A 57671-nucleotide genomic window follows, 5' to 3' on the forward strand; every position below is an offset into this window, starting at 1 on the left:
AAAGCCAGTTCAGCTGCCGCAACGCGCCAAAAGAAGGAGAACAATCACGCCTTGACCACTGAATGACCGGAAATCCATAGTCAGAGGTGGCTCACTTCTCGATGGAAATGCCGGCTCAGTTCTGGGTGGAAATCAACAACCACATGTCACGCAGAGAAATCGGCCGACTGTGCCTTTGCCGACACGATCCCGGCGAGGGACAGCAGGGCGCCGGGGCTCTGCGACCGGCCAAACTTCGGGCGATCCCGACGACGCGGCATGACACGAGCGAATTTCACGGCCCCGCCTTGATGCCCGTCGTCGACCATTGGCAAGATCAGGTCAGGGCGCTGATTGAACTGCTTCTGAGCCGCCTAATCAAAAAGCGTGCGAGCCGTGATCGCAAGCATCAAACCCGGACGGGCTGTGGACACCCCTCCAACCGGACAGGGTCCGTCGGCAGATATCGCATCGCATCGGCGCCGTGACAGCCGGAACGGCTTTAATATGGCAAGCTTTCGGCATCGCCGTGTTGAACTTGGAAGCAGGAAAGCATGGTCACGGCCCGCTCATTAGACCCTCAAACCACTAACTCAGCTACGTCTGGACGCGCTTAGGATCGGACCGGCCAATCAGGCAGACCCTGCACCGCCTGCGCCATCTCGTCAGGATTCGGCATCGCCATCAGCGCCTCATATGCGGCTTCGGCATAGCCTGCAGGCGACGATGCGGATAGTGCGAAAGCGATGGCAGATGCCAACCTTGCCAGAGAAAAATATAACTGTGCGTCGTCGTTATTTCCGGCATCTTCAGCATCGAAGTAGGAGCCGTCGAGATCTTCGGCAATTTTGCTGAAATCCCGACCCGGCAAGCCCGTCCCGCTCTGCAGGGCTGTCGCCAATTCATTGTCACCAAGGCGTTGGAACCAGCGGCGATCAATTCGGCCTGCGCAGAACCGGAATATAATTTCGAACTGATGCCGTGCCTGCGCAAGGTCAGCTGCGTCGGAAAATTGCGCAGCAAGTGACTGGTTTAGTGTGCCTAATCTCATTCTCAGCTACTTCTTCTTCGGTGTCGAGACGTTGACACCCGAGGGAATGGCCCCCTGGCATGCGTGACAAACCGGCCTCGTCGCACCAATGTCAACAACCGTCAAGCTGTTGTTGCCGGCGTAGTTGATTATATCCACTTCGGCATGACTACCCGCCGGCCCGGAAACCAAAACCTCTCCGGGGTTCAGCGAAACACCGGGACGCAGATACCCATTGCGCTCAGAGGTACTTACCAAGACCTGCCTGTTGCCGTTCGGGGCCTCTGCTACGGCGACGCCCATCGTAATACGCCCGCGCGAGTTCTCTGGTATTTGTGACCGCAATTCGTCCACCCGCGATGTAACGACATCACTCGGATTGTCGTAGAGAGGTCCTCTGCTGGGATTGGTGTTAGTCTCGCCCAGTGGGCAATCCTGAAGCCCCAACGGATCAACCCACCCGTTCGGGTCACCCACATACCCCTGCGGCCTGACGCCGCCTGCCAGACCAATAGGATCCGGCGACAGATACTGCATCGCCTCGGGGTCGTAATAGCGGTACCTGTTGTAATGCAGCCCGCTTTCGGCGTCGTAGAACTGGCCCTGAAACCGGATCGGGCAATCCAGCGGCGGGGCGTCGTCATTGGCGGCCTTGCGGCGCAACTCGGCGATATCACCCCACAGCGACAGTTCCGCTCGCCAGGGGACCGAGGCACCGTCTTCTGAAATCAGCTCTCGCGGGGTGCCCAGATGGTCAGTGACGATATAGTGCAGCTCCTCTCCCTGAAGCTGAGCGATCGGGCGGAAGTCACCGGATTCATAAACCCAGTTCCGCGCCCGATCCCAGGCCACCGTGCCATCGGCGGTCATCGGAGCCTCGGCGATCAACTGGTCGCCTTCCCATTGATAGGCGAAACCACCCCGCCCCTGCGCCTCGCGCGCGATGCGTCGGCCAAGCGGGTCATAGCGATAATGCCAGCGCTGGCCGTCAGGGGTTTCCAGACCGATCATCTGGTCCTGACCGTTCCAGACCATGCGCCAGACGCGCGGGCGGAAACCGGGTTCCTCGACGCGCTTTTCGATGACGCGGCCGCAATCGTCGTGCCGATACTGAACCTTACCGCGGCTGCGGACCCGGCCGGCCTGACTGGTCACGGCTTCTCGGTGGCCGGCCTGAATCACCTGCATGATGTTGCTGGCCGGATCGTATTCGAACTCCGACAGGACCGAGCTGCCATCGGGCGTATCGCGGCGGGTCGTCGTCACCTGCCCCCGATCATCATAGGTAAGACCGACCTGGCCCATGGTGCGGTCATGCAGATCAATCGCGCGGCCCGCCAGATCCCACTGATAGCTGCGATGCATCTGCGCCCCAAGACGGGTCGCGATCTCGACCGGGCGACCACGGCCCAGCAGGCCCTCATGCGCCTCTTCGGGCAGCCGCGACAGGGGGCCGGCGATCTGCTCGGCCAGGTTGCCCATGACTGTATGGCCCTGCGCCAATGCAAAGCCGGCGGGCGACTGGCGAAGGATCTCCAACCCGCGCGGATCGTGCCGAAAGCTCAGCGGGGCATGCCCGCCAATCCCCAGATCGGTGGGCAGTCCCGCCTTGGTCCAACCGCTTGCCAGATGCAGCACATCGCCTGAACGTGCGATCCGCCGACCAGCAACGGAATATTCCGAGGTGATCTGCCGCCCGTTCAGCCGCTCGGCCACGACACGGCCAAGCGCGTCATAATCATATTCCACCACCGCATCGTCATTCTGCGCCCGGATCATCAGCCCACGCGCGTCATAGCCGAAGCTGGTGACAGAGGCGCCGCCATCCCGCCCCTCAACCCGCATGGTCAGCAACCGACCGGCGGGGGAATGCTCGTAATGGGTCAATGTGCCGTCCGGCGCGATCTTGCGGATAACCCGGCCCGCCGCATCGCGAACATATTGGGTGATCATGCCGGAATAGTCACGCTCGCCGATGACGCCGCCGGCGCGGTCATAGCTGAATTCATAGCGCGCGCCCATCTGGTTCACCACGGCGGACAGGCGCAATTCGCGGTCATGTTCCAGCCGCAGGCGATGCCCCCTTGCGTCGACGGTCTCGACCGGCAGGTCAAAGGCGCCAAAGCGGAAATGCCGGGTATCTCCGGTGGGCCCGGTGACCGCGGAAAGCTGACCCTCGACATCCCAGGTGATGCTTGAGATCGCGCCATTCGGCATTTCGACCCGACGCACCGCACCGCGCGGGTTATCTGCGCCGCGTGTCAGGTCATAGCGGGTGGTCGCACCAACCGCGTCGGTGAACCAGCGCATCCGACCTTCGGTGTCATAGCCGGTGCGCACCTCGCTGCCGTCAGGGTCGCGCACCCGCGTCAGACGCAGCAGCGGATCATAGTAAAAGCGGTGCTGCACGTCGCCCGGCATGTCGGCGCGCAGCAGCTGGCCCTTGTCACCCAGTCCCAGGGTCGTGACCCGCCCAAGCGCGTCGGTGGCGCCGACCAGATTGCCGCTCGCATCGCGGCGAAACTCGGTGCGGTTGCCAGCGGCGTCGGTCGCGGCTGCCAACAGCCCGTCGCGGCTGTAATGCCATTGCATCCGATTGCCGTCGGGATCGGTCAGCGCAACCATGTTGCCAAAGGCGTCAAAGGTGAACTGTGTGCGATTTCCAAGCGGATCGACCCGCGCCGTGACATGCAGCGCCTCGTCCCATTCGGTCAGCCAGACATTTCCCAAGGGGTCGACCTGGCGCCAGACCCGCCCGTCATCGGTCCAGTCGTAAACGGAAACATCGCCATCCTCGGTCGTCACGACCGTGCGGTTGCGGGCAAGATCATAGTCGATCTGCCCTGCCATATGGCCGCTGTCGGTCCAGGTCCGAATTATGCGGTCATTGGTGCCATATTCGTAATGGACATGCGTGTCCTTGGCGTCGTGCCAGGCGATGACCCGGCCGCGATCGTCATAGTCATAACGCATCACCCCCCGCTGCGCGGACTGCACCTCGCGCAAGCGGCCGTCATGGGTATAGGCCCAGGAAAAGACGCAATCCTCGCCATCCGCCGCATCAAGCGAGGCGCTGCGGATCAGCCCGCCATCGCTGTGAACCTGCAAGGCGAAGCCATCCGAATGCTCGACCCGGCGCAGCCCGTCGGGCCCGTAAAGCAGGCTGATGCGGTTGCCGTTCCGGTCCTCGATCCGGGCCAGGCGGCGGGTCGGGCCACCCTCATCGGCGAAAACATAGAACAGCTGCTCGGGGCGGTTATAGATATACAGCTCGCCCGCGCGCTGACCCAGCAGCTCCAGCTCTGGAAAGCGCAGGTTATAGCTGACCACCTGTTCCTCGGGCGCGTGAAAGACGATCAGGCTGCCTTCGGGGTTCTGATAGGTGATGACCGGGCCATCCATCCGCAGATGCTGCGCCCAGGTGCCCGACCAACCCTTGCCTTGCAGGCCATGCGAGGCCTGCGCATGGCAGCGATCCAGCCGCAAAGGGATGGTGCCGGGAATGAAGATCTCGTTGCGCAGGTCGATGAACTGGCCGGTCGCCACGTCGATCGGGTCGCGGCAATCGGTCCGGTTGCCATTGGGCTGATTGCCATCGAACCTGTTCGACGGGCTGCCGTCGCGCGGCCGCTGTCCGCCGATAGGCAGGATATCGGCGGCGATGGTAAACAGCTCGGCCGCGCGGCTGTTCCAGCCCACATCGACCTTCAGGCGAATGGCGCTGGTGTCGATGTCGATGGCGATGTCGGGGACGCCGTCATTGATGGTGCCGTCGCAGGTGGTCTTGTGGCCGATCCGGGCGATGGGCCAGTTATTCGCGAAAACGGTCTCGGCTCCCTCGGCCACCTTGGACACGGCATGATCGGAACAATCGACGATGTCGGTGACCCGCGCCACGGCCTTGTTGCGGAAGAAAACATTGGGCGAGCCCTGCTGGATGACGCCCTTGTTGGTGCCGAACTGCCCTGCGACCGAGGCAAAACCAAAGCCGATGCCCCCGGCCAACGCCCCTGCGCCGATGGCGATCAGCCCGATGCCGCCGGTCAGCGCGCCGACCGCAATGGTGACGGCGACGGCGGCGATCGCACCCGCCACCATCGCGGCGATTGCCCAGCCACTGACATGGGCAATGGGATGGCCAACCGTCGCCGGCATCTCGCCATCGCCCGAGATCCGCTCGAAGCCCATCCATTCCATGACCGGGGCGGCGATGAACTCGCCGATCTTGTAGCCAGCTGCGCCGGAAATCATCGCGACGCCCACAACACTGGCCGCAGCCAGCGCCGCCGTCGTGCCCCCGACAGCGGCCGCGACGGCAATCGGCCCATAGGTCAGCGTGTTCTGTATCGCCTCGGAATTATAGGCGGCGATGAAGGAATCCACGCCCTCTTCAAAACCGTTGGGACCGGCCTGGGCATTCGCCGCATCCATGCCCTGCTGGTGAAAATCGCTGTAACCCCCACTGGGCGCCCCGGCACCGCCATTTGGCTGGGCCGGCCGAAAAACCCGGTTGCCTGCGCCATTATAGGCATTCGAAGCAGAGCCAGCACCCCAGGTCGCACCACTTACAAAAACGCTCATCCGGCTAGCCCTTTCCGCGTTCAAGCCTCAAGGTCGAGACGATGCGCCGCATTTCCGCCTTCTGGTTCTCGCTCATCGCGCCACCGACCGAGGCGGTCAGGATCAGCACCTTCTGCCCCTCGCCCTGCACGGTGGTGATGATCTGGTGCATCTTGCCGGCCTTGGATACCCAGCTGCATTCCATCTCGACGGCGGGGGCATCGCTGACCTTCAATTCGCGGCGGTCGTGGATCTTGAAATCCTTCAGCGCCTGCGCGGCCTGTTTGCCCTGGTCGTCGACATATTCGCCGAAACCCATGCCCCAGGGCATTTCGTCGCGGGTGATGGTGAAAGACGCGCCACTGCCCGTCAGGTTCGACGAGACCACATTGATGCTGCGATCGTGCCAATCACCTGGCAGATCAATCATGCCTTCATTCAGTCGATACATCAGTCAGCTGCGTCCTTGTTCAGATGGATCATGCCCGCGACCTGGTCCAGCAGACCCTCTTGCAAGGTGATGCGGGTGCTGCCGTGTTGCAGCACGATCCCCTCGGTCGTCAGTGAAATCTGTGACGCGCCGACCGTCAGAACGATATCTTCCGTGCCGGTGATGAAGATCTTCTTCGACCCCTGCTCGATCTTGTCGATGGCCGAGATTTCCATGTTCTTGTCGGAATGGGTCTTGACCAGCTTCTTCGCGGTCATGGTGATGTCGTCATCGGCGCCATAGGCGATCACGCCCGGCCCGCCTTTGCCGGCTACGGCCATTTCGGTGATCTTGTTGGCCTGCGAGGCCCGCGTCAGGGCCACCGTCTCGGTCAGGTTGCCGCTGATGACGTTCTTGGTCTCATCCCCGGTCTGCACGGTGATCGACCGGTTGCCGCCCTCGACATAGGTAGACTGGTTGTCCTTGACATACTCCTCCATGTCCTTCTGGGCGTGCATGAAGATCTTTTCCGACCCGTTCGCATCCTCGAAGCTCAACTCGTTGAAGCCCGAGCCTTCATGCGTCTTGGTCTTGAAGCCGCTTTTGGTCTTGCTGGCGGGAAGGCCATAGATATTGCCATTGCTGCCATTGACCACGCAGCCGGTCACGATCGGCTTGTCGGGGCTGCCGTCGATGAAATCGACCACGACCTCCATGCCGATGCGGGGAATGACGACGCCGCCCAGACCGTTGCCAGCCCAGTTCTGCGTCACCCGGCAGCGCATGGACTTGGCGCCTTCCAGATCCCAGTGGAACCGCACCAGAATGCGGCCGAATTCGTCGCAGTCGATCTCTCCTTCACCGACGACCACGGCGGTCTGCGGCCCTTCGACCACCGGCTGCGGCGTGCGCTTGGGCGAGGTCATCGGCGCAGTATCGGGCATCAGCACATAATTGCCGGTAAAGCTGTAGCCGTCGCTGGCCGCCCCGCCCGAGCCATAGGCCTCGCTGACGAAACTGTAATCGGCCTTGAGGCACAGGAAATTCTCGCCGGTGCCGGGCGCCGGATCGCCGGTCAGGGTAAACACCTTGCCCGCGCCAAGCGACAGGCAGTCGCCCTTGGCCCGATTGCGGCGGTCCTGCCCGCGTTCCTGATTCATCCGCACCTTGGCCAGAACCCGCCCGGCCTCTTCGTCCGGATAGTCACCGGGATATTCATAGCTTTCCAACTGACCCATGGCATGCAGCGCGTCGCCAAGCCGGTCGACCTCCATCGCGGCGGAAGGCGCCTTGAAGTTATAGTCGATCAGCCGGATCGCGCCGGTGGTCAGGTTCCGCTCGGGCGACCATTCCCAGAAATGCTCGCCATCGGACTGATGATGGCCGTCATAGCTTTTATAGGGCCGGCCGCCGATGTTTTCATGCGACATCACGTCATCGGTCAGCACCAGCGTGTGATTGCCGGCCTTGTGGCGGAAGTGGAAGCTGATGCCATGCCGCTCCATCTGGCGGCGGGCAAAGTCCAGATCGCTTTCGCGGAACTGCACCGTGTATTCCAGCAGCGGATAGTTTTCGGTCAGCTTGATCTCGACCGCCGGATCGCCGAGGCTGGCATATTCGGCGAACAGCTGTTCCAGAATCTGCACGACCGTCTTGTTGTGATAGATCTTCTGGTTCTTTCGCCGCCCCGCCAGCCACAGCCAGGGCCGCAGCACCAGATCATAGCGGTGGCCGTTCTCGCCCACACCGGCCCAACGGGTTCTGGTGACGATACCGTCAAAGACACGCGGCCCCTCGCGACCCTCGATCTCGACACTGGCATGCGTGCCGACAAGCTGATCGAAATCGACATCGCCGCGCGGCGACAAGGCCTCGACCCGGTATTCGAACAGCTCGTTCATATAGTCCGAGCCATCAAAGCGCAGCAGCGCCAGCACATCAGGCCCAAGAACGGTCGTCAATCGACCCAGCCTGTCGGCCTGCTTGAACGGTGCGTTCATCAGGTCGCCCCTTCTGACAATTGAAATCGTACCAAATGCCGGCAGGATGGCATCCTTTCCGCATCGAGGCCAGAGCAAGGGCCGTCAATCGGGCCGTGCCCGCCCGCCATTCTACCGCGCTGGAATCAATGGGTTTCGGGGCGGGTTTGAACCATCCCGTTTCGATCCCACCGCCATATCGGCGGAAATTCGCCGCCGATGCGGCTAGCCACCAAGAAAACGCAGCGCCAGCGGCGCGATGATCGCCGTCAGCACCGCGTTCAGCCCCATCCCGATCCCGGCAAAGGCGCCCGCCGTCTGGTTCACCTGAAAGGCCCGCGCGGTGCCGATCCCATGGGCCGCCACGCCCACCGAAAAGCCACGCGCGCGCCAGTCGCGGATATGCAGCGCATTCAGCAGCGGCGTGGCAATGATCGCCCCGAAGATGCCGGTCAGCAGCACCATCGCGGCAGTCAGCGTGGGCTGGCCTCCGATCCGCTCGGCGATGCCGATGGCCACGGGTGCGGTGGTGGATTTCGGCGCCAGCGAGGCCAGCACTGGCCCGCCGATCCCAAAGCCGCGCGCGATCAGCAGGACCGAGACGACAGCCACCGTCGATCCCGCGATCAGCCCGGCCAGCATCGGCCAGGCGGCGCGGCGCACTCGCGGCAGGTTGTCATACAGCGGCAAGGCCAGCGCGACGGTGGCCGGGCCCAGCATGAAATGAACGAATTGCGCACCCTCGAAATAGGTCTGGTAATCCGTGCCGGTCACCCAAAGCAGCAGCCCCAGCACCACGATGGCGATCATCACGGGATTGGCCCAACTGGCGCGCCCCGCCGCCCGAAACAGCGCATCGCCGGCCAGATAGGCCACCAGCGTCGCCGTCAGCCAGATCAGCGGCCCCTGCGCCAGATAGGACCAGATCAATGCGGGGTCAGTCATCGGTCTGCTCGGCCTCGGGATCGGTCGATCCGGCCAGACGCGCCATCGCGACAAAGGCCAGCGCCCCCGCCGCAATCGCCAGCAGCGCGGAACCGCCGATGGCGACAGCCAGCCCCAGCCCCTGCGTGCGGATCAGATCCATATGCGCCACCACGCCGACGCCCGCCGGCACGAAGAACAGCGACAGATGCGCCAGCAGCCCCTGCGTCACCGGCCTCAGCCGGTCAGCCAGCGCCGGCCGCAGCAGGCAGCAACCGACCAGCAGCACCAGACCGACCACCGGGCCCGGCAAAGGCAGGCTCAGCGCGCGAGAGCTGACCTCACCCACCAGTTGAAACCCCAGAATTATCGCCAATGCCGCAATCATGCCCGCATCTTAGCGGCAAATTGCCTAGTGGCGACCCCATTCATCTTGTGGATAACCGCGCATCACACACCATATTTTGCGGTTTCGATTGACTTGGCTTCGGGTGGGCCCGACAATCCCAGGATAACAAGCGATTCTCAGGGACAGTGACTTTTGCGTTTCGACCGCCTGCGCCTCAACGGTTTCAAAAGCTTCGTCGACCCCACAGATCTGGTGATCCGCGAGGGGCTGACGGGCGTGGTCGGCCCCAATGGCTGCGGCAAGTCCAACCTGCTGGAGGCCCTGCGCTGGATCATGGGCGAGAACCGCCCGACGGCGATGCGCGGATCGGGGATGGAAGACGTGATCTTCGCCGGCACCTCGCGTCGTTCGGCCCGTGGCCATGCCGAGGTGACGCTGACCATCGACAACCGCGACCGGCTGGCGCCTGCCGGCTTTAACGAGGACGACCATATCGACATCGTCCGCCGCATCACCCGCGATGCCGGCTCGGCCTACAAGATCAACGGGAAAGAAGTCCGCGCGCGCGACGTGCAGATGCTGTTCGCCGATGCCTCGACCGGCGCGCATTCGCCCGCACTGGTGCGTCAGGGCCAGATCAGCGAATTGATCAACGCCAAGCCGCAGAACCGCCGTCGCATCCTTGAGGAAGCGGCGGGGATCAGCGGGCTTTACCAGCGCCGCCACGAGGCCGAGCTGAAGCTGAACGGGGCCGAAAACAACCTGCTGCGCGTCGATGACACGCTGGAACAGCTTGCCACGCAGGCCGCATCGCTGGCCCGTCAGGCCCGCGCCGCCGCGAAATACCGCGAGATCGGCACCGCCCTGCGCCAGGCCGAAGGCGTCCTGTTGTATCGCCGTTGGGCCGAGGCCGATGCCGCCCGCCAGGCCGCTGCCGAGGCGCTGACCCAGGCGACCCGTGCTGCCGGCGAGGCCGAGGCGGCATCGCGCGCGGCCACCGCCCTGCGCGAAAAATCCGAGACGGGATTGCCGCCGCTGCGCGAGGAAGAACAGGTCGCCGCTGCCATCCTGTCGCGCATCGTCGTGGAACGCGAGGCGCTGGACGAGGCCGAGGCGCGGGCCGAAGAAGCGATTCGCGCCCTGGCCGCACGCATCGCCCAGCTTGACCGCGACATCGAACGAGAGGCCGCGCTGAACCGCGACGCCGTCGAGGTGATTGACCGGCTGGTCTGGGAAAAGAAGGAACTGGAAAAGGCCGGGCAAGGCCATGATGCCCGTCTGGACAGCGCCGCCGACACCGCCGACGAAGCCGCCGAAGCCCTGCGCGAGGTCGAGGCGCGGCTGGCCGAACTGACCGACGAATCCGCCCGTCTGGCCGCACGCCACCAATCGGCGGAACGTCTGGCCGCCGATCTGCGCGACATGCTGACCCGCGCCGAACACTCGGCGGGCGAGGCAGATCAGAACGCCGCCCGCGCCGCCGAGAAGGGCCGCGAGGCCGAAGCGGCGCTGCGCGACGCCGAGGCCGGACAGATTGCCGCCCGCGACAGCGCCGAGGAAGCCGAGGCCGCGCTGGCCGAAGCCGAAGCCGCCCGCGCCACTGTTGAGACGGCGGAATCCGCCGCGCGCGCCGCCCGCGCCGAGGCCGAGGGCGAATCCGGCGCGCTGGCCGCTGAAATGGCGGCCCTCAGGCGGCTGGTCGAACGCGGCGACAGCGGCGGCAAGGCCATTCTGGACCGGGTCAAGGTGGTCAAGGGATACGAGGTCGCCTTTGGCGCCGCCCTTGGCGATGACCTGCGGGCGGGGCTGGCGGTCGATGGCGCCTCGGGCTGGCACAAGCTGCCGGGCTGGGATGCGCCGCAACCCTTGCCCAAGGGCGCCGAGCCGTTGGCGCCTCATGTGAACGGGCCCGATGCGCTGGCGCGGCGCTTGTCTCAGGTCGGGCTGGTGGCCGATGCGGCAATGGCGGCCTCGATGCAGGCCGAGCTTGCGCCGGGGCAACGGCTGGTGACGCCCGGCGGCGATCTGTTCCGGTGGGACGGGATGCGGGTGATGGCGGGCGAGGCCTCGTCATCGGCGGCGCTGCATCTGCAAAAGGTCAACCAACTGGCTGAAATCACCGCTCAGGCCGAGACCGCAGCCGCCCGTGCCGCAGCCGCCGTTGAGGCACATGAGGCTGCCAAGGCGCAACTGGCCGCGACCGCCCATGCCGAGAAAGCCACCCGCGAAGCGCGGCGCGAGGCTGAACGGCTGCTGTCGGATGCGGCCCGCGCCGCCACACGCGCCGAAAGCGACCTGTCGCTGGCCACCAGCCGCGCCGAAAGCGCCCGCGCCGAACTGGCCCGCCATCAGGTTGACGCCAGCGATGCGCGGGGCCGCCTGACCCAGGCCGAACGCGCGCTGGCCGATCTGCCCGATCGCGGGGCGGCGGCGGCGGCAGTCGAGAACGCGAAAACCGGGGTCGAGGCTGCCCGCATCGCCACCATGTCGCGCCGTTCCGCGCTGGACGAGTTGCGCCGCGAAGGGAACGCCCGGATCAAGCGCTTGCAGGAAATCACCAAAGAGGAATCCGGCTGGCGGCACCGTCTGGATCAGGCCGACACCCGCGCCGCCGAGTTGACCAGCCGCCGCGATGCCGCTGCCGAGGAACTGGCGACGGCGCAGGCCCAACCCGCCATCCTTGCCGAAAAACGCGCCACCCTGACCGAGCGCGAGGCGCAGGCCGATGCCCGCGTGACCAAGGCGCGAGAGGCGCTGATGGCGGCGGATGCCGCCTTGCGCGATGCCTCGCACGGCGAACGCGATGCCGAACGCCACGCTTCCGAGGCGCGCGAATTGCGGGCCGCGCGCGAGGCCAGGGCCGAGGCCGCCCGCGACACCGAACAGGCGGCCCGCGCCCGCATCCATGAGGAAACCGAAGGCACGCCACAGGCGCTGCTGGACAGCCTCGCCGATGCCGATACCGATACGGCGGCCAGCACGCTTGAGGATCAGATCGCCCGGCTGCGCAGCCAGCGCGATGCGCTTGGCGCAGTGAACCTGCGCGCCGACGAGGACAAGCGCGAGCTTGAACAGGAACGCGACACGCTGGCGGCCGAGAAAGGCGACCTGGAAGAGGCGATTCGCAAACTGCGCGCCGGTATCGGCAGCCTGAACCGGGAAGGGCGCGAACGCCTGCTGGCCGCTTTCGACACGGTAAACGGCAATTTCACCACGCTTTTCACCACGCTGTTCGGCGGCGGCGAGGCCAAGCTGGTTCTGGTCGAATCCGATGACCCGCTGGAAGCCGGTCTGGAAATCATGTGCCAGCCACCGGGCAAGAAACTCAGCACCCTCAGCCTGCTGTCAGGCGGCGAACAGACCCTGACCGCCCTGGCGCTGATCTTTGCCGTGTTTCTGGCCAATCCCGCGCCGATCTGCGTGCTGGACGAGGTCGACGCACCGCTGGACGACGCCAACGTATCGCGCTTCTGCGATCTGCTGGACGCAATGACGCGGCGCACCGATACGCGTTTTCTGATCATCACGCACCACGCCGTCACCATGTCGCGGATGGATCGTCTGTTCGGGGTCACGATGGTCGAACAGGGTGTCAGCCAGTTGGTCAGCGTCGATCTGAAACGCGCCGAAGCTCTGGTCGCCTGATCCCCGCCGGGTTAGGCTTCGGCCAACCCACGGAGGAATCACATGAGCATCGACACCCGCCTGACCGAACTTGGCATCACCCTGCCCGACGCACCCGCACCTGCGGCGAATTATGTGCCCTATGCGCGCACCGGCAATACCGTCTTCGTCTCGGGCCAGATCAGCCAGGATGAAAACGGGCTGATCAAGGGCCGCCTGGGTGATGGCATGTCCGTGGCCGATGGCGCGGCGGCTGCCCGCCGTTGCGGCCTTGCGCTGATTGCACAGGTCAAGGCCGCCACCGGATCGCTGGATCGGGTCGTGCGGGTGGTCAAGCTGACCGGCTTTGTCCAGTCCACCCCCGACTTCACCGACCAGCCCGAGGTGATCAACGGCTGCTCTGACCTGATGGTCGAGGTCTTTGGCGACAAGGGCCGCCATGCCCGCGCCGCCGTCAGCGCCCCCGCCCTGCCCCGTGGCGTGGCCGTCGAAATCGAAGCGATCTTCGAGGTGGAATGATGTCCCTGCCCCCGGTTTTCCTGCGCCTTCCCATCGCCCATCGCGGGCTGCACGACGCCACCATCCCGGAAAATTCGCTGGCCGCGATCGAGGCGGCAGTTCAGGCCGGCTATGGCATCGAGATCGACATTCAACCTGCCGCCGGCAACGTGCCGATGGTGTTTCACGATTATGACCTGACCCGGCTGGTGGGCGACGAGGGCTATATCGCCGATATCGACCCCGACGAGTTGGAGGCAATGCGGCTGAAAAACTCTGACCATGGCATCCCGACGCTGGCCGCCGCGCTGCGCGCCGTCGATGGCCAGGTGCCGCTGCTGATCGAGCTGAAGGATCAGGACGGCCGGCTTGGCGACCAGATTGGCGATCTGCACAGCCATGTGGCCGAGCAGTTGCAATCCTATGACGGGCCCGTTGCGGTCATGTCCTTCAATCCGCATATGGTCGCGGCCTTCCACCGCGAGGCACCGCAGATCCCCTGCGGCCTGACCACCTGTGCCTTTGCCCAGGACGACTGGCCGATGCTGGACGAGGAAACCCGCGACAATCTGGCCGCGATCACGGATTACGACGCTTCCGGCGCCTGCTTCATCTCGCATGACAAGGGCGATCTGACCAATCCCCGCGTCGACGCGCTGAAATCCGAGGGCACGCCGATCCTGTGCTGGACCATCCGCTCGGCCGAACAAGAAGCCACGGCACGCGAAATCGCCGATAACATCACGTTCGAGGGTTACAAGGCATCGGTGTGACCCAGGGCGATAGCGGGCACAGCCTGCACATCACAGACACAACCCGCGGCGATTCCGGGATCGAAACCGCCGCGGGCGAGGTATTCGCCCTGTTTCTGGACCGAGAGCGCGAGTTCGGCGTCAGCCCGGATGTCGTGATCGACCATCCCGATCTTGCGGCGTCAGATTTTCTTGACGATCCCGCAGCCTATCTGGCGCGACGGGTGGCTGCGGTCGCCTTGGACCGCAGAACGCCCATTGCCCGTGTTGTGATCCTGACAACCTTCGCTGACCGGATCGGGGCGGCGCTGGTCTATGCCGGCTATGATCTGGCGATGCTGGATCTGGGGGCGGGGCCGGATGGAACGGCGGCATTGGCCCGCGAACTGTCATCCGACGGGTTGGTGCTGTATGTCGAGGCGGTGGATGAGGGTGATCCGAAGATCGCACCGACCTTTGCCTTGCGGCTGCTGGATGACGCGGGGCGGCTTTGTGCGGGGGCCTGCGGCTCGGTCCATGCGGTTGCGGGCGGATCGGGCGCATGGCTGGCGGCGATGGCCGTGCGGCCGGGCATGCCGCAGGGGACCGGCACGGCGCTGGTTCACGCGATGATTGCCCATCTGCGGCAAGCCGGGGTCGGGCAGATCGACCTTGGCAGCCAGACGGCGGACCGTTTTTATGAAAAGCTGGGCTTCCAGCGGCGGCATCTGCTGTTGCCACACCTGCGCTGGCGTCGCGATGCGGCCGGACAGGAACATTGGCACGATCTGGTGATGATGCGGCTGACATTGCCAGAGGATGCCGAGGGATGATGCAGATGGATCATGCCGCAACCGCCCCGCGCCGCTTGCTGATCACCGGCGCCTCTCGCGGGATCGGGCGGGCGGCGGCGCTGATCGCGGCGGCGCAGGGATGGCCGGTGGCGGTGAATTACCGGCAGGACCGCGCTGCGGCGGATGCGGTGGTGGCCGCAATTGCCGCGCAGAGCGGGCAATCGGTGGCTTTGCAAGCCGATGTGTCCGACCCCGCGCAGGTCGAGCCGCTGTTCGATGCGGCCGAAGCCGCGCTTGGCGGGCTTGATGCGGTGATCGTCAATGCGGGCATCGTCGCGCCGGTGATGAAGCTGGCCCAGATGGATGACGCCCGACTTGATCGGATGGTGCGGGTCAACGTGCTGGGTTCGCTGTATTGCGCCCGAGAGGCGGCGCGTCGCCTGCCGCGCCCCAAGGATCAGCCGCCTGCGGCGATCCTGTTGATGTCATCGGCCTCGGCGCGTCTGGGTTCTCCGGGCGAGTTCGTAGATTATGCCGCGACCAAGGGGGCGATCGACACGCTGACGCTGGGGCTGGCGCGGGAACTGGGGTCCGAAAATATCCGAGTGAACGCCATCCGCCCCGGCCTGATCGACACGGACATGCAGGCCGATAGCGGTATTCCCGACCGTGCCTTTCGGATGGCGGGAAACATTCCGATGGGCCGCCCCGGCACCGCCGATGAGGTAGCCCGCGCCGCCATCTGGCTGGTCAGCGACGCCGCCCGCTATGTCAGCGGCGCCATTCTGGATGTCAGCGGCGGCCGCTAGGCCGCCGCTCGCCGATCATGCGGGGGCCGAGGCGCGGCGACGGCGCTGCTGGCCGAAACGACGCGGCTTTCCGCCTGCCGACTGCTCGGTCTTGGCACCACCGCCTTGACCCGGCTTGCGCCCGCGCGAATGGTTCGGTGCCTTGCCGTGACGGCCGCCCGGCGCCTGCGCGTCGGGACGCCCGGCCAGAGGGCTTTTGCCGCTGGCGACCGGGATCTCCAGCTTCATGACCTTCTGGATCTGACGCAGCTGATCGGCCTCGTCCGGGGCGCAAAAGGCAATCGCCTCGCCCTCGCGACCGGCGCGAGCGGTGCGGCCGATGCGGTGGACATAATTGTCCGGCGTATCGGGCAGTTCATAGTTGATGACGTAAGCCACACCCGGAATGTCGATCCCGCGCGCCGCCACATCGGTGGCCACCAGCACCTTGACCGAGCCCTCGCGGAAGGCCTTGATCGCCCGGTCCCGCTGGCCCTGGCTTTTGTTGCCGTGGATCGAGGCGGCGTTATAGCCATCGGCCACCAGCCCCTTCATCAGCTTCTCGGCACCATGCTTGGTGCGCGCAAAAACCAGCGTCAGCGCGTCCAGATCGCGCGACAGGATCTCGCGCAGCTTGGTCGGCTTGGCCGCCTTGTCGAGGAAATGCACCGATTGCGTCACCTTGTCGGCAGCCTTGCCGGGGGGCGAAACCTGCACCCGCTTGGGGTCAGTCAGATAGGCGCGCGACAGTTCTTCCATCTGGCTCGGCATGGTGGCCGAAAACAGCATGGTGCGACGCGGCGTGCCAAGGCGCGGCGCGATCTTCCGCAGCGCGTGAATAAAGCCCATGTCCAGCATCTGATCGGCCTCGTCCAGCACCAGTTGCTTGACGGTGGACAGGTCCACCGCACGGCGGTCGATCAGGTCGATCAGCCGGCCCGGCGTGGCGACCAGAATATCGGTGCCCTGCGCCAACAACTGAATCTGGCGGCCAATCGACTGGCCACCAACGACGGTGTTGATGCGCAGCTTGGTGCCGGCGGTCAGCGGGCGCAGGCTGTCGGCGATCTGGTTCACCAGTTCGCGCGTGGGGGCCAGCACCAGTGCCTTGACGGTCTTGGGCGCCGGCCGACCGGGCGCCTTGGACAGCGCGTCGATCAGCGGCAGGCCAAAGGCCAGCGTCTTGCCGGTGCCGGTCTGGGCCAGGCCCAGGATGTCATGCCCTTCCAGCGCCAGCGGGATCGCCTGCGCCTGGATCGGGGTCGGTTCGGAAAATCCAGAGGTTTTCAGCACCTGGATCAGGTTCGGCGCAAGGCCGAGAGTGGTAAAGTCGAACAAAATCTATCCTTTAGCCCGATCACGGCCAATGGGCCGGGGGCATGGTCGAATGGGCAGACCATCCATGACCTGCGCGCGGGTTGCGGCCAAACCACACGCGCCTGGCAGAATGCCCTGGGCGGTCGGCTTGGCGTTTAGCACCCTGCGTGATGGGAACCGGGAATATCTGATCGCTGATGCACCCGAAAAGGCCGATATCGGCAAAGGGGCACGGCTGCCTCACGCGGCGGCGCAGCGAACAATGGCCATCTGGGGCTTGACGGGCAGAAAGTCAAGCCGGGAACTGTTTCAAATCAGAACCATCTGTCCCGAACGCAACTGCCATCCAGCGGCATGTCGTCGAAAGTCTCGGCCCCGTCAAAGCGGTAAAGCCAGTTCGGCCACCTCTTGCGGTTCGGCCAGCCGCAGGTTCACCTCGATCCGCTCGCCCTCGAAATCATAGGCCCACAGCACGCCGTAAAGCCGACACAGCGTGCAATTGCAGATGGTCGCGGCCTCGGGCTGGCCGCCAAACACCCATGTCAACCTGCCGCAATGGCAGCTTCCCTGCAAATCCGCACTCATCACAATACCGATGATCCACCACCCGTCGGATGATGCCACAGGCTTTGCAACCCGTCATCGGGACCGGCCAATTCCCGGCGGAACTTGGCAGAACCGGGCCCGAGGAAGTGCTGCATTTCGACATAGCCCACTGACCGCCCCGCGCAGTGACGTTCCGTAATCCCCCACCTGACAATCCGCGAAAGCCACCTTATCTCTGTCCGCATGAACAGTGACGCAATCAGCATTGAGACCCATCCCGACATCAGCACGATCCCGGCGGCAGACTGGGACCGGCTGGCAGGCCCGCATCCCTTTACCTCGCACCGCTTCCTTCACGCGCTAGAGGTCTCGGGCTCGGTCGGGCGCGGCACCGGCTGGCAACCGCTGCACCTTGCCGCACGGCAAAACGGCGAACTGATCGGGGTTGCGCCGCTTTATGCCAAATCACACAGCCAGGGCGAATATATCTTCGACCATGCCTGGGCCGAGGCGTATATGCGCGCCGGCGGCGACTACTATCCGAAACTGCAATGCGCCGTGCCCTTCACGCCCGCAACCGGCCCGCGCCTGCTTTCGCCCGATCCGGCCGTCAAGCAGGCGCTGTTGGCGGGCATGGCCCAAATCGCACAGCGGGTCGGGGCGTCGGGCGTGCATGTGACCTTCTGCACCGAGGAAGAGGCGGAATTGGGCGCAGAAGCTGGCTTTCTGCCCCGCACCACCCAGCAATATCACTGGGTGAACCGCGACTATGCCGATTTCGATGCGTTTCTGGCCGATCTCTCGTCACGCAAGCGCAAGGCGATCCGCAAGGAACGCGAGCGGGCGCAGGGCTTTGGCGGGACCATTCGCGCGCTGAGGGGCGACGAAATCAAGCCCGAGCATTGGGATGCCTTCTGGGCCTTCTATCAGGATACCGGCAGCCGCAAATGGGGGCGTCCCTATCTGACACGTGCCTTTTTCGACCAGATACACGACACGATGCGCGACGACATCCTGCTGGTTCTGGCCGAACGCGACGGCAGGCCCATCGCCGGGGCGCTGAATTTCATCGGCACCGATACGCTTTACGGTCGCTATTGGGGCTGTGTCGAGGATCACCCCTTCCTGCATTTCGAGCTGTGCTATCACCAGGCGATCGACTTCGCGATCGAAACCGGGCTGGCGCGGGTCGAGGCCGGGGCGCAGGGCGAACACAAGCTGGCGCGGGGCTATCTGCCGGTGGAAATCCATTCGCTGCATTGGGTGCAGGATCCGGGTTTCCTGCGCGCCCTTGCGGATTATCTGGATCAGGAACGCAGTGCCGTCGGCGCTGAAATCGCCGAGATCGCGGATTGGGGGCCGTTCCGGCGCGGCGACTGATCGCCTATTCTGCCGCCGTGACGGTCGAAAAGACCGGCTGCATGCTGTCAAGCTGGCTGGCCGACAGATGGCACTTGATCCGATGCCCGCCGGGCAGGTCCTTCAGTGGTGGCATCTCGGTCTCGCACAGGTTGCCCGGCACCTGCGATTTCCACCGGCACCGGGTCTGGAACGGGCAGCCTGGCGGCGGGTTCACGGCGGATGGAATATCCCCCTCCAGCACGATCTTGCGCTTCTGGATATGGGTGTCGGCAATGGGCACGGCCGATAGCAGCGCCTCGGTATAGGGGTGATAGGGCGGGTTGAAGACCTGATCGGTATCGCCCAGTTCGACCACATGACCCAGATACATGACCATGACCCGATCGCTGAGATAGCGCACGATGCCAAGGTCATGGCTTATGAACAAAAGCGTCGTGCCATTCTCGCGCTGAATATCCATCAGAAGCTGGGTCACCGCCGCCTGCACACTGACATCCAGCGCGCTGACCGGCTCGTCCGCGACCACGATCCTGGCGCCCCCGGCAAAGGCCCGAGCGATGCCGACCCGCTGTTTCTGCCCGCCCGACAGCTGGCGCGGCATGCGTTCGGCAAAGGCGCGCGGCAGCTTCACAAGGTCCAGAAGCTGCAACATCCGTTCGCGCCGCTCGGCATCCGTCTTGCCCTCGCCAAAGATTTCCAGCGCGCGGATGATCTGCCGCCCCACGGTCATGGACGGGTTCAGCGTGTCGAACGGGTTCTGAAACACCATCTGCACGGATGAAACCGTATCGGTCTTTCGCTTTTCGACCGGCGTATCCTCGATCGACTGATCATACAGCAGGATCTGCCCCGAGGTTGCGGTTTCCAGCCCCATCAGCACCTTGGCAAAGGTCGACTTGCCACAGCCTGATTCACCGACAATGGCCAGCGTCTCGCCCTCGCGCGCGTCGAAGGACAGCGATTCATTGGCCTTGACGACCTGCCCGGCACCGCCGGCGCCGAACAGACCGGCGCTGGTGTGATAGTATTTTCGCACATCCTCCATCCGCAGCACCACCTCGCCGATGGGGGTTTTTTCGGTGGTGACGGCGGCCTTGGGCGGGGCGGTCCAGTCGATCTGGTCAAAGCGCAGACAGCGACTGTCATGACGCGCCTCGCCCGGCACCGCAATCATCGGAATATCGCCCCGGTCACAGAGCCCACCGACGAAATAATCGCAGCGCGGGCCGAAATTGCAGCCCGTGGGGCGTTCATGCGGCAGGGGAAAATTGCCCGGAATGGCGACCAGCGGCCGGCTGTTCTTGTTCGCGCCGGGCAAGGGAATGGATCGGAACAGCGCCTGCGTATAGGGGTGGCGCATATGGTCAAAGACCTGTTCGACGCTGCCGGTTTCCACGGCTTCGCCTGAATACATGACGCAGATGCGGTCGCAGGTTTCCAGGATCAGGCCAAGATTGTGGCTGATGAACAGCATCGAGGTGCCGTATTTCCGCCCCAGGTCCTTGACCAGTTCGACGATCCCCGCCTCGACCGTCACATCCAGCGCGGTGGTCGGCTCATCAAGGATCAACAGTGCAGGCTTCGACATCAGCGCCATCGCAATGACGATGCGCTGCTGCTGCCCGCCCGACAATTGGTGCGGATAGCTGCGCAGGATGCGGTCGGGATCGGGCAGGCGCACATCGGCCACCAATTGCCGGGCCAGTGCCATCGCCGCGGCCTTGTCCATGTTTTCATGCAGCATCGGAACCTCGGCCAGTTGGTCGCCGATGCGCATGGCGGGGTTCAGGCTGGCCATGGGTTCCTGATAGATCATGGCGATCTGGCTGCCCCTGATCTGGCGCAGCTCTTCCTGCGTCATCTGGGTCATGTCGCGGCCCCGGAACTTGATACTGCCGCCGACAATGCGCCCGTTGACGCCAAGGTCCTGCATCACCCCAAGCGCGACGGTGGACTTGCCGCAGCCGGATTCGCCGACCAGCCCCACGGCCTCGCCCGGCATGATGGTGCAGGAAAAGTCCATCACGGCAGGGATTTCGCGCAGCCGGGTGAAGAAGCTGATCGAAAGCTTGTCGATTTCAAGGATCGGGGTCTGGCTACCGGCGTCGGTGGCTTGATCGGTCATGGCATCAATCCCTCAGACTTTCTTCGCGCAAGCCATCGGCCAGCAGGTTCAGGCCAAGGACCAGCGACATCAGCGCCAATGCGGGCGCCAGCGCGGCATGGGGATAGGCGGTCAGCAACCGTCGCCCCTGATTGATGGTCGATCCCCAATCCGGGCTTTCGGGCGAAACGCCCAGGCCAAAGAAGCCAAGCGTCCCCAAAAGGATCGTCGTGTAGCCGATGCGCAGGCAGAAATCGACGATCAGCGGGCCTCGGGCATTGGGCAGAATTTCCCACAGCATGATATAGGCGCCGCTTTCGCCCCGCGTCTGCGCGGCGGCGACATAATCGCGGTTGCGGATGTCCATCGTGATGCCGCGCACGATGCGAAACACCGTGGGCGCGTTGACGAAAACCACCGCGATGAACACGTTCAGCAGGTTCGGCGGCATGCGCCAGACGCCCAACGGATCGGCGTCGAACACCAGCCCCGCATAGGCCCACAGGCCGAGCACGCCCATAATCCCCAGCCAGCGCCATTTCTTGCCGGGCTGGGTGACGAACCGGGTCTGGATCATCAGCCCGATCAGCAACAGCGGAATGGCGAACAGAAGGGCGGCCATGATGTTGGGGATGCCGGTGGCGCGAATTTCCGGCGTGACCAGCAGGAAGAACAGCAGGATCACCGGAAAGGCCAGCACCAGATTGGCCAGAAAGGAAAGCAGGTCATCACGCCAGCCGCCGATATAGCCCGCCGGCAGCCCCAGACAGATCCCCACCGCATAGGCGATCAGCGCGGCGGCGGGCGCGATTTTCAACACGTCCCGCGCCCCCATTACCATGCGCGAAAACACATCCCGCGCCAGTGAATCCCCACCCAGCAGGTAATAGGGATAGCCGGTTTCCTGTCCGGTCGGCGTGCCGGGCACGGCGTTCTTCATCCCCGACAGTTGCGCCAGCGGGTCATGCGTGGCGATCTGCGGCGCGAAGATCGCCACCAGCAGCCAGAACAGCACCAGCGCAAAGCCGACCATGCCGATGCCGGAATCAAACAGCTTGCCATAAAGCCCCAACCGCCGCTTGAACCGGATCGACAGCGCAAAGACCAGCGCCATCCCGGCCCAGGCGGGCCAGAACTGCACAGCCATCCGTCCGAGGATTGCGAACCAGCCAATCTCCTCCATCTACGAGATCCTTATGCGCGGGTTCAGCCAGACGTAACCCAGATCAGAAATCAGCTGCGTCACCAGCACCAGAACCACCGCGACGACCGAACAGGCCAGCAAAAGCTCGATATCATTGTTCCCGGCGGCCTCAACCAGGGTCCAGCCGAAACCGGGATAGCTGAACAGAACCTCGACGATGACGACACCGTTCAGAAGCCAGGGGAATTGCAGCATGATCACGGTAAAGGGCGCGATCAGCGCGTTGCGCAGCGCGTGTTTCACCACGACCTGCCGGAAGGGCACGCCCTTCAGCCGGGCGGTGCGGATATATTGCTGGGTCATCACCTCGGTCATGGATGCCCGCGTCATCCGCGCGATATAGCCCATGCCATACAGCGCGACCGTCACCACCGGCAGGGTGAAATTCCAGAACGTCGCATCCTCGATGGCGGATCGGGCATTGCCCTGAAACAGCACCGGCGTGCTGATCAGCCCCCATTCCTTCAACAGGGGCGACAGCCCGACCTGCGAACTGGCCAGCAGCGCCACCAGCAAGACCCCCATCACGTATTCCGGCGTCGAGGTCGAAGCGATGGCCGCCGTCGACAGCGCCCGGTCGGTGCGTGACCCCTCGCGCATGCCGGCCAGCACGCCAAGGATCAGCGCCGATGGCACCATGACCAGCATCACCCAGAACATCAGCTTGCCGGTCGCCGCCAGCCGGTCGGAGATGATCCCCGCCACCGGCGCCTTGAAGCGCGTGGACCAGCCCCATTCGCCCTGCAACACCCCGCAGAAACGCGGCGCATTGGCCTTGTCCGTTGCCAGGTCGACGCAGCGCCCGCGCGGATTGCCGTTGCTGTCCTGCCCGGTCCAGCCGGGCAACACCCCCAGCCATTCGCCATATCGCGTCAGCATCGGCCGGTCATAGCCATTCCCTGCCAGCCAGCTGACCACATCCGCATCCGACATCCGGGCCGAGCCCTGACCCTTGGCCAGCTTTTCCAGATTTGGTTGCAGATTGGTCAGCGCAAAGACCACGAAGGTCAAAACCAGCGCCGAGACGATGATCATCGCAAACCGGCGGATCAGGAACTTGAGCACGGTCGCACCCCCTCGTTCATGAAAATGGCGGCCCTTTCGGGGGGCCACCGCTGGTCGGTTTATTCAGGCGCGACCCAGTAATAGTGGTAACGCACCTCGAAGGTCGGATGGATCGCCGCGCCGCCGATATTGGGCTTGGCGTGGCGATAGGTGTTGCGCCAATAGGGCAGGATCACCACGCTGTCATCGCGCATCATCTGTTCGGCCTGCGCCATGATCGCCTTGCGCGCCTCGACGTCCGGGGTGGCCATGGCCTGATCCATCAGCGCGTCAAAGGCCGGGTTGCGATAACCGGCCTCGTTCCAGGCGGCGGTGCTGTAATAGGCCAGCTTCATCACCTGAACGCCAAGCGGGCGCATGTTCCATTCGGTCGCGCTGAAGGGGAATTTCAGCCAGTCGTTCCAATAAGTTGCGCCGGGCAGGATCTTGCGTTCGATGGTAAAACCGGCATCGCGCAATTGCGCCGCAATGGCGTCGCAGGTGGCTGCCTGATAATCCTCGTCCAGCGAGACCAGCTCGATCGCGGGCGCCCCCGCCGCGTCATAGGCCGCCTTGGCCGCAGCCGGATCGACCACCAGCGGCGGCAGAGGCGCATATTCGGGATGCAGCGGACAGACATGGTGGTTCTCACCCGCCGTGCCCTGCCCGTCATAGCCCAGTTCCAGAACCTTCGCGTTGTCCACGGCCAACTGCACGGCCTTGCGGACCTCGGGGTTGGTGAAGGGTTCCTGTTCCTGGTTGAAACGCACGGCCAGCGTATTCGCCGTCAGCGCCTCGGACTTGACCCAGCCAATGCCGTCGAACAGGTCGATGAAATCGCCGATGGTGTTATAGTCCAGGTCGATCTCGCCGCCTTCGGCTGCGGCCAGCCAGGCGGCAGGATCGGTGCCCAGATCAACGAATTCGATCTGGTCCAGCCAGGCGCCCTTGCCTTCGTTCCACCAGACATGGTCGGGGTTCCGCTCGATCACCGCGCCCACGCCGGCCTCGTGGCTGACCGGGCGATAGGGACCGGTACCGATGGGCTCGGCCACCGGGTCGTTGCCAGTGAAGGACGGATGCACCACCGCCGCCGGATAATCGGCGCAGCCGACGATGATCGTGATGTCTGGGGCGGAAAGCTTCAGCTTCAGTGTATGGTCATCGACGACTTCGACAGCATCGGCGCGCAATTGGTTCGTCGCCGGATCGACCATGGTGGAAAACCGCGACGCCATGGAATTGCCTTCCACAGTGCCATCGCACCAGCGTTCGATATTGTGACGGATATGCTCGGCCGTCAGATCATCGCCATTGTTCCACTTCACGCCGGGCCGGACATGCAGCGTGTATTCGGTGGCGTCGTCATTCACGTCCCAGCTTTCCAGCAGGACGGGCAGAACCGAACCGTCGTTTTCATAGCTGGCCAGATATTCCAGCCAGCCCCGGCAGACATTCGACAGTTCCGACCAGTCCCAGGTGCGCGGGTCCTTCTGCGCCTTGATATACATCTGCATCTTGATGCTGCCGCCCATCACCGGCTCGCCCGCAGGCTGCGCCTTCACCGGCGCGGCGAGCCCGATCATCCCATAGGCGGCGGTCGCGGTGACGCCCAAAGCCGTGGCGCGGGTCAGAAATTCGCGCCGGCTTAACTGGCCGGCCTGCGCCTCGGCCGCATAGATCCACGCCTTGGGGTGCAGCGGGGGAAACTTGCTGTCTTTCGGCATTCTTGATGTCCTCCAGTTGATGAGATGGCGGCTGTCTTACCGCGCTGTTCTTGTCCACAGCCTAACGATTTGGGCCTACTCTGCGAAGAAAAAAAGCGACCGCCCCCCCAGCCCGTTACGCGCGCATGCGATCCCCCGCCGGGTCGAATGGTGGCCGATGCGCGATGCGGGCAGCATAGCGGCGGCCCAGAATCTCGACCTGCAATTCGGGCGCCAGCACCTCGGCCGCCAGCCCGGCGGGCAGATATCCCTGCGCCATCGAGGCCCCCACGCCATGCGCATATCCGCCCGAGGTGACCCAGCCTGCCACCGCCCAATCGCCATCGCGCTGAATATCGGGACGCGGCACCTCGCGACCCTCGGCATCGAAACGCGGGGCGCCGAAATCATGGGTCGGCGTGATCGCGTCGGATGGATTGCCGATCCGCGCCCAGATCGGTTCGTCGCCCATCACGTCTGCCGTATCAGCCTCGATGATCAGAGAGACGCGGGACAGCTTGCCGCCCTCGGCCTTCTCCTTCGCCGCCGCATCGCGTCCGATGAAATCTTTTTCCAGTTTAACGAATCGCTCCATCCCGGCCTCGTAAGGGCCATAGATGGGGCGCAGTTCCGCGAACCATGTCGGAAAGTTCTTCTCAAGCCGCATCGACAGCAGCGCGCGCATACCGAAATCGACCAGCCCAAGGTCTGCGCCAGCCTCATGCATGGCCAGATAAACCCTGCGCTGAAACGCGGGCCGCATCCAGATTTCATAGCCCAGATCGCCGGTATAGGTGATGCGATTCACCAGACAGGGCGAACCGGCAATGTCCATCTGCCGGAAATCCATGAAGCGGAAGGCGGCGTTCGACACATCCTCATCCGTCAGCCGCGCCAGCAGATCGCGGCTGCGCGGCCCGGCGATGGACAGGCCGACCAGATCGGTGCCAAAGCGGTGCAGCCTGACCGAGCCATCGGCGGGCAGATGGCTTTCAAACCATCGCATGTGATATTTGCTGGCCGCGATACTGCCCCAGATCAGAAAGCGTTCGGGCGCGGCGCGGGCGATGGTGAAATCGCCGATCAGCTTGCCCTCGGGGTTCAGCATCGGCGTCAGCACCAGCCGCCCCAGTTTCGGCATGTGATTGGTCATCAGCCGGTCAAGGAAAGCCTCGGCCCCCGGCCCCGAGACCTCATATTTCGCAAAGTTGGAAATCTCGGTCACGCCGACGCCCTCGCGGACTGCGCGCACCTCTGCCCCCACATGGGCGAAATCGGTCGAGCGGTGGAACATCGGCACATCCCGCGCCTCTTCCGCCGAGGGGGCGAACCACAAAGGCGCCTCAAGCCCCCAGTTATCGCCCATGACGGCGTGCTTGTCGCGGGTCAGCACGTCATAGATCGGCGTCGTTTCCTGAGGCCGCGCGGCGGGCAGTTCCTCATTCGGGAAGCGGATGGAAAACCGGCGCGAGTAATTCTCGCGCACCTTGGCATTGGTGTATCGAAGCGTCGCCCATTCGCCGTAACGCGCCACGTCCATCGCAAAGACATCATGCCCCGGATCGCCCGTGGTCATCCAGTTGGCCAGCACCAACCCCACGCCGCCACCCTGCGAAAAGCCCGCCATGACCGCGCAGGCAGACCAGAAATTCGTCAGCCCCGGCACCGGCCCGACCAGGGGGTTGCCGTCAGGGGCAAAGGTGAACGGCCCGTTGATGATGGTCTTGATCCCCGCGCGTTCGTAGGGCGGGAAATGGCGGAAACCGATTTCCAGCGAAGGCGCGATGCGGTCCAGATCAGGCTCCAGCAGTTCATGCCCGAAATCCCAGGGCGTCATGACCGGGGACCACGGCTTCGCCGCCTTCTCATAGGTGCCCAGCAGGATGCCATTGCGTTCCTGCCGCGTGTAGATTTCACCCTTGAAGTCGATCACACCGACCAGTTCGCGGCCCGTCTTGGCGTTGAATTCCATGACCTCGGGCATGTCCTCGGTCAGCAGATACATATGCTCCATCGCCAGCACGGGCAGTTCGACGCCGACCATACGGCCGATCTCACGCGCCCACAGACCGCCCGCATTCACCACATGCTCGGCCCGGATGGTGCCGTTTTGCGTCACCACGTTCCACGTCCCATCCGCGTCCTGCGTCAACTCCTTCACCGGGTTGCGCAATTCGATCTGCGCGCCAAGGGCCCGCGCGGCCTTGGCATAGGCATGGGTGGTGCCCGAGGGGTCCAGATGCCCTTCGACCGGGTCCCACAACGCGCCAACGAATTGCGTCTCGTCCATAAGCGGGAACATCGCCTTGGCCTCGGACGGCGTGATCAGTTCCGTCTGCATGCCGATGGCGCGGCCCCGTGCATGGGTCAGGCGCAGCCAGTCCATGCGTTCGGGGCTGTCTGCCAGCATCACGCCGCCGGTCAGATGCAGCCCGCAGGCCTGACCCGACAGCCGCTCAAGCTCGTCATACAGCCCGACCGTATAGGCCTGAAGCTTGGCCACATTCGGATCACCATTCAGCGTGTGAAAGCCCCCCGCCGCGTGCCAGCTGGACCCCGAGGTCAGTTCCGAGCGTTCAATCAGCAGCGCATCGGTCCAGCCAGCGCGGGCCAGATGGAACAGCACCGAACAGCCAACGACGCCGCCGCCGATCACCACCACGCGAACGTTTCTGTCACTCATCCGATCACCGAGAAGCTGGAATTGGGGTTTACCACGCGCTTGCGGGAATAGGTGCCAAGGTCGATCACCCGGTCGATCCGTTCCAGATGGAACGTCAGGGGATCGGCGTCATGGTCATGGCCCGCCTGACAGCGGGTCACGATATGCGCCATGATCTTGCCCACCACGGGGGCGTTCTTGAACTGGTTCCCGCTGGTCCCGCAGGCCATATAGAAACCGGGCAGGTCCGATGTGTCATAGATCGGCAGCCAGTCATCGCTGACATCATACATCGCGACGACCCCCTTGGCCTGACCGGGGATCGGCAGTTCAGGAAACCGCTGCGCCACGCGCATCACGTTCACCGTCCACTGATCGGTGAATTCCTGCAACAAGCTGTCAGGATCATCGACCCATTCGCGCGGATCGCATTGCGGATCGCCCGAGCCGATGCACATCACGCCGGGCGCCTCGGGGCGCGCATAGGTCTCGGTATCGCCATCGGAATAGACGTAGCCCTTGGCGCCGAAATCGAAATTCCGCGGGCCGGGGATATAGGCCACCTCTTGCCGGTTGGCGCGGGTGGATATGTTCATCCCCTCGACAACCCCCGCCATCGCGTTCAGCCGCGAGGACCACGGCCCGCCGGCATTGATCACCACCGGCGCGTCGATCTGCCGCCCGTCGGTCAGCGTCACGCCCGCCACCCGGCCATCCGCCTGCCGAACCTCGGCCACGGCGGCGCGGAACAGGAAGATTGCGCCGTGGGCCTCGGCGGCTTGCTTCAGGTTCTCGGCGGCAAGCTTGGGGTCGTTCACGAACCCGCCCTGAGGGAAAAACACCGCCCCCGCGATCTGCCCCCCGGTTGGTTCGCAAAAGCCATCATCCTCGGGGCGCTTGGGCGGGTAATAGGCCTGCACGTCGACGCCGGGCAGATAGTCGGCGATCCGCTCTGTCGGGACGTCCTCATAGGGGCAACCGATATGGTCCATCATCTGCTTCACATGGACCAGATTCTTGTTTGCCGGCCCCTTGATGACCAGACAGCCGGTCTCGTTATAGCGGATCAGCGGCACGCCCTCGGGCAGCGCCACATGCGCCGCCCAATCGCGCCAGTAATGCCAGCCCTCATAGGCCAGCGCGCAGGATGCCTCGACCGAGTAATAGGTGCGGATGATCGCGCTGCTGGCCGAGGTCGACCCGGACCCCGCATCCGGCCCCTTGTCGATATTCAACGTGCGCCAGCCCAGCTTGGCCAGTTCAAAGGCGATGGCGCTGCCTATGACGCCGGCACCGATGATGATGGCGTCATGGCGGTCAGGCATGTGCGGGCTCCTCGGCCGGATATTGTCCCATGGCCAGCAGGGCCGCGCGCAGCGCCGCGACCAGGTCGGGCGGGCTGTCCAGCCCCGTGGTGAAGAAAATCCCCGGCCGCGGCGCGGTCCAGCCGACGACCACCAGCCCCTGCGCGGCCGGTTCATAAGCCTGCGCCAGTTGCCAGCTGAGGCAGTCGATGGCCGCGATGTCGGCCTGCCCCTCGGCCACGGCGCGGATGGACGCGCGATGTGCACCGGTCCACAGCACCCGTTCCGCCGACAGCGCGGCATCCTCGGCAATACCCAGCCAGCCCGAACGCGAATCGGGCTGGTTCGCGGCCCATGGCAGATGCTGGATGCCATCCGGTATCACCGCACGCTGACCCGGCTGCGCGGAAATGCCCTGGCGCATGATCAGCGCGGATCGGTAATAGATCCCTTCACCACCATGAACGCCATCATAACTCCGCTGCGCCAGGATCTGCTGCGCGGTGCACATGCCAAGATCGACCGTGCCCCAGCAGCATTCGGTCATCACCGTCCGCCGGTCGCGCCAGATGGCAAGCAGGTCGTCCATCTCGACCGGGTGGCTAAGCTCGGGCAGGCCGGGGACGCGGGCGCGGATACCCTGCCAGAAGGCCAGCGTTTCCACGCGCACTTCGGGCCAGTCATACATCGGCAGGGCGGCCGCGCTCATGGCTGCGGCCCTTGGCGATAAAGGGCGGGATGTTCGACGGGTTCCTTCCGATGAACCGCATGCGCGCGAAACAGCGCCCAATAGTTGCGATAGACATAGCCCTGATTCAGCGCCAGCCATTCATCGCGATGTTCGCGATACAGCGCCGCCAGCCGATACCAGGGTGCACCCGGCCGCTTGTGATGGACGACATGCAGATTGTTGTTCAGAAACAGCAGCGAAAGCGGCGAGCGTTCGACGATCAGCGTGCGCCCGTCCGGGGTCTCGTGCCAGCGATGCTCGGCAAAGGTGCGGATGGAAATCAGCGCAAGGCTGCCCCAGACCACGACAAGCACATACAGCCAGACCGGAATGCCCCACCAGACCAGCGCCACAATCACCGGCAGGCATCCCAGCAGGTTCAGCACCCATGCCAGCCGCACGCCGGGACCATCGGCGGCAATCGCCCGCGCCTCGGCACGCAGAAAGGCCACGCCACCCAGCCACGGCCCCAGCACCATCCGCCCCAGCAGCGTATTGTTCACGTGCAACAGCCCGCGCAACCATGCGGGCATCCGGCGATAGTGCCACGCAGCCTTGTAATAGCTTTCGGGATCTTCGAAGGGATCGGTCAGCCGCGCGTCATTGTGATGCTTCAGATGCGTCTCGCGATAGCGGCGATAGGGCCAGATCAAGCCCAGATTCACGCCCACCAGCGCCTCGTTCAGCAAGCGGCTGCGCGTTGGATGACCATGCAGGTTCTCATGGACAAGCGAGGAATGCATGGCCGCGCAAATCGTCATCAGCAGCAAGGCCAAGACCGGATAGGCAGGCCACAAAGCCGCGCCAGCCACGATCCACAGCCCGTATGTGATGACGGTCAAAGCGACCGTAGGCCATTCGACCCGCATCATGTCTCCTTGCTCAATGGGGAAATTGTGCGAAGGCGCAGGCGGTGCCGCAAGCGGATTATCGTCACAAAAGGCGTGATTTGTTTTCAAAAGTCACGCTATGCTGCGGAAAATAACAGGACTGCCGATGGACAAGCGCAATACATCCGAAACCTTTCGCCAGCGCCTGCAACAGCTGCAAGCGCAAAGCGGGCTGTCGCAATCCGGCTTTGCCGCCCGCATCGGCATCGACCGATCCGCCCTGTCACAACTGCTGTCCGGGCGAGAGGTGCGGCTGCCCCGCGCAGAAACACTGGTCGCGCTGGCGGCCCGTTTCAATGTTTCGACCGACTGGCTTCTGGGGCTTGCGGCCGATCCGTCGATCGCCTCGGAAACCATGGACCGCACGGAAATCCAGCCAAGCGACGGCCATGCGGATCCGGCGCTGATCCAGCAGTGGCATCAGGAAACCTTGGGGCAAAAGGTGCGGTCCGTGCCTTCACGCCTGCCTGCGATGCTGCGCACCGGTGATGTGATCGCCTTTGAAACCGCGAACCGCCCAGGTGCGCTGGAACGTGCGAAGGCGCTGACGGCCTTTCAACTGGGCCATGCCCGGCAGCCCGAATCCGACATGGAAATGTGCGTGTCGGTTCAGCGGATGCAGGAATTCGCCGTCGGGGCGGGCCTGTGGTATGGCCTGCCCAAGGATACGCGGCGCGCGCAATTGCGGCATATGGCCGATTTGATCGACGAGATGTATCCCAGCTTTCGGCTGTATCTTTATGACGGGCTCAGCGGTTATCTGCTGCCGCAGATCCTGTTCGGCTATCAGCGGGCGGCAATCTTTGCGGGCGATATCTACCTGATGATCCGTGCCCGCCAGACCATCCGCGACCTGGTGCGCGGCTTTGACGGGCAGGTGCGGGCGGCACGGATTCACGCGCATGAGACCGGGGACTTTCTGCGCAGTCTGTGACTTTTCACAACAGATGTGCTGTCCAGATACCCGATTGCACGATACCCGCCCCCGGCGCGATCATCGGGCGGCAATCATCGGGACGGCCGCCATGAACGAACCAATGCACGCCCGCCGCGGCCGCCGCGCCCCTCGCAAGCCCGGCGCGTTGGAACAGATGCCCTGGCGCATTCCGCTGAACCTTGATGCCCCGACCCAGCCCATCGACCAGGCCGGGGTTCAGGCGATTCATCAGGGCGTCATGGCGATCCTGCGCGATATCGGCATCGAGTTCCTGAACGACGAGGCGCTGACGCTGTTCCGTCAGGCGGGCTGCATCGTCCAGGGCCAGAATGTCCGCATGGACGAGGATTTCGTGACCGAGATGCTGGCCCGTGCGCCCGGCCCCTTCACGATGACGCCCCGCAACCCCAAGCGGCAGGTGACCATCGGTGGCAAGCATATGGTTTTCATCAATGTCAGCTCGCCACCGAACAGCTGGGACATGCTGCGCGGCAAGCGGCCTGGCGATTTCGATACCTTCCGCGATTTCATGAAGCTGACGCAGTTCTTCAACTGCATCCATATCGCGGGCGGCTATCCGGTGGAACCGATCGACATCCACCCCTCGGTCCGGCATCTGGACTGCCTTTTTGAAAAGCTGACCCTGACCGACAAGGTCGTCCACGCCTATTCCCTTGGCCGCGAGCGGGTCGAGGACGTGATGGAGATGACCCGCATCGCCGGCGGCCTGACGGACGAGGCGTTCCGCGCGCGGGCGCATATGTATACGAATATCAACTCGGTCAGCCCGCTGAAGCATGATTTCCCGATGATCGACGGGGCGCTGCGTTGCGCCCGTGCCGGGCAGGCGGTGATCGTGACGCCCTTCACGCTGGCCGGCGCGATGGCTCCGGTCACGCTGGCGGGTGCGGTGGCGCTGTCTTTGGCCGAGGGGCTGTCGGCGATTGCCCTGTTGCAATATGCGGCGCCGGGCTGTCCGGTGGGCTTTGGCACCTTCACCAGCAATGTGGACATGAAATCCGGCGCGCCGGCTTTCGGCACGCCGGAATATATGCGCGCGACCCAGATCAGCGGGCAGATGGCGCGGTTCTATAACCTGCCCTTGCGGTCCTCGGGCGTCTGCACGGCGAATATTCCCGATGCGCAGGCGATGTGGGAAACCAGCAACAGCCTTTGGGCCGCCGTGCAATCGGGGACCAATATGGTCTATCATGCGGCGGGCTGGCTGGAGGGCGGGCTGATCGCCAGCCCCGAGAAATTCGTGCTGGATTGCGAGGTCTTGCAGATGATCCAGCGCTATATGGAGCCGGTCCTGACCCAGACCACGCCCGACGATATCGCGCTGGACGCCATCGCCGAGGTCGGGCCGAACGGCCATTACTTCGGCTGCGCCCATACGCAGGAACGCTATACCGAGGCCTTCTATTCGCCCATCGCATCCGACTGGCGCAATTTCGAGGCCTGGGAACTGGCCGGCGCCGAGGACAGCATCGCCCGCGCCCACCGCATTTCCCGCGAGATCATTGACAATTTCACCCCGCCCCCGATGGACGAGGCCATTCGCGACGAACTGGCCGATTTCGTCGCACGTCGCAAGGCCGAGGGCGGCGCGCCGACCGATTTCTGACCGTCATGCAGGGGGATTGGGACCATATCATCGTGGGCGCAGGGTCGTCGGGCTGCGTGCTGGCGGCGCGGCTGGCCCAGGCCGGCCGACGGGTGCTGCTGCTAGAGGCCGGGGGCGATGACCGGCGGCTATTCGTGCAGATGCCGCTTGGCTATGGCAAGTTGTTCATGGATCCGGCGGTCAACTGGAACTATGCGGCCCAGCCTGATCCGGGGCTGCTGGGCAATCGTGATCATTGGCCGCGCGGGCGGCTGCTGGGCGGGTCGTCCTCCATCAACGCGATGGTCTGGATCCGGGGGCATCCGGGGGATTACGACGATTGGGCGACGGCGGGTGCGACCGGGTGGGGCTGGTCGGATGTGCTGCCGGCCTTCCGCGCGCTGGAGGATAATCAGGCCGGTGCGGATGAATGGCGGGGCGCGGGCGGGCCGCTGCATGTCGCGGCCTGCCGGGATGGCCTGCACCCGCTGACCCGCGCTTTCCTGACGGCTGCGGGGCAGGCCGGACTGGCGCAGAACGCCGATTTCAACGGTGCGACGATGGCGGGCGTCGGCACCTATCAGCAGACCGTGGCAGGCGGGCGCAGGAACAGCACGGCACGGGCCTTTCTGCGCCCGGCCCTGCGCCGCCACCGGGGGCTGAAGGTGGTCACCGGTGCCATGGTCACGCGCGTGCTGATCCGCGATGGCCGGGCCGTGGGTGTCGATTATTGCCGCGCGGGCCAGACGGATCAGGCAGTGGCCGGCGAGGTGATACTGTCGGGCGGGGCGATCAACACGCCGCAACTGCTGATGCTGTCCGGCATCGGACCGGGGGCGCATCTGCACGCGATGGGGCTGCCCGTGCTGGTCGACAATCCCAATGTCGGCGCGCATCTCAGCGATCATCAGGGCATCAACTATACATGGCGTGCCACGATCCCCAGCCTGAACGACCTGCTGCGGCCGTGGTGGGGCAAGCTGCGCGTCGGGATCGAGTGGCTGGCCCTGCGGCGCGGCGTTCTGGCCCGCTCGATCAACCATGCGGGCGGGTTCTTCCGCACGGATCCGGGCCGGGACAGGCCGAACATGCAACTGTATTTTCAGGCCTTCTCGACCCTGCTGCCACGGGCGGGCGAACGCCCGGTGCTGACGCCCGACCCGTTTTCAGGCTTTTCCATCGGGCTGTCGAATTGCCGGCCTTTGTCTCGCGGACGGATCGAATTGGCCTCGGCCGATCCTTTTTCTCACCCGGCAATCACAGCCAATGCCTTTTCGCGAACAGAAGATGTGGCCGAGATGCTGGCGGCGGTAAAGATGCTGCGCCATATCGCCGCCCAGCCCGCGATGCGGCCCCTGATCGCCGAGGAACTGCGCCCCGGCCCCGATGTGCAGGATGACGATGCGCTGATCCATGATGTCCGCGCACGATCCGGCACCGTCTATCACCCCTGCTGCACGGCCCGGATGGGTGGCGATCCGGCAAGGTCGGTGCTGGATGCGGCGCTGCATGTGCGCGGAGTTCAGGGGTTGCGGGTCTGTGATGCGTCCGCTTTTCCCAGCCTGCCGGGCGGCAATATCAATGCGGCAGCGATCCTGATGGGGTGGCGCGGGGCTGATATGGTGCTGGGGCGTGCCTAGAACCGGCCCCTAGCACTGGTCGTCATCCCTCGGCGCGCCGCCACCAAAGGGCTGGCCACCACGCGGATCGGGCGGATCCTGCTGCATTTGCAGATGCAGGTCATCGCCGCGATAGGGGTGGGCCGTGATCACATCCATGTCGATCTCGATCCCCAGGCCCGGCGCATCGGGCACCTGGATGAACCCGTCCTGCCAGCGCAGCGAATCATTGCCGATCAACTGGCGGTGGAAATCGCCGCCTGTGCCGATCGTCTCGATCATCAGAAGGTTCGGGATCACCGCGCCCAGCTGCACGCTGGCGGCCCATTCGACCGGGCCGCAATACAGATGTGGCGCGATCTGCACGCCATAGATCTCGGCGGCGGCTGCGATCTTGCGCACCTCCCATATGCCACCGGCGCGGCCGATGGCGGGTTGCAGCACACCCGCAGCACCGGCCCGCAGGATCGGCGCAAATTCCCACCGGGTCGTCAGCCTTTCGCCGGTCGCCACCGGAATGCTGGTGGCCCGCGCGACCTGCGCCATGGCGGGCACGTCATCGGGGGGGACGGGTTCCTCGAACCACAGCGGGCGCAGCGGTTCCAGCGCCCTGGCCAGCCGGATCGCGCCCGAGGGTGTGAACTGCCCATGCGTGCCGAACAGCAGATCGGCGCGGTCGCCCACTGCCTGCCGGATCGCCGTCGCGATGGCGACCGAACGGCCGATGTCGGCCAGCGAGGGTTGATGCCCGCCCCGGATCGTATAGGGGCCGGCGGGGTCGAATTTCAGCGCCGTGAACCCCTGCTGGACCATGCGGGCGGCCTGTCTGGCATGGGCATCCGCATCGGCCCAGAAATCCGGCGTCCGGTCGCCCGGACCGGGATAGATATAGGAATAGCTGCGCAGCCGGTCATTGACCTTGCCGCCCAGAAGCGCATGCACAGGACGCCCGCGCGCCTTGCCCAGGATGTCCCAGCAGGCGATCTCCAGCCCCGAAAAGGCACCCATCACCGTCAGGTCCGGCCGCTGCGTGAAACCGGCGGAATAGGCCCGGCGGAACATCATCTCGATCTGTTCGGGGTTTTCGCCCTGCATATGGCGGGCAAAGACATCCTGGATCACCGCGCGCATGGCGGCGGGGCCCACGGATGCGGCATAGACCTCGCCCCAGCCGTGAATGCCGGTATCGGTCGTCAGGCGCACAAGGGTGAAATAGCGCCCGCCCCAACCCGGTGGCGGGGTGCCGACAACGAAGATCTCGCAAGCTTCAAGGCGCATGAGCGGCAGATTGCGCCGCTGCCCCCGCATTGTCTAGGGGCAAGTCCGCCGCCTAAAGCAGGTGGCGCAAGCGGGTATGGATCAGCGGAATGATCAGCCAGACCATCGCAATGACGATGATGGGAACAAGGATCAATGTCCGCAGAAACAGCGGCCATCCCTCGGTCAGTGGCGTCAGGATCATCAGCCCGACCGTGACCAGCGGATAGACAAAGGCAAAGACAAGCAAGGCAAAGCGGATGCGTGACGGTTGCACGGCAGAGGCGGACATGGCAGATACCCAATGGAACGATACGTTTCGTTTTCGACGATATAGAACGGAGCGTTCCGTTATTCAAGGAGCAATTCGATGCCCGAAAAACCGCGCCGCGCGACCGAGGACTCGGTGATGGCCGCCGCCGCCCGGATCATCGCCGAGGAGGGTTATCAGAACCTGACGATGGAAGGGGTGGCCCGGCTTGCGCGCGCGGGCAAGGCCACGGTCTATCGCTGGTGGCCAAGCCGGGGGCATCTGTTGCTGGCGCTGTATTCGCAGGCCAAGTCCGGCCTGACCGAACCCGATACCGGCGATCTGGAAAGCGATCTGACCGCCTATTTCAGCCAGATGCTGCACCAGTGGAATGGCGGTGACGGGCAAGAGGCGCTGGCCCCGATGCTGAGGCTGCTGATCGCCGAGGCCCAGACCGATGACACGATGCGCGCGGCGCTGTCGCGCGAAAGGCGCGAACGTTGGCTGCATCTGGACAATATCATGCGCCGCGCCCATCAACGCGGCCAGTTGAACCCCGCCCTGACGCTGGAACGCGCCGAACAGCGGGTGATTTCGATGATGTGGTATCTGCTGCTGAACGACACGCTGCCCCCCGCCGATCAGGCCGGCGAACTGGTGCGCGACGTTCTGGTCGATCTGCGGGGCTAGACTGGCCGCGCGAACAGCGCCGCGATGCATCGGCTTGGCTCTGGCAATCCTGCGCGGGGGGCCTATGTTGTGGCCGACGCAATCAACGGAAAGGACGTTCCCATGTCCCTGCGCATCAACGACATTGCCCCCGATTTCACCGCCAATTCGACCGAGGGTGAGATTCACTTTCACGACTGGCTTGGTGACAGCTATGCGATCATCTTCAGCCATCCCCGCGATTTCACCCCGGTCTGCACCACCGAATTTGGCGCAGTGGCGCAGTTGGCGGGCGAGTTCGAGAAGCGCAACACCAAGGTCATCGGGGTGTCGGTCGACAGCGTCGACGACCACCTGAAATGGAAGAATGACATCGCCCAATTCGCCGGCGCACCAGCGAATTTCGCGATCATCGACGACAGCGATCTGACCGTGGCCAAGGCCTATGACATGCTGCCCGCCGAATACTATCTGCCGACCGAGGGCCGCACGCCCGCCCATTCAGCCACCGTGCGCAGCGTCTTTATCATCGGCCCGGACAAGAAGGTCCGGCTGACCATGACCTATCCCATGTCGATCGGCCGCAACTTCGCGGAAATCCTGCGCGCGCTGGATGCGGTGCGGAAAACCGACGGCGTGCCGCTGGCCACGCCAGCAAACTGGGTGCCCGGTCAGGATGTGATCGTCGCCCTGGCGCTGGACGATGCTGCGGCCGAGGCGAAATATGGCAAGCTGGACAAGAAGCTGCCCTATCTGCGCTTTGCCAAGGACCCGGCCTGAGCCATTGGCCATGGGCCGCTCGGACCGGCCAGTTTCGCGCAAGCTTGTCCGCCTCGGCTTTCAACTGCTGGGGCGGGACCTTGCGCATCGGCAGGATCTGTGGCCCGGCCTGGCCGTTGACCGGCCCTCGGGCCAGGTGATCTGGCGCGGCCAGCCGTTGTTGCAGCTTGCCGCGCCTGCCGCAATCATACCCGATCAGTTGCCGCTGATCGCCGTGGTCGGCTCTGGCCCGTCGCTGAAGGCTCAGCGGATCGAGAGGCTTGGCCCCGGATCCGCCATCCTGTGCAATGGCGCGGCCAGCCTTGCCAGCCGCATCCGGCCACTTGCCGTCGCGGTCGAGGATGAGCGTTTCGTTTTTCGCCACCATGCGATGCTGGCCGCCCTGCCCCGCGACGTTCCGCTGCTGTTATCCGCCGCCGCGATCAGGGCCTGGGCAGAACGCGACGCCGCACCTTTGAAGAATCGTCAGGTGGCGCTGATCGACAATCTGGAAAAGCCCGTCGGCGGCCGGCGTCGCGCGCTGTCCGATCCGGCGCTGCGCGATGTCGTCATCCGCCAGCGGGACGGGGCCTTTTCGATCAGGCCCGATCTTGGTGTGGTCATCACCGGCACCGTCGCCTTTTCGGGCCTGCAATTCGCGCTGGCCGCCAGACCGGACCGGATTTTGCTTGCCGGCATCGACCTGACGAATGACAGCCAACCGCGCTTTTACGAGGGCGCGGACCAGGCGCCCTCGGGGCTAAGCGCCGGTCTGGACCGCATTCTTGGGGGGTTTGCACTGGCGCGCCAGAACGCCGAAAAGCGCGGCATCGCGCTGCACTGTGCTTCGCCGGTTTCAGCCTTGCTGAAGGTCGGCATCCCGCGCGATGATTGCCTGGACAACCCGCCGACTAGTGGCCTCTGATCCGGCGCATCAGCGCGACCAGCGGCGGAAAGCGCCGAAACGAGCCAGCCAGTTGCCGCACACCCGGCACGCGATCCCAGACCGGCAGGTCGGCAATATCGCTGCGCGAGGAGCGTTGAACGGCCAATGGTGCGCGCGTCGTCAGCACCATCAGTTCGGGATGCGCCGCACGCAGCCAGCCATAAGCGCCATCGACATGCATCGGCCCGCCCGCCGGATCGCCCGCCGACCGGGCCTGCATCGCCTGGAGGAAGGGAATGGCAAGTTCAGAAAAACGGGCGCTGACACCCATGAAATGCGCCAGAGGAAAGTGGTGCTGCGGTGAAAGGCGCAGCAGTTCTGCGCCGATCTCTTCATCACCGGGCTGGGGCACCTGCGGCGAGACCGAAAGGAACTGGTCCCAGTCCAGCCGATGCAGATCGTCGGTGATGGCTGCCAGCCGGTCGGCAAAACCGGGCGCGAAATCGGCGTCATCCTCTAGGATCAGCGCCCGGCTGACGCCGTCTTGCTGAATCTGCTGATGCAGCCGCAGATGGCTTTCAAAGCATCCCCGCGCACCGCGCGTCGGAAAGGCACCCGGATCGGGGGGAAAGCTGGCCTGGAACACGGTGACGGAAGGATGGTCAAGCCCCAGCCCGATGCGCCCCAGCTCGGCCTGCATTTCCCTGCGCCGATCGTCGCGATGGGCCAGGTTGATCACATAGATGCGGTCGAAAACCGACAAGAACGCCTGCGCCTCGGATTTCATCGCACCCTACCCCCCAAAAAAATGGCCCCGGATTTCTCCGAGGCCATCTTTATCACATCGGTCCGTTGGACAGGTCCAGCACGATTACTCGGCCGTCTCTTCCTTCTTCTCGTCGATCTCTTCGCCAGTTTCCTGGTCGACCATCTTCATGCCAAGACGAACCTTGCCACGATCGTCAAAGCCCAGCAGCTTGACCTTCACTTCCTGGCCTTCCTTCAGCACTTCTGACGGATGACCCAGGCGCTTGTTGGCGATCTGGGACACATGGACCAGACCGTCGCGCTTGCCGAAGAAGTTCACGAAGGCACCGAAATCGACCAACTTCACGACCTTGCCGGTATAGACATGGCCTTCTTCCGGCTCTGCCACGATCGAATAGATCATGTCATAGGCCTTCTTGATCGAATCGGCATTGGCCGAGGCGATCTTGATGACACCGTCATCATTGATGTCTACCTTGGCACCCGAAACCTCGACGATCTCGCGGATGACCTTGCCGCCCGAGCCGATCACTTCGCGGATCTTGTCGGTCGGAATGGTCATCGTCTCGATGCGCGGGGCATGGGCCGAGAACTCGCGGCGGCCTTCGCTCAGCGCATGGGCCATCTCGTTCAGGATGTGCAAACGGCCATCCTTGGCCTGCGCCAGGGCCTGTTCCATGATCGCCGGGGTAATGCCCGCAACCTTGATGTCCATTTGCAGGCTGGTGATGCCATCGGCGGTGCCGGCAACCTTGAAGTCCATGTCACCCAGGTGATCTTCGTCACCCAGAATGTCGGTCAGGACCGCATATTTGCCGTCATCTTCCAGGATCAGACCCATCGCAACGCCAGCAACCGGCGCCTTCAGCGGCACGCCCGCATCCATCATCGACAGCGAACCGCCGCAGACCGAAGCCATGGACGACGAGCCGTTCGATTCCGTGATCTCGGAAACGACGCGGATGGTGTAAGGGAAGTCGGTTGCAGCCGGCAGAACCGCCTGAAGCGCGCGCCAGGCCAGCTTGCCATGGCCGATCTCGCGACGGCCGGGCGAACCCACGCGGCCAACCTCGCCGACCGAATAGGGCGGGAAGTTGTAATGCAGCAGGAAGTTCGACCGGAAATTGCCGTGCAGCGCGTCGATGATCTGTTCGTCATCGCCGGTGCCCAGCGTGGTCACGACCAGCGCCTGCGTCTCGCCACGAGTGAACAGAGCCGAGCCATGGGTGCGCGGCAGGATGCCAACTTCGCTGTCGATGGAGCGAACGGTTGTGGTGTCGCGACCGTCGATGCGGGCACCGCCAGCAATGACGTCACCGCGCAGAATGGCCGATTCCAGCTTTTTCAGCGCCGAACCCAGGTTCGCGTCGGCCAGTTCATCCTCGGTCAGACCGGCGACGATCTTTTCGCGCACCACCTGAATGGCGTCGCGGCGATCGCTTTTGTCCTTGATCGCATAGGCGGCGCGCATCTCGGCCTCGCCCAGCGATTTCACGCGGGCATAAAGCACGCTGTAATCGGGAGCCTGATAATCGAACGGCTCTTTCGCGGCGTCCTCGGCGAAGTCGATGATCAGGTCGATCACCGGCTGCATCTGCTCGTGGCCGAATTTCACGGCGCCCAGCATTTCTTCCTCGGTCAGCTCATAAGCTTCCGATTCGACCATCATCACGGCGTCCTTGGTGCCGGCAACGACCAGATCCAGACGCTGTTCGGGGTTGTTGCGCAGCTGGTCCATGTCCGAAACTTCGGGGTTGAGGACATATTCGCCATTGGCAAAACCAACACGCGCCGCACCGATCGGGCCCATGAACGGCACACCCGAAATGGTCAGCGCAGCCGAAGCGGCGATCATCGCCACGATATCGGGATCGTTGACCAGGTCGTGCGACAGCACGGTGCACATGACCAGAACTTCGTTCTTGAAGCCCTTGACGAACAGCGGGCGGCAGGGACGGTCGATCAGACGCGCGGTCAGCGTCTCTTTCTCGGTCGGGCGCGCCTCGCGCTTGAAGAACCCGCCGGGGACTTTGCCAGCGGCGTAGTATTTTTCCTGATAATGCACGGTCAGCGGGAAAAAGTCCTGACCGGGCTTGGGCTCTTTGGCGAAGGTCACGTTGGCCATGACGCTGGTTTCGCCCAGCGTGGCGATGACGCTGCCATCAGCCTGACGGGCAACCTTGCCCGTTTCCAGCGTCAGCGTTTCCTGACCCCACTGGATTGATTTCTTCACTTCATCAAACATCTGATTTCCTCTCGGGACGCGCCGGCCCTCCGGCCGCCCCTGTTCAAATCGCGGCCCCATTGCCGCCGCCCCTGAATCCTTATGCGTCGCCCCAGAGGCCGGGCGCTACGTCACAGATTGCGCGGCCATACAGGAAATCGGCAAGGTTGGAAAGGGCGTTGAACCTGCGGCCCGGAACCTGCCCGGAACCTGCAGGCCAGGCCGATCAGTCCGACAGCGCGGCCGCAAGGACCGCCGCGATCGAGCGATCTGTCAGCCGGATACGAGACAGCTGCTTCCTGCCGGTCGAGGTGTATTCGGGTGCCGCCTGATCCGCCACGACAAGGCGATAATCACAGCGCGACGCCTGCGCCAGCTGGGCAAAGGCCGCCAACCTGCCGCCCAGGGTTTCCCGGTTGCCGATTTCGATGAACCGGGTGCGCTGGCCCGCGAACATCATGTTGGTGACACCGGCACCATGGACGGCAACCACGGTCTCGGCGTTGTTGACCAACTGGACCTGCTGCTTCAGTGGCAGTTCCTCGAAAAACACGCGCTCGAAACCGGCGGCCATCAGTTCGCGCGTCATGTCCGCCCAGCGATCCGGGGTTCGCGCGCCCCGGTCGTCAGGTTTCCGGTCGACCAGCACCTTGCGCGGAAGCCCCGCCCCATCCGGGCCGGCAACGGCCAGCATATGCTGGCGCAGCGCGACAAGACGGCCATCCATCTTGTGAAACCGCATCTGGTTAAAGCCCGTCAGGCTGGCCGGATCCTTCTGGAAAAAGGGCTGAAGGAAATCATGCCCATCGGTCTGGCCCCAGATGTCGGATGCCAGCAGATAATACAGATGATCCGTCAGAAACGGGAACAGGCAGGCATCATAGGACACCTGATTGATATCATTAACAATCTCGACAGAATCCATGATGTCGGGAAAATACTCGGCGATCAGACGCATCGCGAAAGAATTTGCCGTCACCTTGGGGTTGGGACTGTGGATCCTGATCTTACGTCCGGCGGCAACATTCTGGATGCTGTGCAGGGCGGTCATCACCTCGACCATGAAATGATAGTAATTGGTGAAATTCCGGCAATCGAGGCAGATATCGACCCCGTCTGGAATATCCGCAGTCCAGCTTAGTGCCTTACCCGGCTGTTCGCGCGTTCCGGCGAACAGGAACCTGGCCATGTCACGATGCCGCGACTTGTCGGCAAGATAGTATTTCGTCCGCGCCCGCAGCCCCGCGCTGCCCGACAACAGATAGCGCCCGCCCACGGTGACAAGCCCGCGCTCGAAACCCGGTTGCGCCAACAGGGCGGCGACGCTGTTGAACTCGATCAGGGTTTCGCCCAACTGCTCGACCGTGCGGGCAAGATCGCGCGTGACGAAGGCCTGATCATCCGCGTCCTCGGCGCAATTGATGACTTGGATCGGGTTACGCGGCGTTTCGCGCCACAGCCAGGTTGGCTGGCCGACAAACGTGACGCCCGGATGCAGCCCCGGAACCAGAAAGGCCTCATCTGGCCCCCGGTCAACCGCTTGCAGACGTGCAACCATCGGCCCGACACCTCACCAACAACTCCGTCTGCCAGCTAGTAGCGAAGCGCCGCCATGCACGCAACATGCTGGCCACGCCCTGCGGGGCAGACAGCAAAACGCCCGCACCTTTCGGCACGGGCGTTGCAAACCGGAAAGACCGGAAGCTTAGCGGCGGATGCCCAGACGCTTGATCAGGTCCTGATAACGGCCCTCATCCTTGCCTTTCAGATAGTCCAGCAGCTTGCGGCGCTGTGCGACCATCATCAGCAGCCCGCGGCGGCTGTGGTTGTCTTTCTTGTGGGTCTTGAAATGCTCGGTCAGCGTGGAAATGCGCGAGGTCAGGATTGCAACCTGCACTTCGGGCGAGCCGGTATCGCCGGGCTTGGTGGCGAATTCGCTGATGACCTTGTTCTTTTCTTCAACCGTGATCGACATCGGGGTCTCCTTTTCGGATCAAAGGGTTATGGCGCAGGCCGGGATGTCGTCCAGCAAGGCCCATGGAGTTTTCCGCCAGATTCGGACCGGCGGATGGGGGCCTATACGGGGAATCGGGCGAAAAGGAAAGGGGTGACGCGGCTGCTTGGTCGTCTCAGCCGGGAATTGTCCGGCTGATCGTGACCTCGACATGCCCGGTATTGACCGCGCCGATCAGCCGCGCGACCGACTGCCCGTTCACCTGAACCAGCACCGAGCCATCTTCGTCAGAGACCAGTTCAATCCGCGCATCCTCGGCCAGATGATCGGGCAGTTGCACCTGCAATTCGTCCTCGGCACCGTCGAAACCGGCGATGACCGGCAACGCGCCCTCGGTCGGGTTCAGCAGATACAGATCGGCGCCGGCCTGCCCTTCCGCGAAATCGCCGGCGCCGGGCATCAGCGTGTCATCGCCATCGCCACCATGCAGCCAGGCCGTTTCGGGGCCACGATTCCCGATCAGAAGGTCATCGCCCGCGCCCCCGGCCAGATCATCCTCGCCCGGCCCGGCAATCAATGTGTCGTCGCCATCATTGCCGTCGATCCAGTCGTTTCCGGCACCGCCGAAAAGCAGGTCGTCACCGTCACCGCCGCGGATCGTATCATTGCCCAGGCCGCCGCGCACAGTGTCGTTGCCACCCTGCCCCGCCAGCGAGTCATGACCGGTACCACCGACCAGCAGGTCGTCACCGCCCGGACCGTAATCGGAATCGCCCTGGATCCAGTCATCGCCGGCGCCGCCCCGCAAGGTATCGTCGCCCTGCCCGCCGCGCAGGTCGTCGGCCCCGCCATGCCCCATCAACAGGTCGTTGCCGCCATAGCCCATCAGCGCGTCGAAATCATCCGTTCCTTCAAAGACCTGATCGTCGGATTCATCCTCGATCTCGGGGTCGGGGATCTCGGTCGAGACATCTTCGCCCTGATCACCGTCATCGCCCTGGTCGCTGTCATCCAGGACCTCGCCCTCGGCGGTATCGTCGGCATCAGCGGGGGGCAGATCGTCATCGTCATCCGACGCCATGCTTGTGGCGCTGATATCTACTGCAACACCGACAAGCAGCAGGCTCATCAATCCCGCGATCATCAACATATCAACACCTCAGGCAACGCCCAAACACACCGGCACAGTCAACATATTCTCGAATCGGCACGGCGCGAAGTGACTTAATTAATAAACAGTTAATCGTCCCAGGGCTGCAACGGGCGGGCATAGGGGACATATAGCGGATGACGGGGCGCGCCGGCATTGGTCAGGCCCAGATGCAGCATCGGCCGGTCCTGCCCGCGCAGTATGGCCCGCACCCTGGCATCGCGACACAGATGTTGACCATGGACGCCCCAGGCACACAAGATCTGGTCGGCACGCCGGGCTGCTGTGCGGATCGCAGCGTCATTCAGCGGGCCAATAGGATCAGCGGCGCGCTTCAGATCAGCCGGGCGGGTGGCGCGAAAGGCGAACAGGTTCACCACGCCCAGCCCGGAAAAGCCCAAGGCGCGGGCGCGGCGCTCGCAGCGCTCGATGGTGGGGTCGTTCTGAACCTCGGTCGCGGTCGAGGGGTTCAGCATGACATACAGCAGCACCGGCCCCAGCACCGGCCCCCATCGCCGCATCAGGCCATAGCGATAGGCCCCGCAGGCTGAATAGGCTGCCCAGGACCGCCGCCCATCTGCCCGGTGGCGACGGATCACATATGCCGGATCGACCCTTGCCACAAACCGTCCCCCTTATCGGCCATGAAAAAACCCGCCGGTCAGGGCGGGTCGTTTCGTATTCGGGTGCGATCCGCGACTTAGCCCTGACGGGCCTTGAAGCGGCGGTTGGTCTTGTTGATCACGTAGATCCGGCCCTTGCGACGCACAACCTGGCAGTCGCGGTGACGGTTCTTCAGCGACCGGAGCGAGTTGACAACCTTCATAGGTCTTCTCCTACAGTCGGCGCCGCGACGGCGCCTTGAAAACGAAATGCCCCCGGCCAACCGGGGGCGCGAATAAAATGGTGGGCGGTACTGGGATCGAACCAGTGGCCACTACGATGTCAACGTAGTGCTCTACCGCTGAGCTAACCGCCCCACCTTGCTGATTCTGCCTGCCATCACTGGGAAAACAGGCCGAAACCGCGTCGGTCCGTGTGCCTATATAGGGGTGATCGGGGGGTTTCAAGTGGTATTGGCGCGGATTCGGAAACCCTTATAAGGATGACAAGGAAAGACCAGAAGGCGGATCCCGACCCGATGACCGATGACAGCACGGCCTATACGCTGATCCGGCCCAGACACTGGGCCAGTGGGGTGATCTTCGGGTCGCCGCATTCCGGCTGCGTCTATCCCGACTGGTTTCTTGGCTCGACCCGGCTGTCGCTGAACCTGTTGCGTTCCTCCGAGGATGCCTTTGTCGACCGCATGATCGCCGGCGCACCCGATTCGGGGGCCGTCACGATCAGCGCCCGCTATCCGCGCGCCATGGTCGATCTGAACCGTGGCGCGGACGAGTTGGACCCGCTGATCATTCGCGACATCCCGCGCAATCCCCAGAACCAGCGCACCATGGCCGGGCTGGGGGTAATTCCCCGCGTCGTGTCGCAGGGCCGGATCATTCACGATCAGCCGATGCCCAGGGCCGAGGCCGAACGCCGTCTGGCGGCCTATTGGCAGCCCTATCATCGCGCACTGGCCGGGCTGATCGACGAGGCGCGGCACCGCTTTGGCCAAGCGATCCTGATCGACATGCATTCGATGCCGCATGACGCGCTGAACCATCTGACGGCGCCGCGTCCCGATATCGTGCTGGGCAACCGGCATGGCAAATCGGCATCCGCCCGCGTCACCGATGCCATCGCCCAGGCCTGTCAGGATCAGGGCTGGCGGGTGCGACGCAATTCGCCCTTCTCGGGGGCCTATATCGCCTCGACCTATGGCCGGCCGGAACGCAATATCCATGTGGTGCAGCTGGAAATCGACCGCAGCCTTTACATGGACGAGGCCACAATCACCCCGCGCCCCGATTTCGGGATCTTTGCCGCCCGTGTTGCCGGCATGGTGCGCGCGCTGTCGACGCTGGACAGCGGCGGGTCCTTCGGCAGCTCGGTCGCTGCCGAATAGTGTTTTTCCAGTCACCATTCTGTCATTTAACAAGGAACAGACATGCCCCAGGAACTTATCGACCTTTTCACGCGGAACGCCGCGTTGATCATCCTTGCGATCGTCATCTTCTTCGCGATCAGCTCGGCCGTCCGCATCGTGCCGCAATCCGAGAAATACGTGGTCGAACGCTTTGGCAGGCTGCGCGCGGTCCTGGGGCCGGGGATCAATATCATCACGCCTTTCATCGACAAGGTCGCGCATAAGATCTCGGTTCTCGAACGCCAGTTGCCGACCAACCGGCAGGATGCCATCACCGCCGACAACGTGCTGGTGCAGGTCGAAACCAGCGTCTTCTATCGCATCATCGAGCCGGAAAAGACCGTCTACCGCATCCGCGACGTCGACGCCGCCATCGCCACCACCGTCGCCGGCATCGTGCGGTCCGAAATCGGCACGATGGAACTGGATCAGGTTCAGTCCAACCGCGCCCATCTGATCGAACGCATCCGCGATTCGCTGGCCAATGTCGTCGATGACTGGGGCATCGAGGTGACGCGCGCCGAGATCCTGGACGTCAATCTGGACGACGCCACCCGCTCCGCGATGTTACAGCAATTGAATGCCGAACGCGCCCGCCGCGCCCAGGTGACCGAGGCCGAGGGCAAGCGCCGGGCCGTCGAACTGGCCGCTGATGGTGACCTTTACGCCGCCGAACAGCAGGCCAAGGCCAAGCGCGTTCTGGCCGAGGCCGAAGCATTCGCCACCACCGCCATCGCCGAGGCCATCGCCAAGGGCGGGCTGGAGGCCGCGCAATATCAGGTGGCGATGAAACAGGTGGATGCATTGACCGCCGTGGGCAACGGCGATGGCAAGCAGACCGTGCTGTTGCCGGCCGCGGCGCTGGATGCCTTTGGCGATGCCTTCCGGTTGCTGACCGGGGCACGCAAATGATGTGGGACAACGGCTGGCTGTGGCTGATCGCGGCGCTGGTGCTGGCGCTGCTGGAACTGGCTCTGCCGGGCTGGCTGTTCATGGGCATCGCGCTGGCCGTTGCCATCATGGGCCTGGCCCTGCTGGCCGGGCTTTGGACCGGCGGCTTGCCGGTGGCGCTGGTCGTGACCGCCATCCTGTCGGGGGTGATCTGGCTGATCCTGCGCCGCGCGATTGGCGTTCAGAAAGGCCAGGTCCGCATCTGGGATCGCGACATCAACGACAATGACTGACCATGACGGCAGCAGCGCCGACGCGGGTTCCTTTACCGGCGCCAAGCTGCTGCTGACTTGCGATGACGCGCTGCTGACCTGTCTGCGCGACGATTTTGCCCATATCCCCTTTCCCGCGCATTGGGATCTGCCCGGCGGTGGCCGCGAGGGGCTGGAAACACCGCTGCAATGCGGCCTGCGCGAGTTGAACGAGGAATTTGGCCTGGTCCTGCCGCCGGACCGTCTGGCGGCGCGGGCCTTTGCCTCGGTTCAGTTTCCTGGCCGATTTGCCTGGCTGTTATCGGGTCGGATCACCCATGCCGAGGTGGCCTCGATCCGGTTTGGCGACGAGGGGCAGGAATGGCGGATGATGCCCCTGGCGGAATATCTGTCCCATCCGCGCGCCGTTCCGCATTTTCCGGGCTGGATCCGCACCCTGCTGGGCGATGTATCCACCGCTTGCAAAAGGACGCGATCCGGGCAGAATCCGGTGCCATGACCATTGACGAGCTGCATGCCGATCTGACCCGGTCGGGGCTGAACCTTATCGGTCAGGCCCTGTCGATCTTTGATGCCGATCTGCGGCTGGCCGTGTCCAATAACCAGTATAAGGCCATGTTCGACCTGCCCGATGCGCTGACCCGCCCCGGCACCAGTTTCGAGGATACGATCCGCTTTCTGGTCGAGCGCGGCGAATATGGCGCGCAGGACGACACCGATGCCGCCGTCGCCTATCGCGTCGAACAGGCCCGCACCTTCCAGCCGCATTACTTCGAACGCCAGCGCCCGGACGGCCAGTGGATCGCGGTCGAGGGCGCGCCGCTTGGCCAGGGTGGCTGGATCACCGTCTATACCGACATCACCGACATCAAGCGCCAGGAATCGCTGCTGCGCGCCCGGTCCGAGGAACTGTCGGGTCAGGTGCTGGACCATGCCGAGCGCCTGTCGGCCGCCAATCGCGAACTGGCCGCCACCAACGCCGCCCTGCAAGAGGCGCAGCGCGTCCTGATGCGCAGCGAGGCGCGCATTCGGCAGGTGACCGAAATGGTCCCCGCCCATATCGCCCATGCCGATGCGGATTACCGCTATACCTTTTCCAATCTTCAGCAGCCGATGGTCTTTACCGGCGCGACCAATCAGTCAATCATCGGCCTGACCGTCGAACAGGCCCTCGGCCCCGAAACCTTTGCCCAGCTGCGCCCCTTCATGGACCGCGCGATGACGGGCGAGCCGCAGGTCTTCGAAATCACCCATCAGCCATCTGGCCGCCGCATCCGCATTGCGCTGACCCCCGACCGCACCGGGCAGGGCGTCTATGCCCTGTCCACCGATGTCAGCGCCGAGGTCGAGGCGCGCGAGGCCATCAGCCATGCCGGCAAACGCAGCCTTGCGGCGCGGCTGACCTCGGGGATGGCGCATGATTTCGGCAATCTGCTGACCATCATCCTTGGCCTGCAAGGGCGGCTGGCGGAACAGTCCCTGCCCGCCAGCGCGGCCGAGGATGTGCAGGCGACGCTGGCCGCCGCCCGGCGCGGGGTGACCTTGCTGAGCCGCCTTGCCAGCATCAGCCTGCCGCGCGACCTGTCATTTCAGCCGGTCAACCTGCCCGCCCTGCTGGACGAGGTCGCGGCACTGGCCCGCCCCTCGCTGGCCGAGGGGGTGACCCTGCGTCTGGATTGCGACCTGCCCCCCGGCCCCTTGCTGCTGGACCCCGGCGCCTTGCAGGATTCGCTGCTGAACCTGATCCTGAATGCCAATGCCGCGCTGGCCAGCCTGGAGCCGGCCTGGGGCCGCATTTCCGTCACCGCCCGGCCGGCTGGCGGCTGGCTGCGGATCGCGGTCGAGGACAGCGGCCCCGGTTTCTCGCCCGAGGCGCTGACCCGCGCGACCGAGCCGTTCTTCTCGACCAAGCAGGGGCAGGGTTCGGGGCTGGGCCTGTCGATGGTCTATGACCAGACCAAGCTGGCCGGCGGCACATTGCGGCTGGACAATACCGGCACCGGCGCCCGCGTCACCCTGCGCCTGCCGCTGCGGCGCGTAACCCGGCAAATGGTGCTGCTGGTCGAGGATGACGATACGATCCGCACCGACGTGCGCGCCATGCTGACCAGCCTCGGCCATGCCGTGATCGAGGCCGCAAGCCTGACCGAGGCCCGCGCCATGACCGATCTGCCGGGCCTGACCATGATCCTTTCGGACCTTCAACTTGGCGACGGGCTGGGTCTGGATCTTGCCGGCGCCGGCCTGCCGCTGGTGCTGATGACAGCCCTGCCCCCCGGCGACCCGCTGCGCTCCGATGCCGGCTGGCCGGTCATCACCAAACCCGTCGATCCAAACCGTCTGGCCACCGTCCTTGCCGATGTCGGTTGCCACGACCTGCGCGACAGGCCACAAGGTGCGGCATGAGTGACGCCCCGCTGATCGCCATTCTGGACGACGAGCCCGAAATCCGCCGCATCCTTGCCGGGGCGCTGGAACATGCGGGTTTCCGCACCGCCAGCTTTGCCCGTGCCACGGAATTCGAGGCCGCGCTGCGCCGCATCACCCCCGATGCCTGCCTGATCGACCTTGGCCTGCCCGATCGCGACGGGCTGGCGCTGGTGCATCGTCTGGCCACCGAATCCGGCGCCGCGATCATCATCATTTCCGGCCGCGCACAGGTGCAGGACCGGGTGACCGGGCTGGAACTGGGGGCCGATGACTATATCATCAAGCCCTTTGAAACGGCCGAGGTCGTGGCCCGCATCCGCGCCCGGCTGCGCAAGCCCGCCACCCCCGCCGATCGTCAGGGCAACCGCATCCGCTTTGCCGGCTGGACCGCCGATTTTGACAGCTACATGCTGATCGGTCCCGATGGCGCACAAGCCCCGATCAGCCATGCCGAGGCAGAGCTGTTGCGCATCTTCGTCGACAGCCCGCGCCGCCTGATCACCCGCAATCAGATGCTGGAGGCGCTTGGCGGCAGCGCCGGCGAAAGCTTCGACCGCGCCATGGACGTGCGCATCTCGCGGCTGCGCGGCAAGCTGGGCGAGGATCCGAAAAACCCCCGCCTGATCAAGACGATCTATGGCGCGGGCTATATCTTCCTGGCCGAGGTGGAATAGCCCCCGGCGCACCGAAACATTTGACCCCTTCCGCTTGCAGGCTAAACTGATCGTTCGGCCCGGACCCGATCCATTCCCCGGCAAGGAGAACCCGTTGAAAAAGCTGATCCTGGGTTTTGGCACCAACCAGACCGTTGAATCGCTGGAAGTTTTCACCCGCTCGGCCCGCGATGTCTGGACGGCGGAACAGGCCGATATCGGCTTGCTGACCAACGCGACCGCGGGGATCGAACCGCTGCTGGCCGAGACCGGGACGATCGCCATTTCGACCCCGAACAACTATCGCCCCTCGACCGGGAAATATGCGAAGATCTGGAACCGGGTCTATCTGCATTCCCTGCGCCTGCTGTCGCGCAGCGCCATCGGCAAGCCGCCCGAGCTTTACGAAGGCTATCTGACCATGCTTGAGACATGGCACCACCCGCAACTGGCACGCTGGTTCGCCTATCGCAGGGTGCTGGACCTGTTTCCCAATTACAGCCATGTCATGCTGGCCGATACCAAGGACGTGGTCTTTCAGGACGATGTCTTTGCCCATGTCGATCCGCAGCGGGTCAATCTGTGCGAGGATGGCGAAGGCTTTAGCCCCGACAGCTGGAACAGCCGCTGGTATGTCGAGGCTTATGGCCAAAAGGAATATGACCAGATCCGCGATCGAACGCCGATCTGCATCGGCACCGTGATCGGCGAGATCGGCGCGTTGCGGCGGGTGACCCATCGCTTCACCGATCGCATCGCCGCCTCGCCCTTTGGCAAGATCGAACAGGCAATCTTCAATCGCATGGTTCTGCTGGACGAGTTCGGCGACGATGTCGCCATCTGTCCGAATTATGGCCCGGTCGCAACGCTTGCCGGGGCCGAGGTGGTGGCTGCCTCGATCACCATGCGCGACGATGACGCGATCTGCCGACGTGACGGCAGCCTGCTGCCGGTGGTGCATATGTATGACCGCCATGTCATCTGCCACGAACCGACGCTGCGCCGCTTTTCACGGCCTGCCGGCTAACGCGGGCCGCCATCCTTGCCGGCCTCGGCATCGGCGGCGACGACAGCGCCAGCCGCCACCTCTGCCCCGGCATCCGCCATCGCGATCTCGGCCCGCCTGTTGCGTGCCTCGCTGCGCATGGCCAGCAGGTTGGCGCCGAATATCACCGCCGCCCCGATGAACACCGCCGCGCTGATCGGTTCCGCGTATAGCAGCCAGCCAATGAGGGCGATCAGCGGCACCCTCAGGAAATCAATCGGAATGGCGACCGAGGCATCCATCACCCGCAGCGCCCTTGCCATGGTGTAATGCGCACTCAGCGCCGTGATCCCGACCAGCAGGATCCAGGGCAGATCGGCCGGCACCGGCATCATTGCGCCACCCTGCAAGCCCAGCAGCACCAGCCCCATCGGCAGCTGCATCAGCACCATCCAGACGACAATGACCTGCGGCGAGGAACCGCGCGTCAGCCTTTTGACGAACACCGCCGATGCGCCATAACCCGCCGCCGCCAGCAACACATACAAAGCCGCCGGATCGACAATGCCCGCGCCGGGCCGCAACACGATCAGCACGCCGATGAAACTGGCCGCAATCGCCAGCACCCGCGCCAATCCGATCCGCTCACCCAAAAAGGCCCAGGCAAAGATCGCGACCCAGATCGGCATGGTAAATTCCAGCGCGAAGACCTCGGCCAGCGGCATCAGTGCGACACCAAGCGTCCAGCAATATTGCGCGCCGAAATGCACAAGGTTACGCAAACCATGCAGGCGGATGTCGCGCAGCTGGCGCAATTCGGGCAGAAGGTGCCGCGCCAGGATCAGCACCACGGCCAGCCCGACAAGCGACCGCATGACCAGAATCTGCGGAATGGTCATGGTATCGGCCAGTTCCCGCGATCCGACCGCCATGCCGATAAAGGATGCCAGGCTGCCGATCATCCAAAGGACACCCGCGCCCGTCAGCCCTGCTTCCGGTTTGGTCAGTTCAGCCTTCATTTCCTTGCCCCAGCAACACATCGCGCAGAACCACGGCCTCGTTATGGGCCTGGTCCCTTGCGCCAAAGATCAGGGTGACGATGCCATCGCGGGCCAGATCGCGCAGATGGTCCAGCGCCGCGCCATGGGCCCGCAACTCGTCGCGATAGCGGGCCTGAAACCCGGCCCATCGGTCAGGGTCATGGCCGAACCACTGGCGCAATTCGGTGCTGGGTGCGATGTCGCGCATCCAGTCGTCCAACGCGGCCTTTTGCTTGCTGACGCCGCGCGGCCAAAGCCGGTCGACCAGAATCCGCCGGCCATCATCGGGCGACGCGGGCTGATAGGCCCGCTTCAGCCGGATATTTGCCGCTGGTATTGGCCGAGTCATCACCTGCACCTCCTGCGGGACCGACGATCCCGCAGGAAGCCAGATGATGCAAGATCAGGCGTCGTTGTCCCAGCCGCTGATCTGCTTGCTGTCCATGAACTCTTCCAGCCCGGAAAGACCGCCCTCACGCGCGCGGCCCGAGGCCTTGACCCCGCCAAAGGCCGAACCACGCCCACGGCTGACGCCGTTCATCTCGACCATGCCGGAACGAAGCTGGCGGGCCAGCCGGTTGCGCCGCGCGCCGTCCTGCGTCTGGACATAGTTGGTCAGGCCATAGATCGTGTCATTGGCGATCTCGACGGCCTCATCCTCGCTGTCGAAGGGGATGATCGTCAGAACCGGCCCAAAGATTTCCTGCCGGGCGACGGCCATATCGTTATTCACATCGGCAAAGACCGTCGGACGCACGAAATAGCCGCGATTCACCCCATCGGGCAGGCCCGGCCCGCCGGCAACCAGACGCGCACCTTCGTCGATGCCCTGCTGGATCATGCCCTGGATCTTGTCCCATTGCTGCTTGCTGACCACCGGGCCGATATGCGCGCCGGCCTGATGGGCGGGACCGACGCTGGTTTCCTCGGCGACCTTCCGGGCGACCTCGACCGCCTTGTCATAGGCAGACCGCTCGACCAGCATCCGCGTCGGCGCGTTGCAGGACTGGCCACTGTTGTAGAACACATGCCGCACGCCGCGCGTCACCGCCTTCTCGTCCGCATCTGCAAAGACCAGGTTCGCACCCTTGCCGCCCAGTTCCAGCGCCACTTTCTTGACCGTGTCAGCGGCCGCCTTGGTGATGGCGATGCCCGCGCGGGTCGAGCCGGTGAAGCTGATCATATCCACATCGGGATGCACGGAAAGCTGGGTGCCGACGCCCATGCCGTCGCCGTTGACCATGTTGAACACGCCCACCGGGAAGCCCGCCTCGTCGACCATCTCGGTAAAGACGACCGAGGACAGGGGCGCGATCTCGGACGGTTTCAGCACCACGGTATTGCCGGCCAGCAGCGCAGGAACCGCCTTCAGCGTCACCTGATTCATCGGCCAGTTCCACGGCGTGATCAGCCCTACGACGCCCACCGGCTCCCATGCGACCATGCTGGTCGGCGCGTGCTCGCCCAAGGGGCGGACGAACTGGAAATCGCGGAAACTGTCGATAAAGGTCTGGATGTGGAAACTGCCCGCCGCCGTCTGGTCATCCAGCGACATATCGGCCGGTGCGCCCATTTCATGCGTGATCGCATCCGCCATGTCCTGTGCCCGGCGCTGATAAACCGCCAGCAGCTTTTCAACCAGCGCCAGCCGCGCAGCCGGAGGCGTCGCCGCCCATGCCGGGAAGGCTGCCTTGGCAGCGGCGACGGCGGCATCGGTATCGGCCTGATCGCCCAGGCTGATCAGCGCAACCGGTTCTTCGGTGGTCGGGTCAATCACCTCAAGATCGTTCGGCTTGGCGGGGTTCACCCACGCACCGTTGATATAGAATTTCCGCTTGTCTTGCAGATCGGCCATCTCGCCCTCCTGTCATTCGCTTCGGGCAAGAGGGTGGCACCACCGCCGACCAGTCGCAAGGCCGGCGGGTCGGTCAAATTGCAGCACAGCGATGACAGATTGCCGAAAACAGGCCGATCTACCGGCGCTTGCGCTTGCGCTTGGCCGCGCGCTTGACTTCGGCCAGCCGGGCCTGAGTCGGCTTGCGCCGCAAGGGCCGGCCACGCTTGCCGGAACCGGGCCCCTGGGACAGGGCCCGCCCCTCAAGCTCGACCAGTTCCAGTGTCAATCCGCCGGTCGTCGGCACTGCCTCGGTCAGGCGGACGGTGACCCGCTGACCGAGGCCGATTTCAAGGCCCGTCTCGGACCCGATCAGCGTTTGCGCATCGGGATCGAAGTGGAAATATTCATTGCCGATCTCGCGGATCGGCAGTAGCCCGTCGGCACCCGTTTCGTCCAGCTTCACAAAGGCGCCAAAACGCTGGATCCCGCTGATCCGGCCCGGCATCTCGGTGCCCACACGCTCGGCCAGGAAGGCCGCCAGATAGCGATCGGTCGTGTCGCGTTCGGCGGCCATCGACCGGCGTTCGGTCTCGCTGATATGGGTGGCGGTTTCGGCCAGCCGTTCGATCTCGCCGTCGGACAGCCCGTCGTTGCCCCAGCCATGCGCGGTGATCAGCGCGCGATGCACGACCAGATCGGAATAGCGTCGGATCGGGCTGGTGAAATGAGCGTAGCTTTTCAGCGCCAGCCCGAAATGGCCAAAGTTTTCGGGGTGATAATACGCCTGCGTCATGGATCGCAGCGTGGTGATATTGATCAGCTCGTCAAAATCCGTGCCCTCGGATTGCGCAAGAAGCCTGTTCAGATGGCTGGTCTGCAAGACCTGCCCCTTGGCCAGCGTAAAGCCCGAGGCCTGCGCCACCTCGCGCAAAGCGTCGATCTTTTCCAGCGTCGGTTCCTCGTGGACGCGGAACAGCAAGGGGCGCTGGCGGCGGATCAGTTCCTCGGCGGCGGCGACATTGGCCAGCACCATGAATTCTTCGATCAGCTTGTGCGCGTCAAAGCGTTCGCGGAAATTCACCGATTTGACGCGGCCATCGGCGGTCAGCTCGATCCGCCGTTCCGGCAGGTCCAGATCCAAGGGCTGACGCCGCGCGCGAGCCTGTTTCAGCAGGTCATAGGCGTGCCAAAGCGGCTTGATCACCTCGTCCAGCAGGGGCGCGGTCTGGTCGTCGGGGTTCCCATCCGCCGCCGCCTGCGCCTGTTCATAGGCCAGGCTGGCGCGGCTGTTCATCATCCCGCGATGAAAGGAATGGCCGGTCTTGTTGCCCTGCGCATCCAGCCGCATTTTCAGCGCAAGGACCGGGCGGTCTACGCCCTCATGCAGGCTGCAAAGATCGCCTGACAGCGCATCGGGCAGCATCGGCACCACGCGGTCGGGGAAATAGGTCGAATTGCCGCGCTTCCAGGCCTCGCGGTCCAGAGCCGAGCCGGGGCGGACGTAATGGGCGACATCGGCGATGGCCACCCAGATCGTCGCGCCGCCATCGGGTTCGATCACGGCGGCAACGGCATCGTCATGGTCGCGCGCATCCGCCGGGTCGATGGTGACAAGCGGCAGCGGGCGCAGGTCCTCGCGGGCCTTCATGGTGGCGGGCTTCGCCGCATCGGCCTCGGCCAGCACATTATCGGGAAACTCGTCGGGGATGCCGTGCTGATGTATGGCGATCAGGCTGACGGCACGCGGCGCGGAGGGATCGCCAAGCCGTTCCGTGACCCGAGCCAGCGGCAGGCCCATGCGCCCCTTGGGACCGATCTGTTCGGCCTCGACCAGTTCGCCCGGCTGCGCGCCATGGGTTGCATCGGCGCGGACCTTCCATTCCTTGTCCTGGCCCTTGTCGATGGGCACGATCCGACCGCCCTCGGTATCCTTGCGGAAAATCCCCACGATCTTTTGCGGGGCTATGGTGATGCGACGGATCAGCCGTGCCTGATATTGATGGGCCTCGCCCGTGACCGGCATCAGCCGCGCAAGAAAGCGGTCGCCAGGCCCAAGCGCCGGATCATTGGCCAGCGGCACATACAGAATGCGCGGTTCCGGCCCCTCGCCCTGCCATTCCAGCGGCTGCGCCCAAAGATCACCCTGCGCATCGGGCGAGCCAAGCCGCACCACCGTCACTGGCGGCAGCGTATCGGCATCGCGATAATGCCGGCGGCGACGTTCCAGATGGCCCTCGGCCTCCAATTCCTTCAGCAGGCGCTTCAGTTCGATCCGCTCGGCGCCCTTGATGTTAAAGGCCTTGGCGATGTCGCGCTTGGAATTTGCCTCGGGGTGGTCGGCCACCCAGTCGAGGATCTGCTGTTTTCCAGGTAGTTTACTCACGCGTCCTCCGGGACCGGGTATCGGCTTTGGTTGCGGCCATTACACATGATGCCGACCCGGACGCAAACGGCATTGCCGAAAGGCCCTGTCGATCCGGTCAGACCGCCACCCGTTTGCGCCCCGCGCGGCGGATCAACCGCCGCATCGGAACCTCGAACAGGTGATAGCTGAGATAGGCACTGCCCAGGGTCGCGGCAACACAGGTCAGAAAGAACAGCACCGCCGGCACCGGCTCCAGCGGCGGCGACCCCACGAATTTGCCCCAGAACACCGCCGAAATCCGCCAGACAGGCACATGCAGCATATAGATCGAATAGGACAGCAACCCCAGCAACTGAAAGCCGCGCCATGACAGAAAACCGGCCAGAACCCCGCGATCTGTCGCGGTAAAGATCACCAGAACCGCAAAAGCCGGCACCAAAAACAGCAGCGGCGCATTCAGATGCATCAGCAGAATGACCGCGACGACACCAAGGATCTGGAGGATCGAGATGATGGCAACGGGCAGGGCATCGGC

At 64.3% G+C, this 57671-nt stretch carries 49 protein-coding genes and 1 tRNA gene (1 of these 50 running past the window's edge); 19 read left to right on the plus strand and 31 right to left on the minus strand.

What is annotated here, in order from left to right:
• Positions 1-592: 592 nt before the first annotated feature.
• From FNJ84_RS13720 to FNJ84_RS13745, 6 genes are all read right to left on the minus strand, one after another.
• Complete coding sequence (locus tag FNJ84_RS13720; RefSeq protein ID WP_143793777.1) at positions 593-1030, minus strand: hypothetical protein; 438 nt, start codon at positions 1028-1030, stop codon at positions 593-595.
• A 6-nt stretch (positions 1031-1036) separates the two neighbouring features.
• Positions 1037-5590, minus strand: coding sequence for an RHS repeat-associated core domain-containing protein (locus FNJ84_RS13725; protein WP_143793778.1), 4554 nt, complete (start codon positions 5588-5590; stop codon positions 1037-1039).
• A gap of 4 nt (positions 5591-5594) precedes the next feature.
• Complete coding sequence (locus FNJ84_RS13730; protein ID WP_143793779.1) at positions 5595-6020, minus strand: DcrB-related protein; 426 nt, start codon at positions 6018-6020, stop codon at positions 5595-5597.
• On the minus strand, positions 6020-7999 hold the full coding sequence (locus FNJ84_RS13735; RefSeq protein ID WP_143793780.1) for a type VI secretion system Vgr family protein: 1980 nt from the start codon (positions 7997-7999) through the stop codon (positions 6020-6022). The genes FNJ84_RS13730 and FNJ84_RS13735 overlap by 1 nt, the downstream gene beginning before the upstream one ends.
• Before the next feature lie 204 nt (positions 8000-8203).
• Positions 8204-8923: an LrgB family protein gene (locus FNJ84_RS13740; RefSeq protein ID WP_143793781.1), complete on the minus strand. Its 720-nt coding sequence runs from the start codon at positions 8921-8923 to the stop codon at positions 8204-8206.
• The gene (locus FNJ84_RS13745) at positions 8916-9278 is read right to left on the minus strand and encodes a CidA/LrgA family protein (protein ID WP_363323857.1); all 363 of its coding nucleotides are present in this window, start codon (positions 9276-9278) and stop codon (positions 8916-8918) included. Before FNJ84_RS13745 ends, FNJ84_RS13740 begins: the two co-directional genes overlap by 8 nt.
• Positions 9279-9443: 165 nt before the next feature.
• Here FNJ84_RS13745 and FNJ84_RS13750 point away from each other — a divergent pair, with 165 nt between their 5' ends.
• Genes FNJ84_RS13750 through FNJ84_RS13770 form a run of 5 tightly spaced genes read left to right on the plus strand, consistent with a single transcriptional unit; the run spans position 9444 to position 15707 of the window.
• Positions 9444-12896: a chromosome segregation SMC family protein gene (locus tag FNJ84_RS13750; protein ID WP_143793783.1), complete on the plus strand. Its 3453-nt coding sequence runs from the start codon at positions 9444-9446 to the stop codon at positions 12894-12896.
• 42 nt (positions 12897-12938) lie between these two features.
• Positions 12939-13394, plus strand: coding sequence for a RidA family protein (locus FNJ84_RS13755; RefSeq protein WP_143793784.1), 456 nt, complete (start codon positions 12939-12941; stop codon positions 13392-13394).
• Positions 13394-14146, plus strand: a complete 753-nt coding sequence (locus FNJ84_RS13760) for a glycerophosphodiester phosphodiesterase family protein (protein ID WP_363323856.1) — start codon at positions 13394-13396, stop codon at positions 14144-14146. The genes FNJ84_RS13755 and FNJ84_RS13760 overlap by 1 nt, the downstream gene beginning before the upstream one ends.
• Positions 14143-14937: a GNAT family N-acetyltransferase gene (locus tag FNJ84_RS13765; protein WP_143793786.1), complete on the plus strand. Its 795-nt coding sequence runs from the start codon at positions 14143-14145 to the stop codon at positions 14935-14937. Before FNJ84_RS13760 ends, FNJ84_RS13765 begins: the two co-directional genes overlap by 4 nt.
• On the plus strand, positions 14934-15707 hold the full coding sequence (locus tag FNJ84_RS13770; protein WP_255471209.1) for an SDR family oxidoreductase: 774 nt from the start codon (positions 14934-14936) through the stop codon (positions 15705-15707). The genes FNJ84_RS13765 and FNJ84_RS13770 overlap by 4 nt, the downstream gene beginning before the upstream one ends.
• 15 nt (positions 15708-15722) lie before the next feature.
• Here the strand turns inward: FNJ84_RS13770 and FNJ84_RS13775 are convergent, their stop codons facing one another.
• Positions 15723-17024, minus strand: coding sequence for a DEAD/DEAH box helicase (locus FNJ84_RS13775; RefSeq protein WP_143793787.1), 1302 nt, complete (start codon positions 17022-17024; stop codon positions 15723-15725).
• Positions 17025-17381: 357 nt separating this feature from the next.
• Positions 17382-17549, minus strand: a complete 168-nt coding sequence (locus tag FNJ84_RS22395; protein WP_255471210.1) for a hypothetical protein — start codon at positions 17547-17549, stop codon at positions 17382-17384.
• Between the two features lie 243 nt (positions 17550-17792).
• Between FNJ84_RS22395 and FNJ84_RS13785 the strand changes: the two genes are divergently transcribed.
• Entirely contained in the window at positions 17793-18929 is a 1137-nt protein-coding gene (locus tag FNJ84_RS13785) for a GNAT family N-acetyltransferase (RefSeq protein WP_143793788.1), read from the plus strand.
• A 4-nt stretch (positions 18930-18933) separates the two neighbouring features.
• Here the strand turns inward: FNJ84_RS13785 and FNJ84_RS13790 are convergent, their stop codons facing one another.
• The 8 genes from FNJ84_RS13790 to FNJ84_RS13825 all read right to left on the minus strand — a co-directional run bounded on the left by FNJ84_RS13790 (position 18934) and on the right by FNJ84_RS13825 (position 30534).
• Positions 18934-21036 carry an ABC transporter ATP-binding protein gene (locus tag FNJ84_RS13790; protein ID WP_143793789.1) on the minus strand — a complete coding sequence of 701 codons (2103 nt, stop codon included), beginning with the start codon at positions 21034-21036 and terminating at the stop codon, positions 18934-18936.
• Positions 21037-21040: 4 nt separating this feature from the next.
• Positions 21041-22198, minus strand: a complete 1158-nt coding sequence (locus FNJ84_RS13795; RefSeq protein WP_143793790.1) for an ABC transporter permease — start codon at positions 22196-22198, stop codon at positions 21041-21043.
• Positions 22199-23284, minus strand: a complete 1086-nt coding sequence (locus FNJ84_RS13800; RefSeq protein WP_143793791.1) for an ABC transporter permease — start codon at positions 23282-23284, stop codon at positions 22199-22201. It abuts the gene before it with no gap.
• 59 nt (positions 23285-23343) lie between these two features.
• The gene (locus tag FNJ84_RS13805; protein ID WP_143793792.1) at positions 23344-24990 is read right to left on the minus strand and encodes an ABC transporter substrate-binding protein; all 1647 of its coding nucleotides are present in this window, start codon (positions 24988-24990) and stop codon (positions 23344-23346) included.
• Between the two features lie 115 nt (positions 24991-25105).
• Positions 25106-27652 (minus strand): FAD-dependent oxidoreductase, encoded by a 2547-nt coding sequence (locus FNJ84_RS13810; RefSeq protein ID WP_143793793.1) that lies wholly within the window; start codon positions 27650-27652, stop codon positions 25106-25108.
• Positions 27649-28956: an FAD-binding oxidoreductase gene (locus FNJ84_RS13815; protein ID WP_143793794.1), complete on the minus strand. Its 1308-nt coding sequence runs from the start codon at positions 28954-28956 to the stop codon at positions 27649-27651. The genes FNJ84_RS13810 and FNJ84_RS13815 overlap by 4 nt, the downstream gene beginning before the upstream one ends.
• Positions 28949-29644, minus strand: coding sequence for a PhnD/SsuA/transferrin family substrate-binding protein (locus tag FNJ84_RS13820; protein ID WP_185968532.1), 696 nt, complete (start codon positions 29642-29644; stop codon positions 28949-28951). Before FNJ84_RS13820 ends, FNJ84_RS13815 begins: the two co-directional genes overlap by 8 nt.
• Positions 29641-30534 carry a fatty acid desaturase gene (locus FNJ84_RS13825; protein ID WP_363323855.1) on the minus strand — a complete coding sequence of 298 codons (894 nt, stop codon included), beginning with the start codon at positions 30532-30534 and terminating at the stop codon, positions 29641-29643. The genes FNJ84_RS13820 and FNJ84_RS13825 overlap by 4 nt, the downstream gene beginning before the upstream one ends.
• Before the next feature lie 127 nt (positions 30535-30661).
• Here FNJ84_RS13825 and FNJ84_RS13830 point away from each other — a divergent pair, with 127 nt between their 5' ends.
• The 3 genes from FNJ84_RS13830 to FNJ84_RS13840 all read left to right on the plus strand — a co-directional run bounded on the left by FNJ84_RS13830 (position 30662) and on the right by FNJ84_RS13840 (position 34738).
• Positions 30662-31489 (plus strand): helix-turn-helix domain-containing protein, encoded by an 828-nt coding sequence (locus FNJ84_RS13830; protein ID WP_185968533.1) that lies wholly within the window; start codon positions 30662-30664, stop codon positions 31487-31489.
• Positions 31490-31580: 91 nt separating this feature from the next.
• Positions 31581-33119 (plus strand): trimethylamine methyltransferase family protein, encoded by a 1539-nt coding sequence (locus FNJ84_RS13835; RefSeq protein ID WP_143793798.1) that lies wholly within the window; start codon positions 31581-31583, stop codon positions 33117-33119.
• A 5-nt stretch (positions 33120-33124) separates the two neighbouring features.
• Positions 33125-34738, plus strand: a complete 1614-nt coding sequence (locus tag FNJ84_RS13840; RefSeq protein ID WP_143793799.1) for a GMC family oxidoreductase — start codon at positions 33125-33127, stop codon at positions 34736-34738.
• Positions 34739-34747: 9 nt separating this feature from the next.
• Here FNJ84_RS13840 and FNJ84_RS13845 read toward each other — a convergent pair whose 3' ends face one another.
• Both FNJ84_RS13845 and FNJ84_RS13850 read right to left on the minus strand, forming a co-directional pair.
• A complete protein-coding gene (locus FNJ84_RS13845; RefSeq protein WP_143793800.1) occupies positions 34748-35995 on the minus strand; it encodes a mandelate racemase/muconate lactonizing enzyme family protein in 1248 nt (415 codons plus the stop codon).
• 52 nt (positions 35996-36047) lie between these two features.
• Positions 36048-36266, minus strand: a complete 219-nt coding sequence (locus FNJ84_RS13850; protein ID WP_143793801.1) for a hypothetical protein — start codon at positions 36264-36266, stop codon at positions 36048-36050.
• Positions 36267-36344: 78 nt separating this feature from the next.
• On the opposite strand from FNJ84_RS13850, the gene FNJ84_RS13855 reads away from it, so the two are divergent.
• From FNJ84_RS13855 to FNJ84_RS13865, 3 genes are all read left to right on the plus strand, one after another.
• A complete protein-coding gene (locus FNJ84_RS13855) occupies positions 36345-36914 on the plus strand; it encodes a TetR/AcrR family transcriptional regulator (protein ID WP_143793802.1) in 570 nt (189 codons plus the stop codon).
• A gap of 102 nt (positions 36915-37016) precedes the next feature.
• Positions 37017-37673 carry a peroxiredoxin gene (locus FNJ84_RS13860; RefSeq protein WP_143793803.1) on the plus strand — a complete coding sequence of 219 codons (657 nt, stop codon included), beginning with the start codon at positions 37017-37019 and terminating at the stop codon, positions 37671-37673.
• 10 nt (positions 37674-37683) lie between these two features.
• Positions 37684-38577: a glycosyl transferase gene (locus FNJ84_RS13865; protein WP_143793804.1), complete on the plus strand. Its 894-nt coding sequence runs from the start codon at positions 37684-37686 to the stop codon at positions 38575-38577.
• Here the strand turns inward: FNJ84_RS13865 and FNJ84_RS13870 are convergent.
• The 8 genes from FNJ84_RS13870 to FNJ84_RS13905 form a co-directional block, all read right to left on the minus strand.
• Positions 38564-39325, minus strand: coding sequence for a glycosyltransferase family 25 protein (locus FNJ84_RS13870; protein ID WP_143793805.1), 762 nt, complete (start codon positions 39323-39325; stop codon positions 38564-38566). The genes FNJ84_RS13865 and FNJ84_RS13870 overlap by 14 nt on opposite strands.
• 84 nt (positions 39326-39409) lie before the next feature.
• Complete coding sequence (pnp, locus tag FNJ84_RS13875; protein ID WP_143793806.1) at positions 39410-41551, minus strand: polyribonucleotide nucleotidyltransferase; 2142 nt, start codon at positions 41549-41551, stop codon at positions 39410-39412.
• 205 nt (positions 41552-41756) lie between these two features.
• Complete coding sequence (locus tag FNJ84_RS13880) at positions 41757-43088, minus strand: glycosyltransferase 61 family protein (RefSeq protein ID WP_143793807.1); 1332 nt, start codon at positions 43086-43088, stop codon at positions 41757-41759.
• 147 nt (positions 43089-43235) lie between these two features.
• Positions 43236-43505 carry a 30S ribosomal protein S15 gene (gene rpsO, locus FNJ84_RS13885; RefSeq protein ID WP_143793808.1) on the minus strand — a complete coding sequence of 90 codons (270 nt, stop codon included), beginning with the start codon at positions 43503-43505 and terminating at the stop codon, positions 43236-43238.
• Between the two features lie 154 nt (positions 43506-43659).
• Entirely contained in the window at positions 43660-44613 is a 954-nt protein-coding gene (locus FNJ84_RS13890) for a calcium-binding protein (RefSeq protein ID WP_255471211.1), read from the minus strand.
• A gap of 110 nt (positions 44614-44723) precedes the next feature.
• The gene (locus FNJ84_RS13895; RefSeq protein WP_255471212.1) at positions 44724-45257 is read right to left on the minus strand and encodes a DUF1643 domain-containing protein; all 534 of its coding nucleotides are present in this window, start codon (positions 45255-45257) and stop codon (positions 44724-44726) included.
• 77 nt (positions 45258-45334) lie between these two features.
• Positions 45335-45460, minus strand: coding sequence for a type B 50S ribosomal protein L36 (gene ykgO, locus FNJ84_RS13900; protein ID WP_101460224.1), 126 nt, complete (start codon positions 45458-45460; stop codon positions 45335-45337).
• A 78-nt stretch (positions 45461-45538) separates the two neighbouring features.
• Positions 45539-45613: transfer RNA gene (locus tag FNJ84_RS13905), tRNA-Val, on the minus strand.
• A 126-nt stretch (positions 45614-45739) separates the two neighbouring features.
• Here FNJ84_RS13905 and FNJ84_RS13910 point away from each other — a divergent pair.
• The 7 genes from FNJ84_RS13910 to FNJ84_RS13940 all read left to right on the plus strand — a co-directional run bounded on the left by FNJ84_RS13910 (position 45740) and on the right by FNJ84_RS13940 (position 51936).
• A complete protein-coding gene (locus tag FNJ84_RS13910) occupies positions 45740-46642 on the plus strand; it encodes an N-formylglutamate amidohydrolase (protein WP_255471213.1) in 903 nt (300 codons plus the stop codon).
• A 42-nt stretch (positions 46643-46684) separates the two neighbouring features.
• The gene (locus tag FNJ84_RS13915) at positions 46685-47575 is read left to right on the plus strand and encodes an SPFH domain-containing protein (RefSeq protein ID WP_143793809.1); all 891 of its coding nucleotides are present in this window, start codon (positions 46685-46687) and stop codon (positions 47573-47575) included.
• Entirely contained in the window at positions 47572-47847 is a 276-nt protein-coding gene (locus tag FNJ84_RS13920; RefSeq protein WP_143793810.1) for a hypothetical protein, read from the plus strand. The genes FNJ84_RS13915 and FNJ84_RS13920 overlap by 4 nt, the downstream gene beginning before the upstream one ends.
• Positions 47840-48325 carry an NUDIX hydrolase gene (locus FNJ84_RS13925; protein WP_143793811.1) on the plus strand — a complete coding sequence of 162 codons (486 nt, stop codon included), beginning with the start codon at positions 47840-47842 and terminating at the stop codon, positions 48323-48325. The genes FNJ84_RS13920 and FNJ84_RS13925 overlap by 8 nt, the downstream gene beginning before the upstream one ends.
• Positions 48322-50232, plus strand: coding sequence for a PAS-domain containing protein (locus tag FNJ84_RS13930; protein ID WP_143793812.1), 1911 nt, complete (start codon positions 48322-48324; stop codon positions 50230-50232). Before FNJ84_RS13925 ends, FNJ84_RS13930 begins: the two co-directional genes overlap by 4 nt.
• A complete protein-coding gene (locus FNJ84_RS13935) occupies positions 50229-50930 on the plus strand; it encodes a response regulator transcription factor (protein WP_143793813.1) in 702 nt (233 codons plus the stop codon). The genes FNJ84_RS13930 and FNJ84_RS13935 overlap by 4 nt, the downstream gene beginning before the upstream one ends.
• 94 nt (positions 50931-51024) lie before the next feature.
• The gene (locus FNJ84_RS13940; RefSeq protein WP_143793814.1) at positions 51025-51936 is read left to right on the plus strand and encodes a hypothetical protein; all 912 of its coding nucleotides are present in this window, start codon (positions 51025-51027) and stop codon (positions 51934-51936) included.
• Here FNJ84_RS13940 and FNJ84_RS13945 read toward each other — a convergent pair.
• The 5 genes from FNJ84_RS13945 to FNJ84_RS13965 all read right to left on the minus strand — a co-directional run.
• Positions 51933-52913 (minus strand): DMT family transporter, encoded by a 981-nt coding sequence (locus tag FNJ84_RS13945; protein WP_221931979.1) that lies wholly within the window; start codon positions 52911-52913, stop codon positions 51933-51935. The genes FNJ84_RS13940 and FNJ84_RS13945 overlap by 4 nt on opposite strands.
• Positions 52903-53283, minus strand: a complete 381-nt coding sequence (locus tag FNJ84_RS13950; RefSeq protein WP_143793937.1) for a DUF488 domain-containing protein — start codon at positions 53281-53283, stop codon at positions 52903-52905. The genes FNJ84_RS13945 and FNJ84_RS13950 overlap by 11 nt, the downstream gene beginning before the upstream one ends.
• Positions 53284-53337: 54 nt before the next feature.
• The gene (locus tag FNJ84_RS13955; protein WP_143793815.1) at positions 53338-54789 is read right to left on the minus strand and encodes an aldehyde dehydrogenase family protein; all 1452 of its coding nucleotides are present in this window, start codon (positions 54787-54789) and stop codon (positions 53338-53340) included.
• Between the two features lie 118 nt (positions 54790-54907).
• Entirely contained in the window at positions 54908-57154 is a 2247-nt protein-coding gene (gene rnr / locus FNJ84_RS13960) for a ribonuclease R (RefSeq protein WP_143793816.1), read from the minus strand.
• A gap of 97 nt (positions 57155-57251) precedes the next feature.
• Positions 57252-57671 carry the 3' end of an acyltransferase gene (locus FNJ84_RS13965; protein WP_143793817.1) on the minus strand. 630 nt of this gene lie beyond the right edge of the window, so only the last 420 of its 1050 coding nucleotides appear in the window; its start codon lies off the right edge, out of view; the stop codon is at positions 57252-57254.

The organism is Paracoccus sp. M683 (assembly GCF_007096355.1).
Classification (GTDB): Bacteria; Pseudomonadota; Alphaproteobacteria; order Rhodobacterales; family Rhodobacteraceae; genus Paracoccus.

Bases quoted from the DNA above. Each gene is read 5' to 3' on its own strand.
- FNJ84_RS13870 (WP_143793805.1), bottom strand. From the start codon at position 39,325: ATGAAATCCGAGGCGCAGGCGTTCTTGTCGGTTTTCGACCGCATCTAT.
- FNJ84_RS13865 (WP_143793804.1), top strand. From the start codon at position 37,684: ATGGGCCGCTCGGACCGGCCAGTTTCGCGCAAGCTTGTCCGCCTCGGC.
- FNJ84_RS13845 (WP_143793800.1), bottom strand. From the start codon at position 35,995: ATGCGCCTTGAAGCTTGCGAGATCTTCGTTGTCGGCACCCCGCCACCG.
- FNJ84_RS13795 (WP_143793790.1), bottom strand. From the start codon at position 22,198: ATGGAGGAGATTGGCTGGTTCGCAATCCTCGGACGGATGGCTGTGCAG.
- FNJ84_RS13955 (WP_143793815.1), bottom strand. From the start codon at position 54,789: ATGGCCGATCTGCAAGACAAGCGGAAATTCTATATCAACGGTGCGTGG.
- FNJ84_RS13880 (WP_143793807.1), bottom strand. From the start codon at position 43,088: ATGGTTGCACGTCTGCAAGCGGTTGACCGGGGGCCAGATGAGGCCTTT.
- FNJ84_RS13755 (WP_143793784.1), top strand. From the start codon at position 12,939: ATGAGCATCGACACCCGCCTGACCGAACTTGGCATCACCCTGCCCGAC.
- FNJ84_RS13720 (WP_143793777.1), bottom strand. From the start codon at position 1,030: ATGAGATTAGGCACACTAAACCAGTCACTTGCTGCGCAATTTTCCGAC.
- FNJ84_RS13930 (WP_143793812.1), top strand. From the start codon at position 48,322: ATGACCATTGACGAGCTGCATGCCGATCTGACCCGGTCGGGGCTGAAC.
- FNJ84_RS13805 (WP_143793792.1), bottom strand. From the start codon at position 24,990: ATGCCGAAAGACAGCAAGTTTCCCCCGCTGCACCCCAAGGCGTGGATC.
- FNJ84_RS13730 (WP_143793779.1), bottom strand. From the start codon at position 6,020: ATGTATCGACTGAATGAAGGCATGATTGATCTGCCAGGTGATTGGCAC.
- FNJ84_RS13915 (WP_143793809.1), top strand. From the start codon at position 46,685: ATGCCCCAGGAACTTATCGACCTTTTCACGCGGAACGCCGCGTTGATC.
- FNJ84_RS13790 (WP_143793789.1), bottom strand. From the start codon at position 21,036: ATGACCGATCAAGCCACCGACGCCGGTAGCCAGACCCCGATCCTTGAA.
- FNJ84_RS13910 (WP_255471213.1), top strand. From the start codon at position 45,740: ATGACAAGGAAAGACCAGAAGGCGGATCCCGACCCGATGACCGATGAC.
- FNJ84_RS13810 (WP_143793793.1), bottom strand. From the start codon at position 27,652: ATGAGTGACAGAAACGTTCGCGTGGTGGTGATCGGCGGCGGCGTCGTT.
- ykgO (WP_101460224.1), bottom strand. From the start codon at position 45,460: ATGAAGGTTGTCAACTCGCTCCGGTCGCTGAAGAACCGTCACCGCGAC.
- FNJ84_RS13740 (WP_143793781.1), bottom strand. From the start codon at position 8,923: ATGACTGACCCCGCATTGATCTGGTCCTATCTGGCGCAGGGGCCGCTG.
- FNJ84_RS13855 (WP_143793802.1), top strand. From the start codon at position 36,345: ATGCCCGAAAAACCGCGCCGCGCGACCGAGGACTCGGTGATGGCCGCC.
- FNJ84_RS13735 (WP_143793780.1), bottom strand. From the start codon at position 7,999: ATGAACGCACCGTTCAAGCAGGCCGACAGGCTGGGTCGATTGACGACC.
- FNJ84_RS13725 (WP_143793778.1), bottom strand. From the start codon at position 5,590: ATGAGCGTTTTTGTAAGTGGTGCGACCTGGGGTGCTGGCTCTGCTTCG.
- FNJ84_RS13860 (WP_143793803.1), top strand. From the start codon at position 37,017: ATGTCCCTGCGCATCAACGACATTGCCCCCGATTTCACCGCCAATTCG.
- FNJ84_RS13925 (WP_143793811.1), top strand. From the start codon at position 47,840: ATGACTGACCATGACGGCAGCAGCGCCGACGCGGGTTCCTTTACCGGC.
- rpsO (WP_143793808.1), bottom strand. From the start codon at position 43,505: ATGTCGATCACGGTTGAAGAAAAGAACAAGGTCATCAGCGAATTCGCC.
- FNJ84_RS13820 (WP_185968532.1), bottom strand. From the start codon at position 29,644: ATGAGCGCGGCCGCCCTGCCGATGTATGACTGGCCCGAAGTGCGCGTG.
- FNJ84_RS13950 (WP_143793937.1), bottom strand. From the start codon at position 53,283: ATGACTCGGCCAATACCAGCGGCAAATATCCGGCTGAAGCGGGCCTAT.
- FNJ84_RS13770 (WP_255471209.1), top strand. From the start codon at position 14,934: ATGATGCAGATGGATCATGCCGCAACCGCCCCGCGCCGCTTGCTGATC.
- FNJ84_RS13815 (WP_143793794.1), bottom strand. From the start codon at position 28,956: ATGCCTGACCGCCATGACGCCATCATCATCGGTGCCGGCGTCATAGGC.
- FNJ84_RS13825 (WP_363323855.1), bottom strand. From the start codon at position 30,534: ATGCGGGTCGAATGGCCTACGGTCGCTTTGACCGTCATCACATACGGG.
- FNJ84_RS13785 (WP_143793788.1), top strand. From the start codon at position 17,793: ATGAACAGTGACGCAATCAGCATTGAGACCCATCCCGACATCAGCACG.
- FNJ84_RS13935 (WP_143793813.1), top strand. From the start codon at position 50,229: ATGAGTGACGCCCCGCTGATCGCCATTCTGGACGACGAGCCCGAAATC.
- FNJ84_RS13840 (WP_143793799.1), top strand. From the start codon at position 33,125: ATGCAGGGGGATTGGGACCATATCATCGTGGGCGCAGGGTCGTCGGGC.
- FNJ84_RS13760 (WP_363323856.1), top strand. From the start codon at position 13,394: ATGTCCCTGCCCCCGGTTTTCCTGCGCCTTCCCATCGCCCATCGCGGG.
- FNJ84_RS13920 (WP_143793810.1), top strand. From the start codon at position 47,572: ATGATGTGGGACAACGGCTGGCTGTGGCTGATCGCGGCGCTGGTGCTG.
- FNJ84_RS13835 (WP_143793798.1), top strand. From the start codon at position 31,581: ATGAACGAACCAATGCACGCCCGCCGCGGCCGCCGCGCCCCTCGCAAG.
- FNJ84_RS13850 (WP_143793801.1), bottom strand. From the start codon at position 36,266: ATGTCCGCCTCTGCCGTGCAACCGTCACGCATCCGCTTTGCCTTGCTT.
- pnp (WP_143793806.1), bottom strand. From the start codon at position 41,551: ATGTTTGATGAAGTGAAGAAATCAATCCAGTGGGGTCAGGAAACGCTG.
- FNJ84_RS13830 (WP_185968533.1), top strand. From the start codon at position 30,662: ATGGACAAGCGCAATACATCCGAAACCTTTCGCCAGCGCCTGCAACAG.
- FNJ84_RS13945 (WP_221931979.1), bottom strand. From the start codon at position 52,913: ATGAAGGCTGAACTGACCAAACCGGAAGCAGGGCTGACGGGCGCGGGT.
- FNJ84_RS13890 (WP_255471211.1), bottom strand. From the start codon at position 44,613: ATGAGCCTGCTGCTTGTCGGTGTTGCAGTAGATATCAGCGCCACAAGC.